Source organism: Dactylosporangium darangshiense, assembly GCF_039537565.1.
GTDB classification, from domain to species: domain Bacteria; phylum Actinomycetota; class Actinomycetes; order Mycobacteriales; family Micromonosporaceae; genus Dactylosporangium; species Dactylosporangium darangshiense.
Genome location: NZ_BAABAT010000001.1, coordinates 338008 through 395557 on the forward strand (window position 1 = coordinate 338008; position 57550 = coordinate 395557).

At 71.4% G+C, this 57550-nt stretch carries 50 protein-coding genes and 1 pseudogene (2 of these 51 running past the window's edge); 24 read left to right on the forward strand and 27 right to left on the reverse strand.

From position 1 onward, the window contains the following. The 10 genes and pseudogenes from ABD901_RS01440 to mqnC form a co-directional block, all read right to left on the reverse strand. Positions 1-2148, reverse strand: the 5' portion of a protein-coding gene (locus tag ABD901_RS01440; protein ID WP_345120310.1) for an NADH-quinone oxidoreductase subunit G. The gene continues 318 nt to the left of window position 1, outside the view; 2148 of the gene's 2466 nt are visible here — the first part of the coding sequence; it begins with the start codon at positions 2146-2148; its stop codon lies off the left edge, out of view. Continuing rightward, the gene (nuoF, locus tag ABD901_RS01445; protein WP_345120313.1) at positions 2148-3464 is read right to left on the reverse strand and encodes an NADH-quinone oxidoreductase subunit NuoF; all 1317 of its coding nucleotides are present in this window, start codon (positions 3462-3464) and stop codon (positions 2148-2150) included. Before nuoF ends, ABD901_RS01440 begins: the two co-directional genes overlap by 1 nt. Positions 3465-3469: 5 nt before the next feature. After that, a pseudogene (gene nuoE, locus ABD901_RS01450) lies at positions 3470-4159 on the reverse strand (NADH-quinone oxidoreductase subunit NuoE); the annotation flags it as partial. Beyond that, positions 4159-5475: an NADH-quinone oxidoreductase subunit D gene (locus tag ABD901_RS01455; RefSeq protein ID WP_345120316.1), complete on the reverse strand. Its 1317-nt coding sequence runs from the start codon at positions 5473-5475 to the stop codon at positions 4159-4161. The gene ABD901_RS01455 and the pseudogene nuoE, both read right to left, overlap by 1 nt. Beyond that, positions 5472-6092, reverse strand: coding sequence for an NADH-quinone oxidoreductase subunit C (locus ABD901_RS01460; RefSeq protein WP_345121101.1), 621 nt, complete (start codon positions 6090-6092; stop codon positions 5472-5474). The genes ABD901_RS01455 and ABD901_RS01460 overlap by 4 nt, the downstream gene beginning before the upstream one ends. Before the next feature lie 56 nt (positions 6093-6148). Further along, the gene (locus ABD901_RS01465) at positions 6149-6835 is read right to left on the reverse strand and encodes a NuoB/complex I 20 kDa subunit family protein (protein ID WP_345120319.1); all 687 of its coding nucleotides are present in this window, start codon (positions 6833-6835) and stop codon (positions 6149-6151) included. A 4-nt stretch (positions 6836-6839) separates the two neighbouring features. Next, positions 6840-7205 carry an NADH-quinone oxidoreductase subunit A gene (locus tag ABD901_RS01470; RefSeq protein WP_345120321.1) on the reverse strand — a complete coding sequence of 122 codons (366 nt, stop codon included), beginning with the start codon at positions 7203-7205 and terminating at the stop codon, positions 6840-6842. Between the two features lie 134 nt (positions 7206-7339). Continuing rightward, a complete protein-coding gene (locus ABD901_RS01475) occupies positions 7340-8626 on the reverse strand; it encodes a geranylgeranyl reductase family protein (protein WP_345120323.1) in 1287 nt (428 codons plus the stop codon). A gap of 417 nt (positions 8627-9043) precedes the next feature. Then, the gene (locus ABD901_RS01480; RefSeq protein WP_345120325.1) at positions 9044-9736 is read right to left on the reverse strand and encodes a demethylmenaquinone methyltransferase; all 693 of its coding nucleotides are present in this window, start codon (positions 9734-9736) and stop codon (positions 9044-9046) included. Beyond that, positions 9733-10968: a cyclic dehypoxanthinyl futalosine synthase gene (mqnC, locus tag ABD901_RS01485; RefSeq protein ID WP_345120327.1), complete on the reverse strand. Its 1236-nt coding sequence runs from the start codon at positions 10966-10968 to the stop codon at positions 9733-9735. Before mqnC ends, ABD901_RS01480 begins: the two co-directional genes overlap by 4 nt. Before the next feature lie 67 nt (positions 10969-11035). Between mqnC and ABD901_RS01490 the strand changes: the two genes are divergently transcribed. Further along, positions 11036-11974 carry an aldo/keto reductase gene (locus tag ABD901_RS01490; RefSeq protein WP_345121103.1) on the forward strand — a complete coding sequence of 313 codons (939 nt, stop codon included), beginning with the start codon at positions 11036-11038 and terminating at the stop codon, positions 11972-11974. Here ABD901_RS01490 and ABD901_RS01495 read toward each other — a convergent pair. The 7 genes from ABD901_RS01495 to paaA all read right to left on the reverse strand — a co-directional run bounded on the left by ABD901_RS01495 (position 11960) and on the right by paaA (position 16996). Continuing rightward, positions 11960-12679, reverse strand: a complete 720-nt coding sequence (locus ABD901_RS01495) for an anti-sigma factor (protein WP_345120329.1) — start codon at positions 12677-12679, stop codon at positions 11960-11962. The genes ABD901_RS01490 and ABD901_RS01495 overlap by 15 nt on opposite strands. Beyond that, the gene (gene sigK, locus ABD901_RS01500; protein WP_345120331.1) at positions 12676-13287 is read right to left on the reverse strand and encodes an ECF RNA polymerase sigma factor SigK; all 612 of its coding nucleotides are present in this window, start codon (positions 13285-13287) and stop codon (positions 12676-12678) included. The genes ABD901_RS01495 and sigK overlap by 4 nt, the downstream gene beginning before the upstream one ends. A gap of 58 nt (positions 13288-13345) precedes the next feature. Then, positions 13346-14458, reverse strand: coding sequence for a 1,2-phenylacetyl-CoA epoxidase subunit PaaE (gene paaE, locus ABD901_RS01505; RefSeq protein ID WP_345120333.1), 1113 nt, complete (start codon positions 14456-14458; stop codon positions 13346-13348). A 61-nt stretch (positions 14459-14519) separates the two neighbouring features. Then, a complete protein-coding gene (gene paaD / locus ABD901_RS01510) occupies positions 14520-14987 on the reverse strand; it encodes a 1,2-phenylacetyl-CoA epoxidase subunit PaaD (protein WP_345121105.1) in 468 nt (155 codons plus the stop codon). Further along, positions 14981-15685: a 1,2-phenylacetyl-CoA epoxidase subunit PaaC gene (gene paaC, locus ABD901_RS01515; RefSeq protein WP_345120335.1), complete on the reverse strand. Its 705-nt coding sequence runs from the start codon at positions 15683-15685 to the stop codon at positions 14981-14983. The genes paaD and paaC overlap by 7 nt, the downstream gene beginning before the upstream one ends. Next, positions 15682-16008: a 1,2-phenylacetyl-CoA epoxidase subunit PaaB gene (gene paaB / locus ABD901_RS01520; RefSeq protein WP_380137361.1), complete on the reverse strand. Its 327-nt coding sequence runs from the start codon at positions 16006-16008 to the stop codon at positions 15682-15684. Before paaB ends, paaC begins: the two co-directional genes overlap by 4 nt. Next, complete coding sequence (gene paaA / locus ABD901_RS01525; RefSeq protein WP_345120339.1) at positions 15953-16996, reverse strand: 1,2-phenylacetyl-CoA epoxidase subunit PaaA; 1044 nt, start codon at positions 16994-16996, stop codon at positions 15953-15955. Before paaA ends, paaB begins: the two co-directional genes overlap by 56 nt. A 247-nt stretch (positions 16997-17243) precedes the next feature. On the opposite strand from paaA, the gene ABD901_RS01530 reads away from it, so the two are divergent. Further along, positions 17244-18122: a hypothetical protein gene (locus tag ABD901_RS01530; RefSeq protein WP_345120341.1), complete on the forward strand. Its 879-nt coding sequence runs from the start codon at positions 17244-17246 to the stop codon at positions 18120-18122. Between the two features lie 32 nt (positions 18123-18154). On the opposite strand, the gene ABD901_RS01535 is transcribed toward ABD901_RS01530, so the two are convergent. After that, positions 18155-19003, reverse strand: coding sequence for a menaquinone biosynthetic enzyme MqnA/MqnD family protein (locus ABD901_RS01535; protein ID WP_425556647.1), 849 nt, complete (start codon positions 19001-19003; stop codon positions 18155-18157). A 75-nt stretch (positions 19004-19078) separates the two neighbouring features. Here ABD901_RS01535 and ABD901_RS01540 point away from each other — a divergent pair, with 75 nt between their 5' ends. The 4 genes from ABD901_RS01540 (at position 19079) to ABD901_RS01555 (ending at position 21950) form a co-directional block, all read left to right on the forward strand. Continuing rightward, entirely contained in the window at positions 19079-19954 is an 876-nt protein-coding gene (locus ABD901_RS01540) for a serine hydrolase (RefSeq protein WP_345120345.1), read from the forward strand. Between the two features lie 52 nt (positions 19955-20006). Beyond that, a complete protein-coding gene (locus ABD901_RS01545) occupies positions 20007-20774 on the forward strand; it encodes a VOC family protein (RefSeq protein ID WP_345121107.1) in 768 nt (255 codons plus the stop codon). Positions 20775-20959: 185 nt separating this feature from the next. Beyond that, positions 20960-21757 (forward strand): hypothetical protein, encoded by a 798-nt coding sequence (locus ABD901_RS01550; protein ID WP_345120347.1) that lies wholly within the window; start codon positions 20960-20962, stop codon positions 21755-21757. Between the two features lie 52 nt (positions 21758-21809). After that, entirely contained in the window at positions 21810-21950 is a 141-nt protein-coding gene (locus ABD901_RS01555; protein ID WP_345120349.1) for a hypothetical protein, read from the forward strand. 26 nt (positions 21951-21976) lie between these two features. Here the strand turns inward: ABD901_RS01555 and ABD901_RS01560 are convergent, their stop codons facing one another. Beyond that, positions 21977-22603, reverse strand: coding sequence for a TetR family transcriptional regulator C-terminal domain-containing protein (locus ABD901_RS01560; RefSeq protein WP_345120351.1), 627 nt, complete (start codon positions 22601-22603; stop codon positions 21977-21979). 83 nt (positions 22604-22686) lie between these two features. Between ABD901_RS01560 and ABD901_RS01565 the strand changes: the two genes are divergently transcribed. The 4 genes from ABD901_RS01565 to ABD901_RS01580 all read left to right on the forward strand — a co-directional run bounded on the left by ABD901_RS01565 (position 22687) and on the right by ABD901_RS01580 (position 26032). Further along, the gene (locus ABD901_RS01565) at positions 22687-23385 is read left to right on the forward strand and encodes an SDR family NAD(P)-dependent oxidoreductase (RefSeq protein ID WP_345120353.1); all 699 of its coding nucleotides are present in this window, start codon (positions 22687-22689) and stop codon (positions 23383-23385) included. Positions 23386-23398: 13 nt separating this feature from the next. Then, entirely contained in the window at positions 23399-23638 is a 240-nt protein-coding gene (locus ABD901_RS01570; protein ID WP_345120355.1) for a tautomerase family protein, read from the forward strand. 110 nt (positions 23639-23748) lie between these two features. After that, positions 23749-24312: a Uma2 family endonuclease gene (locus tag ABD901_RS01575; protein ID WP_345120356.1), complete on the forward strand. Its 564-nt coding sequence runs from the start codon at positions 23749-23751 to the stop codon at positions 24310-24312. A gap of 241 nt (positions 24313-24553) precedes the next feature. After that, on the forward strand, positions 24554-26032 hold the full coding sequence (locus ABD901_RS01580) for a S8 family peptidase (RefSeq protein ID WP_345120357.1): 1479 nt from the start codon (positions 24554-24556) through the stop codon (positions 26030-26032). Between the two features lie 67 nt (positions 26033-26099). On the opposite strand, the gene ABD901_RS01585 is transcribed toward ABD901_RS01580, so the two are convergent. Both ABD901_RS01585 and ABD901_RS01590 read right to left on the reverse strand, forming a co-directional pair. Beyond that, on the reverse strand, positions 26100-27176 hold the full coding sequence (locus ABD901_RS01585) for a hypothetical protein (RefSeq protein ID WP_345120358.1): 1077 nt from the start codon (positions 27174-27176) through the stop codon (positions 26100-26102). A gap of 189 nt (positions 27177-27365) precedes the next feature. Beyond that, positions 27366-28928 carry a hypothetical protein gene (locus ABD901_RS01590; protein ID WP_345120359.1) on the reverse strand — a complete coding sequence of 521 codons (1563 nt, stop codon included), beginning with the start codon at positions 28926-28928 and terminating at the stop codon, positions 27366-27368. A gap of 656 nt (positions 28929-29584) precedes the next feature. Here ABD901_RS01590 and ABD901_RS01595 point away from each other — a divergent pair. Next, positions 29585-30097 (forward strand): LURP-one-related family protein, encoded by a 513-nt coding sequence (locus ABD901_RS01595; protein ID WP_345121109.1) that lies wholly within the window; start codon positions 29585-29587, stop codon positions 30095-30097. A gap of 217 nt (positions 30098-30314) precedes the next feature. Here the strand turns inward: ABD901_RS01595 and ABD901_RS01600 are convergent, their stop codons facing one another. Then, entirely contained in the window at positions 30315-30872 is a 558-nt protein-coding gene (locus ABD901_RS01600) for a Uma2 family endonuclease (RefSeq protein ID WP_345121111.1), read from the reverse strand. A 275-nt stretch (positions 30873-31147) separates the two neighbouring features. On the opposite strand from ABD901_RS01600, the gene ABD901_RS01605 reads away from it, so the two are divergent. Then, positions 31148-33163 (forward strand): HelD family protein, encoded by a 2016-nt coding sequence (locus ABD901_RS01605; protein ID WP_345121113.1) that lies wholly within the window; start codon positions 31148-31150, stop codon positions 33161-33163. Between the two features lie 43 nt (positions 33164-33206). Beyond that, on the forward strand, positions 33207-33959 hold the full coding sequence (locus ABD901_RS01610; RefSeq protein WP_345120360.1) for a VOC family protein: 753 nt from the start codon (positions 33207-33209) through the stop codon (positions 33957-33959). Positions 33960-33963: 4 nt separating this feature from the next. Here ABD901_RS01610 and ABD901_RS01615 read toward each other — a convergent pair whose 3' ends face one another. Next, positions 33964-34245: a DUF4229 domain-containing protein gene (locus ABD901_RS01615; protein ID WP_345120361.1), complete on the reverse strand. Its 282-nt coding sequence runs from the start codon at positions 34243-34245 to the stop codon at positions 33964-33966. 18 nt (positions 34246-34263) lie between these two features. Beyond that, entirely contained in the window at positions 34264-35433 is a 1170-nt protein-coding gene (mqnE, locus tag ABD901_RS01620) for an aminofutalosine synthase MqnE (protein ID WP_345120362.1), read from the reverse strand. A gap of 331 nt (positions 35434-35764) precedes the next feature. Between mqnE and ABD901_RS01625 the strand changes: the two genes are divergently transcribed. The 4 genes from ABD901_RS01625 (at position 35765) to ABD901_RS01640 (ending at position 44230) form a co-directional block, all read left to right on the forward strand. After that, positions 35765-37225: a C40 family peptidase gene (locus ABD901_RS01625; RefSeq protein ID WP_345120364.1), complete on the forward strand. Its 1461-nt coding sequence runs from the start codon at positions 35765-35767 to the stop codon at positions 37223-37225. Between the two features lie 157 nt (positions 37226-37382). Further along, positions 37383-42176 carry a hypothetical protein gene (locus ABD901_RS01630; RefSeq protein WP_345120365.1) on the forward strand — a complete coding sequence of 1598 codons (4794 nt, stop codon included), beginning with the start codon at positions 37383-37385 and terminating at the stop codon, positions 42174-42176. 135 nt (positions 42177-42311) lie between these two features. Further along, positions 42312-43580 (forward strand): DEAD/DEAH box helicase, encoded by a 1269-nt coding sequence (locus ABD901_RS01635; RefSeq protein ID WP_345121115.1) that lies wholly within the window; start codon positions 42312-42314, stop codon positions 43578-43580. Positions 43581-43624: 44 nt separating this feature from the next. Beyond that, positions 43625-44230 (forward strand): putative glycolipid-binding domain-containing protein, encoded by a 606-nt coding sequence (locus ABD901_RS01640; RefSeq protein WP_345120367.1) that lies wholly within the window; start codon positions 43625-43627, stop codon positions 44228-44230. Positions 44231-44235: 5 nt separating this feature from the next. On the opposite strand, the gene ABD901_RS01645 is transcribed toward ABD901_RS01640, so the two are convergent. Further along, positions 44236-44682, reverse strand: coding sequence for an Lrp/AsnC family transcriptional regulator (locus tag ABD901_RS01645; RefSeq protein ID WP_345120369.1), 447 nt, complete (start codon positions 44680-44682; stop codon positions 44236-44238). 185 nt (positions 44683-44867) lie between these two features. Between ABD901_RS01645 and ABD901_RS01650 the strand changes: the two genes are divergently transcribed. Then, positions 44868-45095: a BldC family transcriptional regulator gene (locus ABD901_RS01650; RefSeq protein ID WP_345120371.1), complete on the forward strand. Its 228-nt coding sequence runs from the start codon at positions 44868-44870 to the stop codon at positions 45093-45095. On the opposite strand, the gene ABD901_RS01655 is transcribed toward ABD901_RS01650, so the two are convergent. After that, on the reverse strand, positions 45058-45690 hold the full coding sequence (locus tag ABD901_RS01655) for a UbiX family flavin prenyltransferase (RefSeq protein ID WP_345120373.1): 633 nt from the start codon (positions 45688-45690) through the stop codon (positions 45058-45060). The two genes, ABD901_RS01650 and ABD901_RS01655, sit on opposite strands and share 38 nt — an antisense overlap. A gap of 329 nt (positions 45691-46019) precedes the next feature. Between ABD901_RS01655 and ABD901_RS01660 the strand changes: the two genes are divergently transcribed. From ABD901_RS01660 to ABD901_RS01680, 5 genes are all read left to right on the forward strand, one after another. Then, positions 46020-47480, forward strand: coding sequence for a menaquinone biosynthesis decarboxylase (locus ABD901_RS01660; RefSeq protein WP_345120375.1), 1461 nt, complete (start codon positions 46020-46022; stop codon positions 47478-47480). Further along, positions 47477-48397: a menaquinone biosynthesis prenyltransferase MqnP gene (mqnP, locus tag ABD901_RS01665; protein ID WP_345120377.1), complete on the forward strand. Its 921-nt coding sequence runs from the start codon at positions 47477-47479 to the stop codon at positions 48395-48397. The genes ABD901_RS01660 and mqnP overlap by 4 nt, the downstream gene beginning before the upstream one ends. Positions 48398-48702: 305 nt before the next feature. Continuing rightward, positions 48703-50187, forward strand: a complete 1485-nt coding sequence (locus ABD901_RS01670; protein ID WP_345120379.1) for a glycosyltransferase family 39 protein — start codon at positions 48703-48705, stop codon at positions 50185-50187. 16 nt (positions 50188-50203) lie between these two features. Next, the gene (locus tag ABD901_RS01675) at positions 50204-50665 is read left to right on the forward strand and encodes a PH domain-containing protein (RefSeq protein WP_345120381.1); all 462 of its coding nucleotides are present in this window, start codon (positions 50204-50206) and stop codon (positions 50663-50665) included. Next, on the forward strand, positions 50652-52547 hold the full coding sequence (locus tag ABD901_RS01680) for a mannosyltransferase family protein (protein ID WP_345120383.1): 1896 nt from the start codon (positions 50652-50654) through the stop codon (positions 52545-52547). Before ABD901_RS01675 ends, ABD901_RS01680 begins: the two co-directional genes overlap by 14 nt. Here the strand turns inward: ABD901_RS01680 and ABD901_RS01685 are convergent. After that, entirely contained in the window at positions 52544-54484 is a 1941-nt protein-coding gene (locus ABD901_RS01685; RefSeq protein ID WP_345120385.1) for a SpoIIE family protein phosphatase, read from the reverse strand. The two genes, ABD901_RS01680 and ABD901_RS01685, sit on opposite strands and share 4 nt — an antisense overlap. A gap of 92 nt (positions 54485-54576) precedes the next feature. On the opposite strand from ABD901_RS01685, the gene ABD901_RS01690 reads away from it, so the two are divergent. Then, on the forward strand, positions 54577-57550 hold the 5' portion of the coding sequence (locus ABD901_RS01690; RefSeq protein ID WP_345120388.1) for a HAMP domain-containing protein. The gene runs 1403 nt beyond the window's last position; only the first 2974 of its 4377 coding nucleotides appear in the window; it begins with the start codon at positions 54577-54579; the stop codon falls past the right edge of the window.

Here is a 57550-nt window from a genome sequence, read left to right on the forward strand (position 1 = left end):
GCCGCTGCCCGGCTTGGCGGGCGCGCCCGGCTCCACGTCCGGCGCGGTGCCGCGCACGATGCTCGGGTTGGCAGCGTCGGTGCCGGCCGGGACGGTGCCCGGCAGCTGCAGCTGGGCCAGCGCCGCCAGCTGGGCGCGGGCGCCGGCGACGTCACCGACGCCGAGCTGCACGCCGAGCTCGCGGGCCAGCGTGTCCAGCACGCGGCCGTCGCTCATCGCCTGCGTCTTCAGCACCGTGCCGAACGGGCGGACCCGGCCCTCCCAGTTGAGGTAGGAGCCGGACTTCTCCACCGCCGGTGCGATCGGGAAGACCACGTCAGCCCGCTTGGCCACCGCGGTCATCCGCAGCTCCAGGCTGACCAGGAAGCCGACCTTGTCCAGCGCCTCATCGGCGGCGATCGGGTCGGCCAGGTCGGACGGGTCGACGCCGCCGACGACCAGCGCGCCGAGCCGGCCCTCGCGGGCCGCGGCGACGATGCCGTCGGTGTCGCGGCCCGAGGCGCTGGGCAGCACGCCCGCGTCGAGGCCCCACGCGACCGCGACCTCGCTGCGCGCGGCCGGGTCGAAGACCTGGCGGCCGCCGGGCAGCAGGGTCGGCAGGACGCCGGCCTCGACCGCGCCGCGGTCGCCGGCCCGGCGCGGCACCCAGGCCAGCCGGGCGCCGGTGGCCTCGGCCAGGCGGGCCGCGGCGGACAGGCCGCCGGGCACGCTCGCCAGCCGCTCGCCGACGAACAGGATCGCGCCCTCGCCCGACAGGGCCTCGCGCAGCTGCTCGGACGAGCCGAGCACCTCAGCCTCGCCGCCGGGGGCGGTGAGCAGGACCGTCGTGCCGAGCTTCTCGAACGCGCGGCTCACGAACGGCGCCACCGCGAAGCTGGGCAGCGCCCGCTTCAGGTACGCCTTGCGGGCCCGCAGGAAGATGATCGGGCACTCCTCCTCGGGCTCCAGCCCGACGAAGACGACCGCGGGGGCGGTCTCGATGTCCGCGTAGGTGACCTCGGCCCGCCCGACGACGTGGGAGCCGAGGAACTCGGTCTCCTCCGCCGACAGCGGCCGGGCGCGGAAGTCGATGTCGTTGGTGCCGAGTGCGACGCGGGCGAACTTCGCGTAGGCGTAGGCGTCCTCGACGGTCAGCCGGCCGCCGGCCAGCACGCCGACGCCGCCGTTGTCCTTCGCCGCGGCGAGGCCCTCGGCCGCCACCGTCAGCGCCTCCGGCCAGCTGGCCGTGCGCAGCTCACCGGTCTTGCGGTCGCGCACCAGCGGGGTGGTGATGCGGTCGGTGGCGGTGACGTACTGGAAGGCGAAGCGGCCCTTGTCGCAGTTCCACTCCTCGTTGACCGCCGGGTCGTCGCCGGCGAGGCGGCGCGTGACCTTGCCCCGGCGGTGGTCGGCCCGCTGGTCGCAGCCCGCGGCGCAGTGCTCGCAGGTGTTCGGCGTGGAGACCAGGTCGAAGGGGCGGGCGCGGAAGCGGTACTGCGAGCTGGTCAGCGCGCCGACCGGGCAGATCTGGATCGTGTTGCCGGAGAAGTAGCTGTTGAACGGCGCGTCGTCCTCGGGCGAGTCGGGGTCACCGCGGAACACGCCGATCTGCTCGTTGGACGAGCGCTCCATCAGGTCGATGAACTTGTCGCCGGCGATCTCGTCGGAGAAGCGGGTGCAGCGCTGGCACAGCACGCACCGCTCGCGGTCGAGCAGCACCTGGGTGCTGATCGGCAGCGGCTTGGGGTACTCCCGCTTGTGCTCGACGAACCGGGACTCGGCCTGGCCGTTGCTCATCGCCTGGTTCTGCAGGGGGCACTCGCCGCCCTTGTCGCACACCGGGCAGTCGAGCGGGTGGTTGATCAGGAGGAACTCCATGATTCCCTCCTGGGCCTTCTTGGCCACTTCGGAGGTCACCTGGGTCCGCACGACCATGCCCTCGGCCACCGGCTGGGTGCACGAGGCGACCGGCTTGCGCTGGCCCTCGATGTCCACCAGGCACTGCCGGCAGGCGCCGGCCGGGGCCAGCAGCGGGTGGTCGCAGAAACGCGGGATCGAGGTGCCGATCTGCTCGGCGGCGCGGATGACGAGGGTGCCCTTGGGCACCTCCACCTCGACGCCGTCGATCGTGAGCTTCACCAGATCGGTCTTCTGCACGACATCGGTCATCAGTGCGCTCCTACCAGCTCACCGTGGAACATCGGCGCCTTGCGACCCTCGATGTAGTCCAGGTAGTCCTGCTTGAAGTACTTGATCGAGGACGTCACCGGGCTGGTCGCGCCGTCGCCGAGCGCGCAGAACGAGCGGCCCAGCAGGTTCTCGCAGGCGTCCAGCAGGGTGTCGAGGTCCTGGTGGGTGCCCTGGCCGGCCAGGATGCGGTGCAGGATGCGGACCATCCAGTAGTTGCCCTCGCGGCACGGGGTGCACTTGCCGCAGGACTCGTGGTGGTAGAACGCGATCCAGCGGTACGTCGCGTAGACGATGTCGTCCTGGTCGGAGAAGACCTGCACGGCCGTGGTGCCCAGCATCGTGCCGACGCCGGCCATGCCCTCGAAGTCCATCGGCGTGTCGAGGTGCTCGTCGGTGAGCATCGGCGTCGAGGAGCCGCCCGGCGTCCAGAACTTCAGCTTGTGGCCGGGCTTCATGCCGCCGGCCAGGTCGATGAGCTGCCGCAGCGTGACGCCGAGGCCGCACTCGAACTGCCCGGGCTGGTTCACCCGGCCGGAGATCGAGTAGATCTTCGGGCCCGGCGACTTCTCGGTGCCCATGCTGCGGAACCAGGCGGAGCCGCCGAGCACGATGTACGGGACGCTGGCGATCGTCTCGACGTTGTTGACGACCGTCGGCGAGGCGTAGAGGCCGTGGGTCGCCGGGAACGGCGGGCGCAGCCGGGGCTGGCCGCGGTAGCCCTCCAGCGAGTCCAGCAGCGCGGTCTCCTCGCCACAGATGTAGGCGCCGGCGCCGCTGTGCACGACCAGGTCCAGGTCGAAGCCGCTGCCGAGGATGTTCTTGCCGAGGTAGCCCTTGGCGTAGGCCTGCTCGACCGCCGCGCGCAGCCGCCGGGCCGCGTGCACCGCCTCGCCGCGGATGTAGATCGCGGCGAAGTTGGCGCGGATGGCGTACGACGCGATGATGACGCCCTCGACCAGCGCGTGCGGGTCGGCCATCATCAGCGGCAGGTCCTTGCAGGTGCCCGGCTCGCCCTCGTCGGCGTTGACCACCAGGTAGTGGGGCTTGCCGTCGTTCTGCGGGATGAAGCCCCACTTCATGCCGGTGGGGAAGCCGGCGCCGCCGCGGCCGCGCAGGCCCGAGTCCTTGACCAGCTGGATCAGGTCGTCCGGGTGGGCCTTGAACGCCTTGCGCAGGGCCGTGTAGCCGTCGAGCCGCTCGTACACGTCGATCTTCCACGCGTCCGGCGACAGCCAGCGCTTGGTGAGCACCGGCGTGAGCTTCGACAGCGACTCCTGCGAGGGCTGGTACGTCATGACTTCGCCTCGTCCTTCTTGGCGATGGGCGTCTGCGGGTCGAAGCCCGGCACCGCGATCCCGAAGCGCTCCGCGAGCCGGTTGCCGGCGAGCGTGGGTTCGCCGGCCGGGCCGTCGGCCATGACCTCGTCGCCCCGGTCGTCGGCGAAGCCCGCGAGCTGCACCGCCATCTCCTTGAGCGTGCACAGGCGGGTGCCGCGGCTGGGCTGCGGGCGCTCGCCGTTCTGCAGCTGCTTGACCAGCGTCAGCGCGGTGTCGTCGGTCACCTGGTCGAAGAACTCGTAGTTGACCGTCATGACCGGCGCGTAGTCGCAGGCCGCGAGGCACTCGGCGTGCTCGAGGGTGATCTTGCCGTCGGTCGTCGTCTCGTCGTGCCCGACACCGAGGTATTCGCTCAGGGCCTCGTAGGCCTTGTCGCCACCGAGCACGCCGCACATCGTGTTGGTGCAGACGCTCACCAGCCAGTCGCCGGTCGGCTTGCGCTTGTACATGGTGTAGAACGTCGCGACCGCGCCCACCTGGGCCTTGGTGATCCCCAGGATCTCGGCGCAGAAGGCGATGCCGTCCGGGGAGACGTAGCCCTCCTCCGACTGCACCAGGTGCAGCAGCGGCAGCAGCGCGGAACGCGAGCGGCCCTCGGGGTAGCGCGCGATGATCTGACGCGCGCGCTCGCGCGTGACCTCACTGAACACCATTAACGATCACACCCACCCATGACGGGGTCGAGCGAGGCGCCGCCGACGATGACGTCGGCGAGCAGGCCGCCCTCCGCCATCGCCGGGATCGCCTGCAGGTTGACGAAGCTGGGCTCCCGGTAGTGCACCCGGAAGGGGCGCGTGCCGCCGTCGGAGATCGCGTGCACGCCGAGCTCGCCGCGGGGCGCCTCGATCGGCACGTACACCTGGCCGGGCGGCACCCGGAAGCCCTCGGTCACCAGCTTGAAGTGGTGGATCAGGGCCTCCATCGACTGGCCCATGATTTTCGCGACGTACTCCAGCGAGTTGCCGAGGCCGTCGCCGCCCACGGCGAGCTGCGCGGGCCACGCGATCTTCTTGTCCGCGATCATGATCGGGCCGGGCTCCAGGCGGTCCATCGCCTGCTGGACGATCCGCAGCGATTGGCGCATCTCGTTGAGCCGGACCTGGTAGCGGCCCCACGCGTCGGCGGTCGACTCGGTCGGGACCTCGAAGTCGTAGGTCTCGTAGCCGCCGTACGGCTGCTGCTTGCGGATGTCCCAGCCGAGGCCCGCCGAGCGCAGCACCGGGCCGGTGATGCCCAGCGCCAGGCAGCCGGTCACGTCGAGCACCGCGACACCCTGGGTGCGCTCGCGCCAGATCGTGTTGCCGGAGAGCAGGTCCTCGTACATGTCGATGCGGTCCGGCATCCAGCCGAGCAGCTCGCGGATCTTGACCAGCGCCTCCTCGGTCACGTCCTGCGAGACGCCGCCCGGGCGCACGTAGGCCATGTTCATCCGCAGGCCGGTGATCATCTCGAAGATGTCGAGGATGTACTCGCGCTCGCGGAACCCGTAGATCATCATCGACAGGGCGCCGAGCTCCATGCCGGTCGTGGCGAGCCAGACCAGGTGGGAGGCGATCCGGTTGAGCTCCATCATGAGGATACGGATCGTCCTGGCGCGGTCGGTGATCTGGTCTTCGATGCCGAGGAGCTTCTCCACCGCCATGCAGTAGCCGGTCTCGTTGAAGATCGGCGCCAGGTAGTCCATGCGGGTCACGAAGGTGGTGCCCTGGGTCCAGTTGCGGAACTCCAGGTTCTTTTCGATGCCCGTGTGGAGGTACCCGATGACGGTCCTCGCCTCGGTGACCGTCTCGCCCTCGAGCTCGAGGACCAGGCGGAGCACGCCGTGCGTGGACGGGTGCTGCGGGCCCATGTTGACGACGATGCGCTCTTCGGAACCGGCCTCGTTGACGACCGTGTCCCAGTCCCCGCCGGTGACGGTGAAGACCTTGCCCTCGGTCGTCTCGCGTGCGGCGGCGTAGTCGGTGGTCACTGGTAACTCCTCCGCTGGTCCGGCGGCGGGATCTCCGCACCCTTGTACTCGACCGGCACGCCGCCGAGCGGGTAGTCCTTCCGCTGCGGGAAGCCCTCCCAGTCGTCCGGCATGAGGATCCGGGTCAGGTTCGGGTGGCCGTCGAAGACGATGCCGAACATGTCGTACGTCTCCCGCTCCTGCCAGTCCGCGGTCGGGTAGATCTGCGTGACGCTCGGCAGGTGCGGGTCCTCGGCGGTGACCGCGGACTCGAGGCGGACCCGGCGGCGGTACGTCAGGGACGTCAGGTGGTACACCGCGTGCAGCCGGCGGCCGTCGGAGCCGAGGTAGTCCACGCCCGACACCGAGGAGCACAGCTCGAAGCGCAGCGCCGGGTCGTCCCGCATCGCCTGGCAGACCTCGGCGATGCGCTCCGGCACGATGTGCAGCGTGAGCTCGCCCCGGTCGACCACGATGCGCTCGATGGCGTCGTTGAAGCCCGGGTAGGCCTCCTCGAGGGCGTCGACGACCTCGTCGAAGTCGCCGCCGAAGGGCCGCGGCGAGTCGAGCTCGACCGCGCGCCGGCGGCGCAGGCCGCCGAAGCCCGAGGTGTCGCCGGTGCCATGCACGCCGAACATGCCGCGCCCGGCCTCACCAGACGGCTGGGTCTGAGCGCCTACCGGCTCTAGTTCAGTCACTTGTTACCCCCCTTGGTTGCGGGGTTCGACAGGTTCGCCCGCTCTTCCATCCACTTCTGGATGCGCAGCTGCTCCTCGCGGCCCGCGGCGACGGCCTTGGTCCACTCGGCCCGCTTGGCCTTGTCGAAGCGGTAGCTCGACGGCATCGCGCCGGGCGCCACCACCGGCGCGCCTTCGCGCTCGACCCGCGCCTCGATCGCGCGGCGGCGCCGGTCACCGAGGGGCTCGGCCATGACCTTGTCGTGCAGGCGCAGGATCGCGTCGATGAGCATCTCCGGGCGCGGCGGGCAGCCCGGCAGGTACATGTCCACGGGGACGATGTGGTCCACGCCCTGGACGATCGCGTAGTTGTTGAACATGCCGCCGCTGGAGGCGCAGACGCCCATCGAGAGCACCCACTTGGGCTCCGGCATCTGGTCGTAGATCTGGCGGAGGACCGGGGCCATCTTCTGGCTCACCCGGCCGGCGACGATCATCAGGTCGGCCTGGCGGGGGCTCGCCCGGAAGACCTCCATGCCGAAGCGCGCCAGGTCGTAGCGGGCGGCGCCGGTGGCCATCATCTCGATGGCGCAGCAGGCCAGGCCGAAGGTCGCCGGCCAGAAACTCGCCTTGCGTGACCAGTTGACCAGCTTCTCGACGGTCGTCAGCAGGACGCCGCTCGGTACCTTTTCCTCGATGCCCATGGCTTCAGTCCCAATCCAGCCCGCCGCGGCGCCACACGTAGGCGAACGCGACGAACACGGTGACGATGAACAGCACCATCTCCACGAACCCGAAGAGGCCGAGCGCGTCGAAGTTCACGGCCCACGGGTACAGGAAGATGATCTCGATGTCGAAGACGATGAACAGCATCGCGGTCAGGTAGAACTTGACCGGGAAGCGACCGCCGCCGACGGGCTGCGGTGTGGGCTCGATGCCGCACTCGTAGGCGTCCAGCTTCGCCTTGTTGAACCGCCGCGGCCCGACGAACGGGGCGACCGCGACCGAGAACAGTGCGAATGCGGCGGCTAGGGCGAAGAGCCCGAGAATCGGTACATACGGCGCCAGCGACATCGTGCTGCTCCGTCCTTTCGGCGGCCCCGGGGCCGCTCAAGTGCGTAAGCGGTGCGGTTAAACACTATTCGGTGATACCTGGACGGCTTCGTCCGGGGCACCCCAAATGCGGCTTTGGCCAGCGCCTTTGGGGGCTAGGCGGCCGGTGCCAGCCGAGTCATGGCGTTGATCACGCGATCCATCGCGTCGCCCCCGCGCGGGTCCGTGAGGTTGGCGAGGAGCTTCAGCACGAACCGCATGAGGGTCGGGTGTGGCATGCCGTGCTTGGTGGCGATCCGCATGACCTGCGGATTGCCGATGAGCTTCACGAAGACGTTGCCGAGCCGGTAGTACCCGCCGTAGCGGGCCTTGAGCTCGGACGGGTAGTTGGCGAGCACGCGCTCGCGCGCGGTGCCCTGCGGGCGGGCCAGCGCCTGGATGGCGATCTCCGCCGCCAGCTCGCCGGACTCCATGGCGTAGGCGATCCCCTCGCCGTTGAAGGGGTTGACCATGCCACCGGTGTCACCGACGAGGAGCACGCCCCGCGAGTAGTGCGGCACGCGGTTGAACCCCATCGGCAGCGCCGCGCCCTGTGCCTTGCCGTCGGCGTTGGCCGGGTCGGACAGGCCCCAGTCGGCCGGGGTGTTGTCCAGCCAGTCGGCCAGCAGCGTCTTGTAGTTGGTCTTGCCGTAGGCGACGCTGCTGTTCAGCACGCCCAGGCCCACGTTGACCCGGCCGTCGCCGAGCCCGAAGATCCAGCCATATCCCGGCAGGAGCTTGTCGCCGGACTCCCGGCTGCGCAGCTCCAGCCACGACTCGAGGTAGTCGTCGTCGTGGCGCGTCTCGCTGCGGTAGTACTGCCGGACGGCGACGCCCATGGGCCGGTCGTCGCGCTTGGCGATGCCCAGCGCGAGCGCAAACCGCCCGGAGACCCCGTCGGCGGCGATGACCAGCGGCGCGCGGAACTCCAGCGGCTCCTGTTCAGCCGTCCTGCCCGGCCCGGTGGCGGTGACGCCCACGACGCGGCCGGTGCGGTCGAGGATCGGCCCGGTGACGTTCGTCCCGCTCCGCAGCACCGCACCCGCGTCGGTCGCGGCGGTGGCGAGCATGTGGTCGAAGTCCATCCGGGTGCGGGTCAGCCCGTAGTCCGGGAAGCTCGCGAGGTCGGGCCAGTCAAGCTCGAGGCGCACCCCGCCGCCGATGACGCGCAGACCGCGATTGCGCAGCCAGCCCTTCTCCTCGGTGGTGTCGATGCCCATCTTGATGAGCTGCTTCACCGCGCGGGGCGTGAGCCCGTCGCCGCAGACCTTCTCGCGCGGGAACTCGGTCTTCTCGAGCACCAGGACCCGCAGCCCGTGCCGGGCAAGGTGGAACGCCGCCGCTGACCCGCCCGGCCCGGCGCCGACCACGATGACGTCCGCATCTTTCCCGGTGTCGGTCACGGCCGTCACACCCCCTTGCCCGTTCAACTGCCACTCGTTTCGCGTTCGTGAAAGTCTTCACAAAGTCATCCGTGGAGCAGTCTAGAACCGTGAACAGCCCCGCTGCCGGTAAGGCGACCCTAATTTTTCACCCGTGCCGTCACCACCCGAACCGCCTCACCCGACGCGGCCGGCGTTGTCCACAGCCATAGCCTGCACGTCGACAGGCCGTCACCAGGCGGCAATCCTGGGTAACCGTGGACGTGGCCCTGCTCCGCCTGGCGGCGCCCAGGGGCCCCGTGATGACCGCGGACGTGTCCTTCCCCACTGGGCGCCTCGCGGTCGACCTATGAGCCGCGGCGCCCGTTCGACAGGGCATAAGTCCGATTCACGTGAAACAACGCCCGACTTCTCACAAAAACCGGGGCAAACCCGGCGCTAGACGCGGAAGCCGCGGTGCATGGCGACCACGCCGCCGGTCAGGTTGCGCCAGGCGACCTTGCGCCAGCCGTTCGCGCCGATCCGAGCGGCCAGACCCTCCTGGTCGGGCCAGGCGCGGATCGACTCGGCCAGGTACTCGTAGGCGGACGGGTTGCTCGACACCCGCTTCGCGACCTGGGGCAGCGCGCCGACGAGGTAGCCCTGGTAGACCGCGCGGAACGGGCGCCAGGTCGGGGTCGAGAACTCGCAGACCACGAGGCGGCCGCCGGGCTTGGTCACGCGGGCCATCTCGGCCAGCGCGGCGTCCGTGTCGGCGATGTTGCGCAGGGCGAAGGAGATGGTGACGGCGTCGAAGGTCTCGTCGTCGAACGGCAGGTGCAGGGCGTCGGCGGCCAGGAGCGGGACCTCGGGGCGCTTCTCGCGGCCGGCCTGCAGCATGCCGACGGAGATGTCGGCGCCGACCGCGTAGGCGCCGGAGCGGCCCAGCTCGAGGGTCGACACGCCGGTGCCGGCGCCCAGGTCGAGGACCTTCTCGCCGGGCTTGAGGCCCAGGGCGAGGCGCGTCTCGCGGCGCCACATGCGGTCGCGGCCGCCGGAGAGAACGGTGTTGGTCAGGTCGTAGCGGCGGGCCACGCCGTCGAACATGGCCGCGACCTCGTGCGGCTCCTTGGCCAGCGATGCGCGTGTCATGAGTTCACCGGTGTCAGCGGGAGCGAGCGGCCGGTGCCGCCGCCGGGGATGGCGATCGACGAGAAGTGCGACTGCACGCGCTCGTCGGTCGGGTCGTCGGCCTCGGTCCAGTGGACCTTGATGTGACGGTACTGCGTGTCGCGCTGCGCCGGGATGCGATCCGCGCCGCGGATGATCTCGACGAGCTCGGTCAGCCGGGAGCGGTGCTTGGCGCCGGCGGAGGAGATCACGTTCTCCTCGAGCATGATCGAGCCGAGGTCGTCGACGCCGAGGTGCAGCGAGACCTGGCCGACGTCCTTGCCGGTGGTCAGCCAGGACGACTGCAGGTGCGCGATGTTGTCGAAGAAGAGGCGTGCCACGGCGACCAGGCGCAGGTACTCCAGGCTCGTCGCCTGCGTGCGCCCCTTGAGGTGGTTGTTCTCCGGCTGGTAGGTCCACGGGATGAAGGAGCGGAACCCGCCGACGGTCCCGGCCAGGTCCGCGTCGGCGGAGTAGCCGTTGGCGACCGCGAGGTCCTGCACGTCCCGGATGAGCCGCAGGTGCTCGATGCGCTCGGCGTTGGTCTCGCCGGTGCCCATCATCATCGTCGCGGTCGACGACACGCCCTGGCGGTGCGCGGCCGCCATGACCTCCAGCCAGCGGGCGCCGGACTCCTTGAGCGGCGCGATCGCCGTGCGGGGGCGGTCCGGCAGCATCTCCGCGCCGGCGCCGGCGATGGAGGCGAGGCCGGCGGCCTTGATCCGGGTGATCGCCTCGTCGATCGAGACGCCGGAGACCTTGGCCATGTGCAGGACCTCGGACGGGCCGATCGAGTGGATGACCAGGTCGGGGAACTCGGTGTGCACCGCGGAGAACAGCGACTCGTAGTACTCCACGCCGTACTCCGGGTGGTGCCCGCCCTGCAGCATCACCTGCGTGGCGCCGAGGTCGACCGCCTCCGCGCAGCGGCGCAGGATCTCCTCGGTGCCGTGCGTCCAGCCCTCGGCGTGCTTCGGCGCCCGGTAGAACGCGCAGAACTTGCACGCCGTCACGCAGACGTTCGTGTAGTTGATGTTGCGGTCGATGATGTAGGTGACGATGTTGTCCGGGTAGCGGCGGCGCCGCACGGCGTCGGCGGCCTCGCCGAGCTCGTGGAACGGCGCGTCCGTGTACAGCAGCAGCGCCTCCTCCGCAGAGATGCGCCCGCCGTCGGCGCCACGCTGCAGGACTTCGCTGATCACCGGATTCGTCACACCCAGAGCGTACCCAGAGGCGGGTTGCCGTCGAGCGGGCGTGCCTAGGATCACGAGAGTGACTGACATGCGCTATCGGCGCCTCGGGCGCTCGGGCCTGACCGTCTCGGTGGTCGGCGTCGGCTGCAACAACTTCGGCGGGCGGATCGACGCGACCCGCGCCGCGGAGGTCGTCGGCGCCGCTCTCGACCACGGGATCACGCTGTTCGACACCGCGGACGTGTACGGCGCCACGGCCGGCGCGTCGGAGGAGGCGCTCGGCGCCGCCCTGGGCAAGCGGCGCGACGAGGTGATCATCGCGACCAAGTTCGGCATGGACACCCGCGGCGCCTACGGGCCGGACTGGGGCGCCCGCGGCGGGCGGCGCTACATCGTCCGGGCCGCCGAGGCCTCGCTGAGCCGGCTCGGCACCGACTACATCGACCTCTACCAGCTGCACCGGCCCGACCCGCAGACCCCGATCGAGGAGACTCTGGCCGCGCTGGACGACCTGGTGCGCTCGGGCAAGGTGCGCTACCTCGGCCACTCGAACTTCTCCGGCTGGCAGACCGCCGACGCGGCCTGGACGGCCGAGACCCGGCACCTGACCCCGTTCGTCAGCGCGCAGAACCGCTACTCGCTGCTGGAGCGGGGCGTGGAGACGGATCTGGTGCCAGCACTCGAGCGCTTCGGCCTCGGCATGCTGCCCTTCTTCCCGCTGGAGCTGGGCCTGCTGACCGGCAAGTACCGCCGCGGCGACGCACCGCCGGCGGGCTCCCGGCTGGCCCGCGAGGGCTTCGAGCGGGTGCTGGCCGACGCGCCCTGGGACCGCATCGAGCGCCTCGCCGCCTTCGCCGAGGAGCGCGACGTGGACCTGCTGACCGTGGCCATCGGCGGCCTCGCGGCGAAGCCGACCGTGGCCAGCGTCATCGCGGGCGCCACCTCGGCCGAGCAGGTCGCGGCCAACGTCGCGGCGGCGGGCTGGCAGCCCACCGCCGACGACATGGCAGCCCTAGCGGATATCTAGCCGGCCCACGACCTGGTTCGGGGTCTTCGGCTTGGAGCCGGCCTTCTCAACGCTGACCCCGAAGACGGGCGCCAGGCCCTGGATGTAGAAGCGCCCCGACCCCTTGGCGGTCTGGCCGACGTTGCGGTAGCTGGTGGTGTCGGGATCGATCATCCACACCTGGTAGTCCTTGTCGGCGCCCGGCGCCGTGAGGCCGTCGAGCACGGCCACCGCGGCGTTGCGCGCCGGCGAGACGACCATGTTGACGTGGCCGCCCTGCACCTCCTGCTTGACCAGGCGGGCGTCGGCCGCCGCCAGGACGGCGTCGATGTTCGCCTGTGCCGCGCGCTCGGCCGCGATCTGCTGCTCCGCGACGACCCAGGTCCCGACGCCCGCGCCGGCCGCGAGGACCGCCGCGGCGACGCCGGAGACGGCCCAGCGCAGCAGCCGCCCGCGGTTCGCGCGCCCGGCCGCGGCCGTGGTGCGTCGCTCTCGTTCCTGAGGTGTACCGCGAATCTGGGTCAGCACCGCCTCCCGCATGCGCGGCGGGGGCGCCTCGGCGACGGGCTGGGCCAGCCAGGCCGTCGTCTCGCGCATCTCGGCGACCTCGACGACGCACGACGGGCAGTCGCGCAGGTGCCGGTCGAAGGCGGCGCGCTCGATGTCGTCGACCGCGTCGAGCGCATAGGCGCCGGCCAGCGCGTGAATGTCCACGGTCCCGGTCATGACAACGTCACCCCCAGGCAGTCCCGCATGCGGATGAGGCCGTCGCGCATTCGCGTCTTGATCGTCGGCAGCGCCGTACCGAGGAGATCCGCGACCTCCCGATAACTGTTGCCACCGTAGTAGGCGAGCGTGATCGCCTCCCGCTGCAGCTCGGTGAGCCCGTCGAGACACCGGCGCACCTGCTGCTGCTCGATGCGCGCGGTCGCGGTCTCCACGACGTCGTCGTAGGGCGTCTCGGCGCTGACCGCGGCGACCCGGCGGACCCGCTCGACCCCGGCCTGCTCGGCGCGGACCCGGTCGACGGCCCGGCGGTGCGCGATCGTGAAGACCCAGGCGGTGGCGGAGCCGCGGGTGGCGTCGAAGCGCCCGGCGTTGCGCCAGACCTCGACCATCACCTCCTGCGCGACCTCCTCGGACTGGGCCGGGTCGCGCAGCACGCGGCGGATGAGCCCGTACACGCGCGCCGACACCAGGTCGTAGAGCTCGGCGAAGGCCCGCTCGTCGCCGCGGGCCACCCGGGTCAGCAGCTCGTTGGCGTCGGGCGGGCGCTGCTGCGGCGGCGGTACCGCAACGAGCCGCTGCGTCGGCAGCTCCTGTTCGGGTCTCATGTCGCTCATTCGGAGCCGCCCGGGCGCCGGATGGGTGCGTTGCTGGGACTACCCCAAGTCATGCGTCGAAGTCGACCACGACCCGATCCGTGATCGGCATCGACTGACAGGTCAGGACATATCCGGCTTCGAGCTCATCGGGCTCGAGTGCGAAGTTGCGCGCCATCTCGACCCGCCCGTCGACGACCTTGGCCCGGCAGGTCGAGCAGACGCCGCCCTTGCACGCGTACGGCAGCTCGGGGCGGGCCCGCAGCGCCGCGTCGAGGATCCGCTCGTCGTGGGCCATCGTGAAGGAGGACTCCCGCCCGTCGAGCACGATGCTCACCTCGGCGCCCGCCTCCGCGACCTCCGGCGCCGCCGACCGGGCCACCGGGGGTGTGTCATCGACGTGGAAGAGCTCCGTGTGTACCGCGGAGTCCTCGACGTCTCGCACGCTGAGCGCCACCTTCGCGTCCAGCACCATGCCGTGCGGCCCGCACAGGAACCACTCGTCGACCGTGCCGGCCGGCAGCAGCGCGTCGAGGACCGCGCCGATGCGCGCCTCGTCCAGCCGGCCGGACAGCAGCGGCGACTCCTGCGCCTCGCGGGACAACACGTGCATCACGTGCAGCCGCTGCGGGTAGCGGTCCTTGAGGTCGGCCAGCTCCTCGGCGAACATCACGGTGCCGGCGGCGCGGTTGCCGTACACCAGCGTCACCCGGCTCCCGGGCTCCGTCTGCAGCGCGGTGGCGGCCAGCGACAGCACGGGCGTGATGCCCGACCCGGCCACGATCGCCGCGTAGTGCCGCGCCCGGCCCGGCTCGAACGCGGTGGTGAAGTGCCCGAGCGGCGGCAGCACGTCGATCTCGTCGCCGGGCGCGAGCTCGGCCAGCGCATAGGTGGAGAACGCACCGCCGGCGACCCGCTTGATGCCGACCCGCAGCACCCCTTCGTCGCGCAGCAGCGCGGGCGTCGAGCAGATGGAGTACGACCGCCGGATCTCCTCGGAGCCCGTATGCCGCCGCACGGTCAGGTGCTGCCCCGCCCGGAAGGCGAAGAGCTCGCGCAGGTCGGAGGGCACGTCGAACGTGACGGCGACGGCGTCGTCGGTCAGCCGCTCGACGTCCAGCACCGCGAGGCGGTGAAACATCGGCCGGCGCTTCACGGGTCGGCGGATCTCGGAGACGGTCATATCCACCTCACCCGCTCAGCAGGCTGCGGGCATTCCCGCCAGCGCCACAGGGCCCTGCAGGTCATATCGCCTTCACCCGCTCGAACGGTTCCCGGCAGGCCCGGCAGCGCCACAGTGCTTTACAGGCGGTGGCGCCGAACCGGGACAGCTCCTCGGTCTCGAGCGACCCGCAGCGCGGGCAGCGCACCGACAGGGTCAGGCGCACCGACGTGCCGGCGGCCGGCTCGGGCGGTGCGACGCCGGCCGCGGCCAGCTTGGCCCGGCCGGACTCGGTGATCCAGTCGGTCGTCCAGGCCTCGGCCAGGTCGGTGCCGACCTCCACGTCGTCGTACCCGCCGGCGGCCAGCGCCGCGGCGATGTCGGCGCGGATGGCGTCCATGGCCGGGCAGCCGGAGTACGTCGGGGTGATCGTGACCGAGACGTGCCCGTCGTGCTCGGCGACGCCGCGCAGGATGCCCAGCTCCTCGATGGTGACCAGCGGCAGCTCCGGGTCACGCACCGCGGCCACCAGCTCGCGCGCGCTCACCAGGTCGCCCCGGGGTGTGCGCGGTGCAGGACCTGCATCTCGGCGAGCAGCTTGGACAGAGCCTCCGTGTGTACCCCCTGCCGCCCGCCGGAGGGCGCCCAGCCGTCGGCCGGCCTGGTCAGCGTCGCCTCGGACAGCACCTCGTCGACCTCGGCCAGCCAGGCCTCGCGCAGCCCGGCGGCGTCGCCCTCGAACAGTTCGTGCGTGTAGGGCCACAGGGCGTCGACGGCCGCCTGCATGCGGCGGTGGGACTCCTCGGTGCCGTCGCCGAGGCGCACGGCCCACAGCGCGGCGTGCTCGGCGTGGTAGGCCGACTCCTTGCGCGCCTTCGCGGCGATGCCGGCCAGGCGCGGGTCGTCGCCGGCGCGCAGCTGGTCGTACAACATCCGCTGGAAGATCGCGAGGAACAGCAGCTTGCCGATCGTCACCGCGAAGTCGCCGTTGTCGAGCTCGACCAGCAGGACGTTGCGGAACTCGCGGTCCTCGCGCAGGAAGGCCAGGTCGTCCTCGTCGCGCCCGCGCCCCTCCAGCTCCCCGGCGTAGGTCAGCAGCAGCCGCGCGGCGCCGAGCTGGTCCAGCGCGATGTTGGCCAGCGCGATGTCCTCCTCCATCTCGGGCGCACTGGAGCACCACTCGCCGAGGCGCTGCGCCGCGACGAGCGCATCGTCACCCAGCTCCAGGACCCGCTCCACGCTGCTCATATGTGCTCCGCACCTTCCGGGACGTCGTAGAACGTCGGGTGGCGGTACACCTTGTCGGCCGCCGGCGCGAAGAACGCGTCCTTCTCGTCGGGGCTGCTCGCGGTGATGGCGGCGGCCGGCACGACCCAGATCGACACGCCCTCCTGGCGGCGGGTGTACACGTCGCGGGCGTTGCGCAGCGCCATCTCGGCGTCGGGTGCGTGCAGGGAGCCGACGTGCGCGTGCGACAGCCCCCGGCGGGGGCGCACGAACACCTCCCAGAGCGGCTCAGACACGGGCGGCCTTCTTCTCGGCGTGCTTGCGGGCGGCCTTCTTCTCGGCATGTTTTTGGGCGGCTTCTCGCACCCAGGCGCCGTCCTCGTAGGCGCGGCGGCGGTGCGCCATGCGCTGGCGGTTGCAGGGGCCCTCGCCCTTGATCACGCGCATGAGCTCGTCGTAGTCCGGCTGGGTGTAGTCGTGCGCGCCGCGCTCGTCGTTCCAGCGCAGGCCGGGGTCGGGCAGCTCCAGGCCGAGCACGCCGGCCTGCTGCACGCACATGTCGACGAAGCGCTGGCGCAGCTCGTCGTTGGTGAACCGCTTGATCTTCCAGGCCATCGAGCGCTCGGAGTGCGTGGAGTCGCCGTCGGGCGGGCCGAACATCGCCAGCGACGGATACCACCAGCGGTTCACCGCATCCTGCGCCATCTCCCGCTGCGCCGGGGTGCCGTGCGACAGGGTGTGGAGGATCTCGTACCCCTGCCGCTGGTGGAACGACTCCTCCTTGCAGATGCGGATCATGGCGCGCGCATACGGCCCGTAGGAGCAGCGGCACAGCGGCACCTGGTTGACGATCGCCGCGCCGTCGACGAGCCAGCCGATGGCGCCGATGTCCGCCCAGGTCAGGGTCGGGTAGTTGAAGATCGAGCTGTACTTCTGGCGGCCCTCGATCAGCATCTCGACCAGCTCTTCGCGGGAGATGCCGAGCGTCTCGGCCGCGGCGTAGAGATACAGCCCGTGCCCGGCCTCGTCCTGCACCTTCGCCAGCAGGATCGCCTTGCGCTTGAGCGTGGGCGCGCGCGAGATCCAGTTGCCCTCGGGCTGCATCCCGATGATCTCCGAGTGCGCGTGCTGCGCGATCTGCCGGATCAGGGTCTTGCGATAGGCCTCGGGCATCCAGTCTCGCGGCTCGATCTTCTGATCGGCCGCCACGATCGCGTCGAAGTATTCCTGCAGCTCACCGCCCGGCTCCACGGTCCTTTCAGAGGCCGCGTGGAGGTCCCGCTCGGCGCTGTCGACCTGCTCGAGGAGCGGGGCGAAGTCGTTGCCGTACACGTCCCAAGTGTTACAGCCACCGGCACTTCGTGCAACAAGGTGTCATACGGCATCGAGCGATTTACCAGGGACTTTTGAGCACGTCCGGGCTGCGGCTCAGACGGTTGGACGAGAGACTGATCGGGCAAACGTCACTCGCGTCGGGTGAGGCAGGGATCGCTTACGACGTGTTAACGCCGGCAACACCTGCTCATGACCGGCGGCCGGTGGGATGGAGGCCGACCGCCAGGGAGGGATCACCGACCCAATGCGTAAGCGCGTCGGATTCACCGTCTTCATACTGCTCGTCGCCACCCTGCTGGTCGGCGTGTCGTTCGTGTGGGGCGGCGACCTGCTGGACAGCTACTCCGGCGCCGCCGCACCGGCGCCGTCGATCGCCGAAAGCCCCGCCGCGAGCGAGCTTCCGACCCGCAAGGCCGCGCCGGCCGCGCCGACGGCACCGACCCTCCCGCCCGCGCTGCTGCACCCGGCCCCCGTGACGGTCAACGCGACCGGCTTCTGGTCCTGGACGGTGCTCGACCGCCGCACCGGCACGATGGCCGGCTCGGCCAACGCGAGCACCACGCAGCGCACCGCCTCGATGATCAAGGCCTGGCTGGCGTCGGACTACCTGCGCCGCAACCCCAACCCGAGCAAGTCGAACCTCTCGCAGCTCACCACGATGATCCGCAACAGCGACAACGCCGCCGCCTCGTACTTCTGGGGCCTCGACGGCAAGTCGGCGAGCATCTCCCGCCTGGTCCAGCTCTGCGGGTTGACCGACTCGAAGGCGTACATCGACTGGGCCAGCACCCTGGTCTCCGCCCGCGACGCCGCGCGCATGGGCGCCTGCATCGCCGACGGCCGGGCGGCCGGATCGAAGTGGACCGACTGGGTCCTGAACGAGATGCGCAACGTCGAGAAGGACCAGAAGTTCGGCATCACCCCGGCCCTGCCCGCCGCGGAGCAGGCCGGCACGGCGGTGAAGAACGGCTGGATCGCCCGCAGCGACGGCAAGTGGCACGTGAACTGCCTGGCGATCGGCACGGACTGGGTCCTGAGCGTCCTGACCGTCTATCCCACGTCGAAGGGCGAGGAATACGGCCACGACATCTGCTCGAGCGTCACGAAGCAGCTCCAGGCTTGACGGCCCGACCGCGCGGCGGCCGCGGCAGCGCGTCAGCCCTCGAAGAAGGCCGGGCCACCCGGCGGCAGCGGGGGCACGGCGCCGCGCTCGGCCGCGCGCCGCGCGAACTCCCGCACGCCCGCGACCTGGCGCTCGCCGAGCGAGAAGTCGAGCACGCGGAAGTACGTGGCGAGGGTCTCGGCCGAGAGCGTCTCCCAGCGGGCGGCCGCCGCGGCGACCTCGTCGAGCTCGGTCAGGCACAGCTCGCGCGAGCGAAGGAAGGCTTCATGCACGTCCTTGACCAGGCCGGGGTGGGCCTCGGCGAAGTCCCGGCGCACCGCCCAGGCGGCGAAGACCATCGGCAGGCCGGTCCACTCCCGCCAGGCCAGGCCCAGGTCGGTGACCTGCCAGCCGTGCTGCGGCGCGTCGTGCATCGCGCGCAGGGCCACGTCGCCGATGATCACGGCGGCGTCGGCCTCGTCGAGCATGCGGGCCAGGTCGGGCGGGCTGTTGAAGTACTCGGGGTGCACGCCGATGCGGGACTCCAGGTACATCTGCGCGAGGAGGACGCCGGTGCGCGAGGTGGCGCCGAGCGCGACGCGACGGCCGTCGAGCGACTCCAGCGGTACCGTCGAAACGGCATTCACGGACAGCACCGGACCGTCGCTGCCGACCGCGAGGTCCGGCAGGAGCAGCAGGTCCTCGGCGTTGCGCAGGTATTCGACCAGCGAGATCGGGCCGATGTCGAGGTCGCCGGCGACCAGGGCCGCGTTCAGCCGCTCCGGGGAGTCCTTGTGCAGGTCCACGTCGATCAGCGCGCCCGAACGCATCAGGCCCCAGTAGATGGGCAGGCAGTTCAGGAACTGGATGTGGCCGACGCGGGGCCGCTGCAGTGCAGGCACAACGCCCATGGTGCCCCAATCACGGCCGTCCACGCGGGGCAGGGCGGCCATTGTCACAGCCGCTACCCTCGTGGGATGCGACGCCCCCTCGCTGTGATCGGCCCTGCTCTGGCGGCGGCGGTCCTGCTGCTCGTGTCCGGGTGCACGAAGCCGGCGCCGGACGGCCACGTGACAGCCGCCGACGCCTCCGATGCCGCCGACGCGACCCCGAGCGACGCGGCGAGCACGAGCGCGGCGCCGTCGCCCTCGTTCACCGGGCCGCTGTTCACGCCGACGCAGCCGGTGACGATGAACGTCAAGGGCTTCTGGTCGTGGGCGTACTACGACCACAAGACGGATCAGATGTACGGCTCGACGCCGTACACGACGAGCGACACCGCCTCGATGGCGAAGGCCTGGGTGGCCGCGGACTGGCTGCGCCGCCAGGGCGAGCAGAACAAGCAGCCCAGCAGCACGGCGCTGGCCGAGCTGAGCCGGATGATCCGCGACTCGGAGACCGAGAACACGTTCAAGTACCACGTGCAGAACGGCAATCTCACGTCCATCAGGCGCATGATCACGCTCTGTGGGCTCACCGAGACCAAGGGCACCCAGAACTCCTGGAGCCTGACGCAGATGTCGGCGCGGGACGTGGCCCGGCTGGCCAAGTGCATCGGCGACGGGCGGGCGGCGGGCCCGAAGTGGACCGGCTGGCTGCTGAACGAGATGCGCAACGTGCGCGGTCCGGGGCGGTTCGGGCCGATCGAGGTGCTACCGGCCGACGTGCAGAAGACCACCGCGATCAAGAACGGCTGGCTCGCCCGCGACGACGGGCAGTGGCACATCGCGTGCATGGCGGTCGGCGACGGCTGGAGCCTCGGGATCATGGCGCACTACCCCAGCTCGTTGGGCAAGGATTACGGGGTCAAAACGTGCCGCGAGGTGACCAAACAGCTGCTGACCAAGCACTGAGATCGGGATGTACCCTGTCCTCCCTGCCGCAGAGAGGACAGCCAGGTTGCGAGTGCGAGGGTATGCCCCGGCGACGCCGTGCTGGTCGGTGCTGAGCAGCGGCGACGCGGCCGCGGCGACGCGGTTCTACTGCGAGCTCTTCGGCTGGACGGCCGAGCCCGCGGAGGACGGCACCACCACGTTCCTGCTGCACGGCCTCGCGGTCGCGGGCCTCGCACCGGCGCCGGGCGGTCGGGCGGCGTGGCTGACGTACGTCTCGACCGAGGACGTCGAGGCCACCGCGGCCCTGGTCACCGCCGCCGGCGGCACGGTACTGCAGCCGCCCGCGGATCTCGCCGGGCGCGGCCGGGCCGCCCTCTTCGTCGACCCGGCGAGCGCGGTCTTCGGCGCCTGGCAGCGCGGCCGCTTCGCCGGCGCCCAGGTCGCCAACGAGTCCTTCGCGATCTGCTGGAGCGAGACCGTGACCCGCGACATCGCCGGCGCGGCCGAGTTCTACGGCAAGGTGTTCGGCTGGACCGAGCAGCAGGGCACGGCGGTCGAGGAGCACGAGTACCACGAGTGGATCTCTACCAACCGCGTCGTCGGCGGCATGAGCCCGATGGGCGAGCAGTACCCGCCCGAGACCCCGCAGCACTGGCGCACGATCTTCGCCATCGACGACTGCGCCGGCTTCGTGGCCCGCGCGCAGGAGCTCGGCGGCCGGGTCCTCGCCGGCCCGATCGACGCCGGCATCGGCTTCGCCGCGCAGGTCATGGACCCGACCGGCGGCATGTTCCTGGCCATCGACATGCTCCCCGAGCTGCGCGACCTCCTGGGCTGACCCCCTGGCGTAAATGGACGCCGATCATTGCGGCGCTGCGCTACTGTCCGGCGCAGCGGGCATCGGCCCGCGATCGGCTGCACCTCACGGGGAGGACACGTGCGGCGATTCGGCATGGCCCTGGCCATCGCCGCATCTGGGTCACGGCCGACCGGTTCCAGATCCCGCAGCTCGGCGGCTATCGGGTGGACGTCGAGGTCACCGACCGCGACGGCCAGCACGTCCTGCAGCAGTACGCGGGCGACCTCGCCTACATGGTGGCCACGTACTTCGAGGACGCGAAGGTCCGCCCGGCGACGGTGACCTACTACAAGCGCGAGGTCACGCTGTCCGGCCGCCTGCTCGGCCGCTGGCCCGGCGACGCCCACGTGGAGGCGCTCGCCGGCTTCCCGGTGCAGCTTTCCGCGTACCCCGGCGACTTCACCGAGGTCACGACGGGCGCGAACGGCCGCTTCTCCGGCCCGCTGCACCTCGACGACGCCGGCTGGGTCTACGCCTACTTCTCCTACGACCCCAACCACCTCGGCTACATCGGCAGCAACACGCCGGACCTGCCGATCGGCCTCACCCCGGCCGCGTCGCGCGCGACCGCCAAGGTCAGCAAGACCCGCGTGAACGCCGGCGACACCATCACGCTGAGCGGCCAGTTCACCTGGCGCTCGAAGGACGGCTGGGTCCCGCTGGCCAACAAGCAGTTCGGCATCCTCTTCTGCGCCGACGCGTATCCGTCCTGCAACTCGGTCGACTACCCGATGACCGATGCCGAGGGCCGCTACTCACTGCAGGTCACGCCCTACGCTTCGGGTCACTACCAGGTCGGCCTGAACCCGAACGACCCGTTCATCGCCACGGTGATCCAGAAGTCGGCCGGCATCGTGGTACTGCAGGCAGTCTCGTTCAACGAGTTCAGCGCCTACCGCAACGACGACGGCACCGTCACGGTGAGCGGCCTACCTGCAGTTCGACCGCTTCTCCCCCGGTAACGCGCCGGTCCAGCTCCAGTACTCGCCGACCGGCAAGGCCCCGTGGACCACGGTGACCACGATCCAGACCGACAGCAGCTACTACTTCAACACCACCCTGGACCACCCGGCGCCCGGCTACTGGCGCGCGTACTACCCCGGCCAGCAGGACATGTTCCAGTCGGCCACCAGCACCAAGATCCAAGTCGCCTGACCCAGCAGTTGGGACCCCGGTCGCCCTCACGGACGGCCGGGGTCCAGTGCGGCAGGGCGGGGCGCCTGGAGCAGGTCGAGGCAGTTGCGCCACAAAGACTCGAGCTGGGCCGGGTCGTTCAGGAGCTTCGCGAGCAGTACCAGGCCCTCGATCTGGGCGACGATCGAGCGCGCCGCCTCGCGGGTGTCGATCGACGCGGCGGCCAGGCCCTGCGCCTGCGCCTCGGCGACGACCCGCTCGATGAGGTCGATCTGGGCCTCGAAGATCTCCTGCAGGCGCAGGCGGACCTCTTCCACCTGGTTGCTGAGCTCCAGCGCGAGGTTGCCGAAGAGGCAGCCGGCGACCAGGCCGGCCTTGCGCCGGCTCGCGCGCTGCACCTCCTCGGTGGCCTCGAACAGGTCGCGCAGGCGCTGCAGTGGGTCGCGGTCGCTGCCGAGCAGGGCCTCCCACTGGCGGCGCTGGGTCTCCCAGTGCTCGTCGATCACGGCCAGCGCGAGCGCCTGCTTGGACTCGAAGAAGTAGTAGAAGCTGCCCTTCGGCACGCCCGCGGCGGCGCAGATCTCCGCAACGCCCAAGGCCCAGTAGCCGCGCTGCTCGATCAGGGCCGCGGCGGCCGCCAGGATCTTGTTCCGCGCGTCACTCGTTCTTCCCACACCTTGGAGAATACTCGACCGGTCGTCTAGCTTCCGTAGTAGACCGGTCGTCTACTATCTCACTAGACAAGGGAAGAACCACGATGAAGGTTGCAGTCATCACCGGGGCGTCGCAGGGCATCGGGGCGGGGCTCGTGGACGCGTACCGCAAGCTCGGCTACGGCGTCGTGGCCACCTCGCGCACGATCGACGAGGCCACCGACCCGGAAATCGTGACCGTCCGCGGCGACATCGCCGACGCCGGCACGGCCGAGCGGGTGGTCGGGGCGGCCATCGAGCGCTTCGGGCGCATCGACACGCTGATCAACAACGCGGGCGTGTTCGTCGCCAAGCCGTTCACCGAGTACACCGACGAGGAGTACGACCTGATCACCGGGGTCAACCTGGCCGGGTTCTTCCAGCTCACGCGGCGCGTGCTGCCGCACCTGCTGGCCACCGGCGCCGGGCACATCGTGAGCATCACGACCAGCTTCGTCGACCAGCCCAACTCCAACGTGCCCTCGGTGCTCGCCTCGCTGACCAAGGGCGGCCTCACCTCGGCCACGAAGTCGCTCGCGATCGAGTACGCGAGCCGCGGAGTGCGGGTCAACGCCGTCGCGCCGGGCATCATCAAGACCCCGATGCACCCGGTTGAGACGCACGCGACCCTCGCCGGCCTGCACCCGGTCGGGCGGATGGGCGAGACGAGCGACGTGGTCGACGCGGTCGTCTACCTCGAGTCCGCCGGTTTCGTCACCGGCGAGATCCTGCACGTCGACGGCGGCCAGAACGCCGGTCACTGAGAGGAGCGCAGCAATGCCGATCGTCACCATCCAGATCACCAAAGAGGGCACCACGCCGGGCGCGGACGCGGCGACCGCCGAGGAGAAGGCGGAGCTCATCAAGGGCGTGAGCCAGGTGCTGCTCGACGTGCTGAAGAAGCCCCTGAGCGCGACCTTCGTCGTGATCGAGGAGGTCGAGACCCAGAACTGGGGCTGGGGCGGCCTCCCGGTCCAGGAGTACCGCAAGCAACGGGCCGCTGAACAGGCGAAATAACCCGGTGGAGCGACGGACACACCAGGGCGTCACGGTGTGTCCGTCGCCGGTCCGTCCGTCGCGATCCACATGGCAGACTTGTGTTGGCACCAGCCAGGGAGGTGAGTCGCATGAGCGTGGCCGTGCTTGATCATTTCGGACCTTGGAGCGAGGACGAATACTTCGCGCTCGGTGAGACGCCTAATCGGGTCGAGCTGATCGACGGAGGTCTGTGGGTGAGCCCGGCGCCGAGCCTTCCTCATCAGGACATCTCCTACCTCCTGATGGCCGTGGTCCGTCCGGCGGCCCGGGCGGCAGGACTCAGGGCATACGAAGCGGCCAACGTGCGCCTGGGTAGCAGCCGGATCGTCATACCGGACCTGGTGGTGGCCAGCCCCGACCCGAAGAGCGGGATTGTCGATGCCTCAGAGGTCGTTCTGATCTGCGAGATCGTCTCGCCCAGCAATGCGTCGACCGACCGGGTGCAGAAGATGCACTTCTACGCCGTGGCAAGAATCGGCTGGTATCTGCTTGTGGAGCCGGACCTGGCCGACTTCGAATCGGTGACGTTGCGGCTGTTCCGCCTCGAGGGTGATCACTACGTGCCCCATGCGGTCGCTGCCGGAGGCGAGACGCTGACGTTCGACGGGCCCTTCGCCTTCCAGATCGATCCCAACACGTTGCTGGACTGGTAGCCGACGATCATCGTGGCGCGGCCGGGGCCTGACAGCACCGGAGATGAGGCCGGCGACGAGCCTCGCTTGCGGAAATTGGCCAGGTAGGCGGCGAACGGATCGCCCTGTCCGGCCGCCCGGCACCCCCGATCACCGTCCAGCGTCACGTGCTGGTGTAACGCCAGGCTGCCCGACGCCGCTGGTTCGCGGACGTGGCGTTACAGCGCGACGTCGATCGGACAGTGCGACGGAAAGGTGCACCGTGAGACTCTCTCGTCGCAAGGCACTGGCAGCGGCGTCCGCCGCCGCGGTCGGTGCCGGCGTCCTGACCGCCGCAGCGTTACCAACGCAGGCGTTGGCGGCAGGACCGGAAAACTCCTACATCGTGCTTGCTCCAAAGGGTCACTCGACAGCTCGAGCCGCCGACCGGGTCGTCGCCGCCGGTGGCACGGTCGTCGCGAACTACAACCAGATCGGCGTGCTCGTGGCCCGCTCGACCAACCCGTCGTTCGCGACCGCGGTGTCGGGTGCGGGCGTGGACGCCGTCGCGTCCACCGCGGGCCTGGGCACCGCGCTCGAGGACAGCGCCACCGTGGAGGTCGCCGACCCCGCCGCGCAGCAGACCACCGGCGACCCGACCGGCGAGCCGCTGTTCGGCCAGCAGTGGGACATGACCCAGATCAACGTTCCGCAGGCGCACAAGGTCACCACCGGCAGCCCGAACGTGGTCGTCGGCGTCCTCGACAGCGGTATCTCCAGCACCCACCCTGACCTCGCCACGCAGATCGCGAAGGACAAGAGCGCGTCCTGCATCGGCGGCGCGGTGGACACGGCCGAGGCCGCCTGGAACCCGACCACCTCCGACCACGGCACGCACGTCGCCGGCACGATCGCCGCGGCGATCAACGGTATCGGCGTCGCCGGCGTGGCCCCCGGGGTGAAGGTCGCCTCCGTGAAGGTCGTGAACGACGACGGCTTCATCTACCCGGAGGCCGCGGTGTGCGGCTTCCTCTGGGCCGCCGACCACGGCATGCAGATCACCAACAACAGCTACTTCATCGACCCGTGGGAGTGCAACTGCCGTAACGACGTGCGGCAGCGCCCGGTCTGGACGGCCGTCCAGCGCGCGATCCGGTACTCGCAGAACAAGGGCGTGCTCAACATCGCCTCGGCGGGCAACTCCAACGTCGACCTGCAGCACAAGTTCGTCGACGCCGGCAGCCCGAACGACGGCAGCTTCCCGGTCGAGGACCGCACGATCACGGGCGCCTGCCTCGACCTGCCGGCCGAGGCGCCCGGCGTGGTGACCGTGTCGGCGGTCGGTCCGACCCGGTTGAAGAGCTACTACTCGTCGTACGGCCAAGGGGTCGTGGACGTCGCGGCGCCCGGTGGCGACACCCGGTTCCGCAACCTCGGCTCCCCGTCGACGCTGACCGACGCGGTCCTGTCGACCACCTTCAACACCGCGACGAAGACCAACGGTTGGGGCTACAAGCAGGGCACGTCGATGGCCGGGCCGCACGCGGTCGGTGTCGCAGCACTGGCGCTCTCCGCCCACCCGGGCATGCAGCCGGGGGCCCTGGCGTCCTGGCTGGAGCGCACCGCCGACGCGCTTGCCTGCCCCAGCGGCGTGTACAACCCGGTGCCTCTCCTGCAGGGCTTCGAGGCGACGTGCTCGGGCGGGAACCGCAACGGCTTCTACGGTGCCGGTGAGGTCAACGCGTACAACCCCGTGCGATAGCACCAGCAGTACCACGGTGGGGTCGCCGGCCCACGAGGCCGGCGACCCCAACCCCGGAGCACACTTCCTACGCGTGGAATCCGGCTCCGTCGAGTGTCTTGATCAGTGTCGGCCTGCGGCGGTGCCGGTCGCGGAAGTCGGCCAGGTAGGCGGCGAACCGATCGTCCTGTCCAGCCGCCCGGCAGGCCGCCCGTAAGGCCGAGAGCAGCGGCAGCGCCCGTCGGTACCGGTGCTTGTCTCCGCTGTCGCGGACCTGCTCCTCGATGAGGTCCTGGTACGGCTCGATCACGTCGGCCGGCTCGGCCGTGCGCCGCTGGTCGAGCAGGCCGGCCCAACGCTGCCGCCCGAGCCGCTCGATGTTGGCCCGGCCGACCGCCCAGGCCTCGCCGTGAGCGCCGACCGCAGTGAGCACGTCGACCAGTTCGGACACGTAGCTGGGCTGCTCCGCGACGCGCTGACGTAGCCCCTCGACCGCCGCCGATGTCGGGTCGGCGGCACCGGCCTGCACTGCGGTGCTCACCCATGCCCGGAAGGCATCGAACGTCGGGTGCCGCTCGAACTCCGCCTGCCGTACCGCCAATGCGGCTTCGCTGTCACCCTGTTCGAGCAGCAACGCCACCAGCGTGTCGCGGAGCTGGTCGGCGTGTGGCCAACCGGCTTTCTCCGAAAGCCCGCGCTGCGCCCAGACAATCGCCTGCACCGTCCTGCCGGCCGCACGCAGAGCGTCGACGATCCGCGCGTACTGCACGGCGCTGGTCAGATGCTCGGCCAGCACTTGGACGTGCCGGTCGATGTCACCGGACACCTCGGCCAACTGCTCGCGCAGATCCCGAACCGCGAACCGTGCCGTCCATGACTCGGCATCTGCCGTCTCGGCCCGATCGGCGACCAACCGCTCCACCTCCGCCAGCCCGGCGGCACCGAGCGCCGGGGCGAAGTCGCGCAGCACGATCCGCGGCCGGCCCGGGCCGTCGCACTCGAGCTTCACCAGCCATCCGGCCAGCCGCCTCGGGTTCTGGGGTACGGCGATGCAGGCCCGCGCGTACAGCTCCATGATCTGCTGCAGGTCGTCACCGACGACCCCGGACGAGTCGTCCATGTACGTCAACGCGGTCGTCATCCGGTCGACCGCCTTGCGCAGCACGGGAACCACCGTCGCCGCAGCGCCGGCGTCGATCAGCGCCGCACACCGGTCGGCCAGATCGCGGGCCGCCTGCGAATATTCGCGCCGGCCCCGGTACGGATCCGTGCGGCGATCGCGACGGAGCCGATCGACCAACCCAGCCAGATCATCGTGTATCTGCACTAGTTCAGACCAGCCACGGTCGTCGCATCAACGGGTCGTCATCCACGCGCGCAGATTGCCGACGAGGAGAACGCATGATGCGAGGATCAGCACCGCAGCCGCTCCGGCCCGCCAGTTACGGACGACCACCTCGACGGCGCCCAGGACGGCGAACACAACGGCGCCGGCCACGGCCATGGTTGCCGCGAACCGCACCAGCCGGCCGCGGGCGGCCGCCTCGATCGCGAGCATGAGAGCCATCAATCCGGCGAACGACCAGAGGACTCCGATGGGCGGGCTTATCACGACGAGCGCGACTCCGGCCAGCATGACCGACACCGATGCTGCCGACCATATCGCCAGGAACCGCCGGCGCGGGGCGTCGGCGGCCAGCGGAAGAGCACGGCGGCGCAGATGGGCATGTGGAGCCTCGATGGGCGGCTGGGTTCTCGCGCGGACGATCGCATCGAGTTCCTCGCGGAGCGCGGTCTGCTCGGTGTGCAGCCACGCGATGGTCTCCCTGCCGTCCCGGCCGTAGCCGGTCCTGTCACGGCGGCGCGTCTTGTCTGCACCGGCGTGGCTCGTGTAGGCCGCCCTGGCCCGGTCGCTGGCACGCAACTCCCGCGACGTCCGCCGGTGGACGTCGATCTCGACGGCGATCTCGGCAAGGCGTCGTTCCAGCCAGCTTGCACGGCTCTCCCGCAACACGGCACCGTGCTCGGCGGTCGGGTACTCCTCGTCGAGGCCTGCCCACGCCACTGGGTTCGCCCAGCCCGGCCGGACCGCCCCATCGCGCTCATACCGGGGCCCGGCCGGTGCCCGCTCGCCGCCGAAGTGGTCCCGTGTGTCCAGCCCCCACAACCCTCGGTAGGCGCGAATCCACGGAGTGTCGTCGTCGATCAACACCGGATGCCAGGCCCTGCGCTCGCCCGCCCCGATGCCCGGGCCATCGCCGCGGTGATAGTCGATAAAGGGGATGCCGGCGATCGTCTCCGGCATGTCCCTGGCCCAGGGCAGCACAGTCCGTGCCATCTGCCGCAACGCAGCCGCGAGGCGGTTCGGCCACGTCAGGGCGACGGTCGTCACGTATTCACCGGGCAGGTAGGCACCGGCGTGCGATCCGGCCCCCGCGTACACCACCGGATGCGTGCCGACGAACTCGATGTCCGGGTCGTCCCAGCGTCTGCGCAGATCGTCGCCGACCTCGTCGTGTGCCGAGAACGCCACCCAGGCCGGGCGCAAGGAGCCGGTGAGTGTCTCACCAAGAAAGATCGTCACCTGTTCCCAGTCGGCTTCGTGGTCGTTGATGCCGCTGAACGTCGAGCGCCAATCGTTCATCGGGTAGAAGTACCAGTACTGCAGGGCGACGTAGCCGCCGTCCCGGGACACTCTCGCGTAGTAGGGATGATCGTTCGGCTGCATGTGCGTGACGTACAGGCGGTGCGCCGCCGCCCGGGTGCCGCCGGGTAACGTCCCCCGCAGGAGAATGGACAGGCGGAGCCCGGCGTCGACGAGCCGCGCGAACAGCCCGACGGCGGCGAAGCGGCTACTCGGCCGGAACGACGGCTGCGCCCCCTCGCGGCGCCACCGCCGGTACTCGGCACCATCCATCGGGCGGTCGACGAGGCGCAGGTACAGGCCGTCCGCGGCGAACCGCTCCCCCTCCGCGGCCAGGCGCTCCAGCGTCAGCTCACCGCTCTGGGCCAGGCATTCGTCGCGTCGTTCACCCGGCCGCCGCCGCCACAGGCCGGCCCGGGCGACGTAGGCGTCGACGGCTGTCGGCAGGAACAGTTCTCCGGCTGTGTACCGGATCACCGGCTCATACGCCCGCAGCAGGGCGAGGTCACCCTCACGGGTATCAGGCCCTGCCCCCGGGCCACCACCGGCGGCAGGCACCGCATCATCCACGTCCATGACGCGACCGCTGACCGGACCGCGCCGATGCGGCCTCGCGGAGGACGCGCCCTGCGCCCGAGCTCAGCCTCGACCCGGCCTGCTGCCGCCCCACGACGCCGATCATGCCGATCCTCTCCTCACGGTGTCCCAGTTCGCCTCGCTACCCACGGCCAACAGGTTCATCCGTCCGGCGATCCACAGCACCGATCCTCCGGACTTGATCAACTGGGGACGTAGGTCCGGCGGAAACGCGCTACTGTGCAGGCCGCGCGCGCCGCGATAGGCGACTTGTTTCGACCGGAAAGGCAAACGTGGACACCCCCACCCTGCAGAAGCAACAGACGTTGCACCTCAAGCAGCGCATCACCCTCATGGTCAACCAGTACGAGGTCTTCGCATCGGATGGCAGCGGCACCCCCGGCGACCTCGTAGCCTTCGCCCAGCAGAAGCGGATGGCCCTCAAGGAGCAGGTCACCCTCTACACGGACAGCACGAAGTCGCAGGTCGTGGCCGGATTCAAGGCCCGCCAGGTGATCGATCTCGGCGCCACCTACGACGTCACCGACGCTTCAGGCTCGGCGATCGGCAACTTCCGCAAGGACTTCGCCAAGTCGCTGCTTCAGTCGACGTGGCACCTCGAGCAGCCGTCAGTCGGTGTCATCACCGGCACGGAGCGGAGCCTGCCCGTGGCGCTGCTGCGCCGCTTCGTGCTGAGCTTCCTGCCCTACCACTTCGACTTCGTCCGCAATGGTGCCGTGGCCTTCTCGGTGAACAAGAAGTTCTCCCTTCGCGACCGCTATGTGATCACCATCAACGACCCGGAGCTGGACCGTCGCCTCGTCATCGCGATGGCAGTCGCGTTGGACGCGCTGCAGGCTCGCTGACCCGACGCCTACCTGGGGACCCGATGCGGATCGCCGCCGGTCGGCGGCGATCCGCATCGTCGGCCGACCGGCCACCACGTCGTGGCATCCAGCGCTCGGCACGGCGATGATCGGCATAGCGGACTCTTGCGATGCTTCAAATCAGGTCGATCGGCCACCTGTCCCGCCGAGGTCTGGAGAGAGCTCGTCGGCAAGCTCGGGACCCCGGGCCGTCGCGCTATCGGCGACGCAGAAGGGCGCCGGTGTCGATCTCGATGGCGAACGGACCGTCTGCGGTGAGCATCTCGCCGTCCTTCGCGACCGCATGCTCGGTGTAATGCCCACCATCCAGGCGGAGCAGCCGCACCGTCACCGAAGCCGACCTCCCCGGCTCGACGAGCAGGTACCACCCGATCCGCGCGGCGGCGTAGAGCTGCATCTTCAACAGCCGGTCAGCACCCGCGTTGCCCGGCGAGACCACCTCGCCGACCAGCACCACATCCCGGGCGTCCACCGTCGTGCCGTCCTCGACCGGCGTGACCACGAGATCGGGGATAAAGATCCGGCCGCTCGCCAGGCGCACGTTGATCGCCTCGAACACCCAGAGGCCGGCCGCGTCGGCATTTGGGTCGAGCAGACTCGCCAGTCGGCGGGAGACGTGCTGATGGCGCATGGTCGGTGCTGGACTCACCAGCAGACTCCCGTCGAACAGCTCGATCCGGTTCGTGGTCTCGCCGAGTGCAAAGTACTCGTCCTCGCTCCACGGACCGACATGCTCGAGCACGGCCACGCTCATCGGCGACTCACCTCCCGACGGATCCTGCCACAAGGGTGCCACGCCGACCGCCCAGAAGGGAGCAGTACCGGCTTCGACCGCACGGGACACCAGCCCCTCTGCGCTTCCGCAACTCGGCCGGCCACCAACCCTCGAGCCTCGAAGCAACCTCAAATTCGGTGGAGCGGTCCAGCTATCGCGCGTAGTGTCGTTGTCCGCTTGACGGCCGCGGTGAGGTAGCCACCGCAGCGGACGTCCCACGCGCCGGGTCTGAGCCCGGATACGCGAGCGAGCGGATTCCCGCGAAGGAAATCACCGTGCTCTCACTCGAGACAGACCTGCAGACCGAACGTGACCACCTCGCCGCCTCACGGGCGGCGCTCAAGCGCATGCGCGAGCATGCCGAGGACCTCTACGCCACCGGAGACCAGGTCGCCGGCGACCCTTTCGCCGCCGAGACCCTCGGCCGACACCTGGCCCGGCGGATCGCCGACCTCGCCGACAATCCCGACACGCCGCTGTTCTTCGGGCGGCTCGACCTCGACGAGCACCGGTACCACGTCGGCCGGCGGCACGTCACCGACGCCGCCGGCGAGCCGATGGTGCTCGACTGGCGCGCGCCCTTGTCGCGCAAGTTCTACCAGGCCAGCGCCCGCGACCCGCAGGACGTCGACGTGCGACGGCGGTTCGGGTTCGTCAAGGGCGAGCTCACCAGCTTCGAGGACGAGCACCTCGGGCGCGGCGAGGAGCAGGGAACGAGCCAGATCCTGCTCGACGAGATCGAGCGGCCCCGCGTCGGGCCGATGCGCGACATCGTCGCCACGATCCAGCCCGAGCAGGACGAGCTCGTGCGCGCCGAGCTCGACGAGTCGATCTGCGTGCAAGGGGCGCCCGGGACGGGCAAGACGGCCGTGGGGCTGCACCGGGCCGCATACCTGCTGTATCTGCACCGCGAGCGGCTGCGCCGGGCCGGTGTGCTCATCGTCGGGCCCAATACCGCGTTCCTGCAGTACATCGCGAGCGTCCTGCCGACCCTCGGCGAGGTCGAGGTCCGGCAGTCCACGATCGACGGGCTCCTCGCCACGCCGGTCCGGGCGGTGGACGACGAGCGGGCCGCAGAGGTCAAGAACCAAGACAAGATGGCAGCGGTACTGCAAAAACGGCTCCTCGCCCGCATCCGACGCCCCGAAGAGGCGCTCACGGTCTCGGACGGGTCGTACCGCTGGCGGATCTCGGCCGAGGCGCTGCGGCGGATCGTCGATGACGTGCGGCGCGAGGCCCCGCCGTACGCGACCGGCCGCGAGCGGGTGCGCGCCCGGGTCGTGTCGCTGCTCATGCGCCAGTCGGAGGCGCGGCGGGGCGACTCGCCGGGCGAAGGCTGGCAGCGGCGGATGGGGAAGGTCGCGCCCGTCGCCGAGCTGCTCGACGCCGTCTGGCCGGCGGTCACGCCCGAGCAGCTGGTGTTCGAGGTGCTCAGCGACCCGATCGACGAGGACCTCGACGAGGCCGAGCGGGCGGCGCTGCGCTGGGCGAAGCCGCCGAAGTCGGCGAAGTCGGCCAAGTGGAGCGCGGCCGACGCGGTGCTCATCGACGAGGCGGCGGGGCTGATCGACCGGGTGCCGTCCTTCGGGCACGTCGTGGTCGACGAGGCGCAGGACCTCTCCCCCATGCAGGCGCGGGTGATCGCGCGGCGCAGCGAGCACGGCTCGATCACGCTGCTCGGGGACCTGGCGCAGGGCACGGCGCCGTGGGCCGCGCGCGACTGGGGCACGCTGCTGTCGCACCTGGGCAAGCCGGGCGCCCGGGTCGTGCCGTTGACCACGGGCTTCCGGGTGCCGGCCGCGGTGGTCGCGCTCGCGAACCGGCTGCTGCCGGCGCTCGGGGTTGACGTGCCTGCGGCGCGCTCGCTGCGCGCGGACGGCGCGCTGACCATCGGTACCGTCGGGGAAATCGACGGATCCGTCGTGAACGCGGTCCGCTCGGCGCTGGAGCAGCCGGGGTCGGTCGGCGTCATCGCGGCCGACGCCGCCGTGGGCGCGCTGGCCGAGGCGATCCGTGCGGCGGGCATCGCGATCGCCGCCGCGGAGGACACCGACAGTGATGCCCGGGTTACGGTACTCCCCGCCGGCCTGGCCAAGGGCCTGGAGTACGACCACGTGATCGTGGTCGAGCCCGCCGACATCGTGGCGGCCGAGCCGCGGGGGCTCAACCGGCTCTTCGTCGTGCTGACCCGGGCCGTCTCGCGCCTTGATGTGCTCCATGCGCGCCCACTGCCCGCTCCGCTGGACGGGCTGTCGTCCGCTCCGATGTGATGGCAGTATCTGCCTTCAGCGTGAAGATCCGGAGGAGCGCGCAATGCGAGTGCGGGGTTACGCACCAGGGACACCGTGCTGGGCGGAGCTGGTCAGCCCGGAGCCGGCGGTCTCCGCCGAGTTCTACGGCGGGCTCTTCGGCTGGGGCCGCAACGACGACGGGCACTTCACGCTCGGCGGGCGGGCCGCGGCCGGGCTGCGCCAGGGCCGGCCCGACGGGCGCGGCGGCTGGCTGATCTCGATCTCCACGGACGACCCGGCCGGCACCGCGTCCGAGGTCGAGCGGGCCGGCGGCGCCGTGCGCGTGCCGCCCGCGAGCGTGCGCGACCTCGGTACCGCCGCGACGTTCAGCGACCCCGGCGGCGCGCTGTTCGGCACGTGGCTGCGCAGCCGGTTCGTCGGCGCGCAGGTCTCCTTCGAGCCGGGCGCCATCTGCTGGTACGAGCTGGCGACGCACGACCTCGAGGCGACCGGCGCCTTCTACAAGGAGGTCTTCGGCTGGCACACGGTCGAGGCCGACAGCGAGGGCGAGTCCTACTTCGAGCTGCACCACCACAACGACACCGTCGGCGGCCTGGTCCCGATCGACCACCGCTTCCCCGCGGGCGTGCCCGACCACTGGACCGTGTGCTTCATGGTGGCCGACTGCGTCGCCGCGTGCGAGCGCGTCGTCGAGCTCGGCGGCACGGTGGCCCGCCGCCCGCAGCCGGCCTCGGCCGGCTACTACGCTCGGGCGGCGGACCCCACGGGCGCGCACTTCGCTGTGATCGAGTTCACCGAGGACTGGATGCTCTAGGGCTTTAGTCCGCTTTGGTGGCGTTTCCGCCACCATCGTCATCCCCGTTGAGCGCGGCGCGCAGCCGTTCGCGCTTTTCGGAGCGCCGCTCGGCCATGCCGACGGCTTGGACGGACGCCTCGTCGCGCAGGCCCTTGAGCAGGAAGAAGGCCAGCACGGCGGAGACCAGCACGGCGATCATCAGCTTGAGCAGGACGCTGACGTCGATCGGCAAGGCGAGAACGGCGAGCGCCACGAGCCCGAAGAGGCCGAGCCGGGCGAGCGTGTACTTCAGAAACGGAGACATGGTGCACCCAGCGTAACGTCAGGCCCAGACCTGCTGCGGCACGGCGCGGCGCTCGGCCAGGGGCGTCGGCTTGTCGTACTCCCGCACGACCTCGTACTTCGTGTTGCGCTCGACCGGCTGGAACCCGGCGTCCCAGATCAGGTTGAGCAGGTCCTCGCGGTGCATGGTGTTCGGCGTGCCGTAGCTGTCGGCGTCATGCGTGATCTTGTACTCCACGACCGAGCCGTCCAGGTCGTCCACGCCGAAGTTCAGTGAGAGCTGCGCCACCGACAGCCCGTGCATGACCCAGAAGCACTTGACGTGCGGCACGTTGTCGAACATCAGCCGCGAGACGGCGAACGTCTTGAGGCTCTCCGCCGGCGAGGCCATCTTGGTGCGGGCCTGCAGCCGGTTGCGGATCTTGCCGTCGGCCGAGTCGACGAAGTCGTGCTGGTAGCGCAGCGGGATGAAGACGGTGAAGCCGCCGGTCTCGTCCTGCAGCTCGCGCAGGCGCATCACGTGGTCGACGCGGTGGCGGGGCTCCTCGATGTGCCCGTAGAGCATGGTCGACGGCGTGCGCAGCCCCTTGCTGTGCGCGAGGCGGTGGATGCGCGACCAGTCCTCCCAGTGCGTGGCGTGGTCCACGATGTGCTGGCGGACCTCCCAGTCGAAGATCTCCGCGCCGCCGCCGGTCAGCGACTCCAGGCCGGCGTCGATCAGCTCGTCGAGGATCTCGTCGGCGGGCAGGCCGGAGATCTTCTCGAACCACTGGATCTCGGTCGCCGTGAACGCCTTGAGCTTGACCCCGGGCAGGGCGCCCTTCAGCTCGCGCAGGACCTTCGGGTAGTACTTCCACGGCAGCGTCGGGTGAAGTCCGTTGACGATATGCAACTCGGTGAGCTGCTCGTCCTCCATCTCCTTGGCCTTCTCGACGGCCTCGTGGATGCGCATCGTGTAGGCGTCCTTCTCGCCCGGCTTGCGCTGGAACGAGCAGTATGCGCAGCTGGCCGAACAGACGTTGGTCAGGTTCAGGTGCCGGTTGACGTTGAACATCACCCGGTCGCCGTTCTTCTCGGTCCGCACCTGGTGCGCGAGTTTGCCCAGCCAGACGAGGTCATCGCACTCATACAGAGCGATGCCGTCCTCCCGGCTCAGCCGCTCGCCGGCGTTGACCTTGGCTTCCAGTTCCCGCTTCAGACCCGCGTCCACGCCGTCAGCGTACGTCGGACCTGCCGTTCCTCTCACATTCACCTCCCTACGACGAACCTGACATTGATCACCACTCGACGCGTGTTGCCTTCGTACGGTAAGAAAAAGTGGGCAGGAACACGGTCGGGCGGCAGACCGACTGATCGATCGGCAACGATCGACCTTTTGGCATGGCTTACCGACTGGGACGGTGGCGATGAGCGGGCTTGTACTGAGGGCGGCTTTTCCGGACGACACACCGGAGCCACCAGCGGTATTCGGTGCTTCGACGGCTGCGTCCGGCACGTCTATCGTGCGGGCGGCGGCGGTCGAGCGGCGTCCACGCATCCGCATGCGTCGCAGCACCGTGGCGGCCGCCGCGCTGGTCTGCACCATGCTGTGCTCGCTGATCACGCGCCCCGCCTACGCCGACCCGAGCGGCGACGTCCCCGACACCGGCTCCCGGCCGATCGCCTCCGGCCAGCTGGTGCTGCCCGGCACCGACGCCACGACGGCCCCGCCGGCCGCGACCACCCAGGGCCCGAAGGCCGCCGAGCTGACGCAGCTGCAGATCACCGTCGCGCAGCTCGGCGAGAAACGGAACCGGGCCTCGCTCGACCTCGACACGGCGCAGAACACGCTGACCGACGCGCAGGCGAAGCTCGCCGCGGCCGGCGAGAAGGTCGCCGAGCTCAAGGAGAAGGCCGACGCGGCCGCCGCCGAGGCGTACAAGCACGCCACCGGCCTCGGCCCGCTCGACAGCTACGCCAACGACCTGCACCAGTTCGGCCTGCTCGCGCCCGGCCTCGGCGGCCAGCCCGGCGGCGAAGAGGCCGCCCGCGACCTGCTGCGCGCCCAGGAGGCCGAGTCGGCCGCCCGCCAGGAGGTCCAGGCGGCGCAGGACGCGGTCAAGGCGGCCCAGTCGGCGTACACGCCGATCGACACCGACTTCCAGGCGCAGAACGCCAAGTACGTGCAGATGCGCGCCGACAACGACGCCATGATCCAGCAGCTCGAGGCCCAGGAGGACGCTCACGAGCAGTCCCTGAGCCCCAACCTGGTCGACAACCCGGTCGTCGACGGCATGGTCGCCAACCCGAAGGCGATCCAGGCGCTCAACTTCGCGCTGAGCAAGGTCAACAAGGCCTGGTACGTCTGGGGCGACGAGGGCCCCGACACGTTCGACTGCTCCGGCCTGGCCTACTGGGCCTACGCCCAGGTCGGCGTGCACGTCCCGCGCGTGGCCGCCGACATGTACCACGGCACGCACGCGATCCGCGCGACCAAGACCAGGCCCGGCGACCAGCTGCTGCCCGGCGACCTCGTGTACTTCGCCACCGACATGTCGGACTGGCGCACGATCTACCACATGGGCATCTACATCGGCGGCGGCAAGATGGTCAACGCCCCGACCAGCGGCCAGAAGGTCAAGATCGCCGAGGTGCGCTGGTCGAAGCTGTTCGGTGCGACCCGCATCTTCGACGCGGTCCCGGCACCCGGCCAGCCCACGACCACGGCCCCTGGCGGCGGCACCACGACCTCCTCGTCGCCGAGCCCGACCCGCAACGCGTCGGCCTCGCCGATCCCGACCGAGACGGCCTCGCCGATCCCGACCAAGAGCACGTCGCCCAGCCCGACCGAGACGACCGCGTCTCCGTCGGTCCCGCCGACAACGCCCGCGTCCGAGCCTTCGGACCCGCCGGCCGACGACCACCCGAGCCCGGCGAGCTCGGCCCAGTCGTCACCCGCCACGGTCCGCTCCGCCACCCCGAGCACGACGCCGCGGGCATCGGTCAGCGCTTCGAGCAGCTGACACCAGGCGGACCGCCCGGGTAGATCCAAAACCCGACGCACGCCGACCCAGCAACGCGTGACTCGATGTGGCACCGTGGACCCGTTGACCGACGGAAGGGGGGCCCGTCGGGCACGCGATGATGCCCGAAAGGGCACCCTGTTCATGGAGGGCAGCGATGGACGAGCGGGAGACGCGAGACGGCGCACGCGGCGAGGCGGTGCAGAACGGCCCCTCGTTCGGCGGCTCGGCGCCGGCGGGCGGCATGCCGCCGGTCAGCGGGCCACCCCAGGAGGACAGCGGTGACCTGCCCCCGCTGCCCCCACCGCCCCCGGTCGGCGCGGAGCTGCCGCCGGAGCCCACGGACGAGGAGCTGCCCGACCAGGCGTACGAGCCCCCGCAGGCTCCGCTGGACGGCCTGTGGCCCGGTGGGGACCCCTTGTCGGCCGGCGCCGCGGACGAGGAGGAGGATCCGGAGGTAGCGGCCCTGATGGCCGCCTTCTCGGACACCTCCACCCCGGCTCCCTCGGCTCCCGAACCTCCCTCAGTTCCTGCAGCTCCTGAGGCTCCGGCCCCGGAGGCTCCGGTCTTCGGGCAGGCGGTTCCCGCGGCCGAGCCCGAGGCGGAGGTCATCGCCGCAGCGGTCGAGGAAGCACCCGCCTACCGGCTGCCGAGCCTGGAGCCGGCCGCCGGCGTATACGGCCCGCCGCCGACCGACCCGACCCCGCCCCCGCCGAGCTCGGCGCCGCCTTTCGAGGCACCGCGGGCCGAGGGTGAAGATTCGGGTGGCCTGGCCAACCCGTTCGGCCCCGCCCCGGTGTCCGGCTTTGCCCCCGCCGCGGATCTCTCCTCCCCCGACGTCCCTGCTTCGGATCTTGATTCGTCGGATGACGGCTCGGAGACCCCGATCGTGGGCCGCGCGACCGTTGCCGCCGTGAGCACTCCCGAGGGCGAAATCCCGGAGGTACGTCACGAGGCCGGCATTTACCGCGCCGGCGCGTTCTCCGTCCCCGACGCCGACCCGGACCCGTTGGGTCATGACGCCCCGGATGGTGGTTCGTCCGCGTTTGTCGCCCCGTCCGGCGACCCTCTCGACGCGCCTGCCCCGTACGAGCCGCCCGTCGCACCGTTCCAGCCGGTGACGCCGTTCCAGCCCGCCGCCGCGGACGTGCCCCCTTCGTACCCGCCGGCCGGTTCGGAGGCGTCGCCGTACGAGGCTGCCGCCGCTGAGGAGCCGGCGCCGTATCAGCCGGTCACCCCGTTCCAGGCGCCCGCCGGTCAGGAGCCACCGCCGCTGCCGAGCCGCCTGCGCGCCCCGCGGACGCAGGCCGAGTCGTCGTGGGACGCGTTCGCGCTGCCCTGGACGGCCCAGTCGGGCCCGGACTCCCCGGCCACGCCGGAGCCTCCGGCCGCAGCGGCCCCCGAGCCGCCCGCGCCGGTCGAGCCCCCGCCCGTGGTCCCAGCCCCCGCGGCCTACCCGCTGCCCACCAATGACCCGGTCGTCCCGGCCCCGGCGGCGTACCCGCTGCCCACCAACGACCCGGCGCCGTCGCCGTACCAGTTCCCGCAGAGCTCCCCGGCGTCCTCCTACGGACCGCAGGAGTCGGGCTCGGGGGCCGAGCCTCCCGCGTACGAGCCGCCGCCCATCCGGCACCCGTTCGCGGCACAGGCCCGCCCGGCCGCGGTGGAGCCTCCGGTCGCGCCGCCGCCCGCGGACCTCTTCTCCGCGGTACCGCAGGCGTCCGGCGCTCCGGCCTCGTACGCCCTTAACAACGAGCCCCCCGCCGACGAACTCGGCGCCGCGAGCATCGACAGCGCCGAGGTCAGCGCCCTGGACGGCGCCGACCTCGGCGGCCCGGGCATCGGCAGCGCGGGCGTCAGCGGACCCGGTGCCGGCGGCCCGGGCGGCGCCGACTTCGGCGGCCCGAGCGTTGGCAGCGCAGACGTGAGCGGCCCGGGTGGCGGCTCCGCCGGCGCTGGACCGGGCGCAGGCAGCGGTTCGGGCATCATGGCGGGCGCGGGAGCGGCCGCCGCCGTGGCCGCCGTCGCCGCGGCCCGGGCGAGCGCCTCGGTGCCGGGCCTGCACACGGTCAGCGCCGAGGAGGCCGCCCAGGCCGCCCGGGGCAGCACCGCGTCCCCGAGGGTGTACCGCGGCGGCTCCGCCAGCACCGAGCCCCCGTCCGCCGACCCGACCCCGGCCGACGACGAGCCGGCCGAGCCGATCCCCGGCCCGACCCCGTCGCCGTTCCCGAGCCCCGAGCCGGTACCACAGCCGGAGCCCACCCCGTTCCCACCGGCCCCGGCCCCCGAGCCGATCCCGACGCCGTACCCGCCGGCACCCGAGCCGGAGCCGATCCCGACGCCGGAGCCGACCCCGGAGCCGGGCCCGACGCCGGATCCGTTCCCGCGCCCACAGCCGCAGCCGCCGTTCCCGTTCCCGTCGCCGTCGCCGTTCCAGCCCAGCCCGTTCCAGGCCCCGGACGCCCCGCCGGCCCCGTCGTACGGCATCCCCGACGCCCAACCGGCCGCCCCGTTCGGCGCGGTCCAGCCGCCGCCGCTGCCGGGCATCCCGCCGTTCGCCGGCCCGCCGCCGATCCCCGGCGCCCCCGTTTCAGGCCCGCCCCCGATCCCCGGCGCGCCCGTCTCGGGCCCGCCCCCGATCCCCGGCGCACCTGTATCCAGCCCGCCGCCGCTCCCGGGGACCCCGCCGCCGATCCCCGGCGCACCCGTCTCCGGCCCACCACCGATCCCGGGAACGCCGCCCCCGATCCCCGGCGCACCCGTCTCCGGCCCGCCGCCGATCCCGGGAACGCCGCCCCCGATTCCGGGTGCGCCCATGTCCGGACCGCCGCCGATCCCGGGGACCCCGCCGCCGATCCCGGGTGCGCCCGTGTCCGGCCCACCGCCGCTCCAGGGCCCGCCGCCATTCGGTGGCGCCCGGTCCGCGCCCGACGCTCCGGCCGCGCCGTCCTACGGCGTCCCGGGCTCCCAGCCGGCGCCCTCGTTCGGCGGCAACGCCGCACCCTCATACGGCATCCCCGACGCGCAGCCCGGCCCCTCGTTCGGCGGCAGCTCCGCGCCGTCGTACGGCGTGCCGGACTCGCAACCGGCGTCCTCGTTCGGCGGCAGCTCCGCACCCTCGTACGGCGTGCCGGACTCCCAGCCCGCGGCCCCGTTCGGCGTCGGCTCGGCGCCGTCGTACGGGATCCCCGACTCGCAGCCCGCGCCGCCGTTCGGTGGTGCCGACCAGACGCCGCCGCCGGTCGAGAGCTCGCCGTTCCTCGTCGCGCAGGAGCCGCCGCCGCTGCCGACCGACGGCGACGACCCCGGTGACGCGGCAGCGCCCAAGGCTCCCGAGGCGCCCGCGCCGCCGGCGTACACGACGCCGTCCGCCGAGCATCCCTGGGGACACGACGACCCCTCGGCGCCCGTGCCGCAGGCCGGCGCGCCGTGGCAGCAGGCCGGGGCGCCGCCGGTGTGGAACCCGCCGCAAGGGGGCAACCGCCTCGGGTACGTCACGCCGCCGCCCGGGCAGCAGAGCTGGGCGCCCAACCCGGGACAACCCGGGCAGCCCGGCCAACCGGGGCATCCGGGACAGCCCGGTCAGCCTGGGCAGTACGCGCCGCAGCCGGGACAGCCGGGCTACCCCGTGCAGCCGGGACAACAGCCGGGACAGCAGCCTGGGCAGCCGGGGTGGGGCCAGCCGCCCGCCGCTCAGGGCTGGAACCCGCCGCCGCAGCCGCAGCAGCAAGGGTGGACGCCGCCGCCCGGCCAGCCCGCTGGCCAGCCGGGGTGGCAGCCAGGGCAGCCTGGGCAACCGGGGCAGCCGCCCGCCGGGCAGCAGCCGGGTCAGCCGGGGTGGAACCCGCCGCCGGCCCAGCCGGGGTGGCAGCAGCCGCCCCCGCAGGGGTGGCAGCCGGGCGGGAACCAGCCGCCGCAGCAGCAGGGATGGACGCCGCCGCCCGCCTCCGCGCCGCCCGCCCAGCAGGGATGGAACCCGCCGCAGCCGCCGCAGCCGCAGCCGCCGGGGCAGCAGCAGCCAGCCTGGGGGCAGCAGCCCGCCCAGGGGTGGACGCCGCCGCCTGGCCAGCCGCAGCAGGGCTGGGGCCAGCCACCAACGTCTACGCCGCCGGCCCAGCAGCCGAGTTGGGGTCAGCCGCCCGCGTCTGCGCCGCCCGCCCAACAGGGTTGGGGCCAGCCGCCGACGTCCACGCCGCCCGCCCAGCAGCCGAGCTGGGGGCAGCCGCCGACGTCCACGCCGCCTGCACAGCAAGGCTGGGGGCAGCCGCCCACGTCTACGCCGCCCGCCCAGCAGGGCTGGGGGCAGCCGCCCACGTCCACGCCGCCTGCGCAGCAGGGGTGGGGGCAGCCGCCGACCAGCGGGGGGCCCGCGTGGGCGCCGCCGCCGATGCCGGGTGGTGGCGCATCTGGAACGGAGAGCAGCGATCATGAGGTACCACCGCAGAACTGGCCTGGGCGCGGAGACTTCCCGCCGCCGGCCAATCGGGCGCCGGGGAGCGTCTACCCGTCTACCGGTGCGCCCGCTCAGCAGCCCCCGGAGCACCAGCAGCCCCCGGCCATCCCGCCGCCCGACGAGGAGCCTGCTTTAGAGGAGGCATCCGATCCGGCCCCTGCGGCCGAAAGCTATGGGAAGTGGGCTCGCGGCGAGCGGGCCTCCGCCGGCACCGTGTATGGCGGGAAGAGCGGCGCGTCGGCGTCGTCCCTCCCGGCCGACGGCGGGGGTAGTCCGCTCGAGAACTCCGGCTCGCTCACCGGGCACATCCTGAGTCAAGGGACCGCGGAGTCCGATGATGACGACGACGAGGCGCCGGCCAGGTCCGGCAATCGGCGGGTGATCATCATCATCGCGGTGATCGTGATCGTGTTGATCGTCGGCGGGTACCTCGCGGTCACGCTGGCGCAGAACTTCATCGACGGGATCTTCGGCGGAGTCTCTTCGCCAAAGAAGTGACCGTGCGCACGTCGGCTGGGGCCTTCGGTGCGAGATCGGATAGTCTTAACCGTTCTCCAATCGGAAGGTCCCAGCTCCTTGCTGCTCGCTGACCCCAGCTCGTATCCCTCAATTTTCGAACAACCCGATTCGCGCATCGAGCCGACCGAGGCTCGTGGGTTTGCGGATCTCGGCCTGCCGCACCGGCTGGTGCGCACGTTGGCCACCCAGGGCATCACCGAGCCGTTCCCGATCCAGGCGGCGACCGTCCCCGACGTGCTCGCCGGCCGCGACGTGCTCGGGCGCGGGCGCACCGGCTCGGGCAAGACGCTGGCGTTCGGCCTTCCGATGCTCGCCCGGCTCGCCGCCTCGGGCCGCTCCCGGCCGCACGCGCCCAAGGCGCTCGTGCTGGTGCCGACGCGCGAGCTCGCCATGCAGGTCAACGACGCGTTGACCCCGTTGGCCAAGGTGCTGGGCCTGTTCTGCAAGACGGCCGTCGGCGGCGTGCCGTACGACCGGCAGATCTGGTCGCTCGAGCGCGGCGTCGACGTGCTCGTGGCCACTCCGGGGCGACTCGGTGACCTGATCAAGCGCGGCGTCTGCCGGCTCGACGCGGTGGAGATCACCGTGCTCGACGAGGCCGACCAGATGGCCGACATGGGCTTCCTGCCCGAGGTCACCGAGATCATGTCGCAGACGCCGACGGCGGGGCAGCGGCTGCTGTTCTCCGCGACGCTGGACAAGGACGTCGACGCGCTGGTCGGGCGGTTCCTGGTCGACCCGGTGACGCACTCGATCGAACCGGCGGTCGCCTCGGTGGGCTCGATGGACCACCACGTCCTGCTGGTGCCGCCGCACGACAAGTTCGCGATCGCCGCCTCGATCGCGGCGCGCAAGGGCCGCACGATCCTGTTCGTGAAGACCCAGGCCGCCGTGGACGAGCTGGTGGAGCAGTTCGCGAAGGTCGGCGTGCGGGCCGGCGCGCTGCACGGCGGCAAGACGCAGCGGGTGCGCACGCGCACGCTGGCCGAGTTCCGCGAGGGCAGCGTGGACGTGCTCGTGGCCACCGACGTGGCCGCGCGCGGCATCCACATCGACGACGTGTCGCTGGTCGTGCACGTCGACCTGCCGCGCGACCAGAAGGACTACCTGCACCGGGCCGGGCGCACCGCTCGAGCCGGTGCGGCGGGCACCGTCGTCACGCTGGTGCTGCCCCGGCAGCGGCGGCAGGCCGCGGCGCTGCTGGCCAAGGCCGGAGTGACCCCGAACGAGCTGCGCGTCCGCGCTGGCGACCCGGCGCTGGCCGAGGTCACCGGCGCCCGCCAGCCCAGCGGGGTGCCGGTGCGGGCCAACCATCACCACAGCCCGGCCCCGACGCCGCGCGGGCGCCGCATGAACGACCGCCGCCCACCGCGCAACCGGTAGCGAGCTGGACAGCGCGAACGCGCCCGGTCTTGTACGGTCCGGAGATGACCGTGCTACCGCGCGCGTTCGCCTGGCAGCGGACCGACACCACCGGCGGCGAGTTCGTCACGCTCGACGACCGGCGCGGGCTACGCGCCAAGGGCGTGGCGTTCGCCGCCGACAACTCGCTGTATTCCTGCCGCTACGAGCTGCACACGGACGAGGCCTGGGCCAGCACCCGGTTCGAGGTCGCCGTCGAGGGCGCCGGCTGGCTGCGCACGCTGCGCATGGAGCGTGCGGCCGGCCGCTGGCGGGTCACCACCAGCGAGCAGGGCGACCTGGGCCGCGCGCTGCCCGCCGCACCGCTGTCCGGCATCGAGGACCCCGACCGGCTCCACGCCGTGCTCGACGTGGATCTCTACAACTCCCCGCTGACCAACACCCTGCCGGTGCGCCGCCTGGGCCTGCACCGGGCGGAGACTGGCACCACGGTCCAGATCGAGGCCGCGTGGGTACTCCTGCCAAGCCTCGCCGTGCTGCCCCTCCAGCAGAGCTATCAGGTGCTCGGCCCGAGGCGCGTGCGGTACCGCTCGGAGAACTTCACGGCCGACCTGGACCTCACCGACGACGGGTACGTGACCGTATATCCGGGCCTGGCCACCCTCGCGTGATGCGTTCAGCTCGCCGGCTGGGACCGGCCCTCCCATTTCGTGGAAAGCGCGATCGTCGTGCGAGTGCGGGCGACACCTTTGATGCGGTTCAGCTCGACGATGAGCCGTTCCAGATCGCCGATGGTTTTCACCCTCGCCTTGCACAGAAACGATTCCTCACCCGCCATGAAGTAACACGACTCGATCTCCTGGCGGGCGCGCAGGGCTTCGAGAACGGATTCGGCGTCGCCGCTGCTGTCCTGGACGATGCCGATCACCGCGGTGAGGGGAAAGCCCATGGTCTCGGGCTCCACCTCGGCACGGTAGCCCCTGATCACCCCCGACGATTCGAGCTTGCCGATGCGCTCGTGCACGGCTGGTGCGGACAGGCCGACCTGGCGGGCGAGCTCCGCAAACGGGAGCCGTGCGTTGTCGCGCAGGAGGTCGATGAGGTGACGATCGATCGCGTCCATCGCGACAAGCCTAACGGTCCGGCTTTTAACACAGCTAATTACCCAGAAGTGCGTTTTCCTCGTTTCCCGGACACGGCACGTGAGCGGTGCTGTAATGGGCGTACATCCCAGGATGACTCGCGCTTTCAGCTTCGCAGCATGGGGGTGCGCGGACCCGGCGAGCCACCCAGGGTAAAGGAGGGGCCGTGGAGACGGGAGATCGTCTGCTGACGCCCGGTGAGGTCGCTGCCTTGTTTCGCGTCGATCCGAAGACGGTGACGCGATGGGCCGCAGCCGGACGGATCAGTAGCATCCGAACCCCGGGTGGACACCGGCGGTTCCGAGAATCCGAGGTGAGGGCGTTGCTCGAAGGCGAGGGCGCCGTGGAGGACACCTCTAATGGGAATGGCCGAGCTCACCCGACCAACGAGTGAACAGGCTGTGCGACACACCGGCGGCGTCGAGAACCTTGCCGGCGACGAAGTCGACCAGCTGCGCGGCCGTGGCCGCGGCGCCGGCGGCATAGAAGCCGGGGCTCGCGGGCAGGATGACCGCACCCGCGTCGTGTAGTGCGATGAGGTGCTCCAGGTGGCTTCGCGTCACCGGGGTCTCGCGTGGCACGACCACGACCGGGCGGCGTTCCTTGAGGTTCACCTCGGCGGCGCGCTGCAGGAGGTCCTTGGACAGCCCGATGGCGATGCCGGCGCATGCGGCCGTGCTGGCCGGCACGATCAGCATGCCTTTGACCGGGTAGGAACCGCTGCTCGGGCCGGCGGCCAGGTCGCCGGCCGGCCAGTAGGCCGCATCGGCGCCGTCGAGCGGGCGCCCGAGCCACGCGGCGAGGTCGTCCTTCCAGTGCGCGTCGCGGAAGGACACGCCGGTCTCGTCGAGGATCGTGAGGCGGGCCGCGCGCGACACGACGAGGTCGACGGCCTCGCCAGCGTCGAACAGTGCGCGGATGACCGCCGCCGCGTAGGGCGTGCCCGAAGCGCCGGAGACCCCGACCACCCACGGCGTGCGCTGATCCACGCACCAACTCTGCCACGGCGGCCGCACGGCCTCCGCGGGGACGCGCCGCGTCGCGGCGCGCCGTGACGAGCGGCACGTGGGACGGCGCCGGTTCGTGGACCGCCCGGCAGGCGCCGCTTTGTGGGCGCCGACGGGCGCCGCTTTTGTGGGGTGCCGACGGGCGCCACTTTGTGGAGTGCCGACGGGCGCGCTTTTGGTGGAGCGCCGACGGGCGCAGGTGACGAGCGGCACGGGCGACGGCGCCGCTTCCGCCGCCGGCGGGCGCCGTGACGAGCGGCACTTGGGAGGGCGCCGCAAGAAATGTCGTACCCGATTGCGAGGATGACGGCATGGCTCGCGGATTTCCCTATGCAGACCTCAACGAGTTCCTCGCCGCCCTCGGCAGGGTGGGCGAGCTGCACCGGGTCAGCGCGCCCGTCGACCCGCACCTGGAGATCAGCGAGGTGGTCACCCGCACCGTGCGGGCCGGCGGCCCGGCGCTGATCTTCGACAAGCCGACCCGCGGCGACATGCCGGTGGCCATCAACCTGTTCGGCACCGAGCGGCGCACCGCGATGGCGCTGGGCGTCGAGTCGCTCGACGAGGTCGGCGCGCGCATCGGCGAGCTGGTCAAGCCCGAGCTGCCGGTCGGCTGGGCCGGCATTCGCGACGGCATCGGCAAGCTCCTGCAGCTCAAGGCGGTGCCGCCGAAGCACGTGAAGACCGCGCCATGCCAGGAGGTCGTGTACAAGGGCGACCAGGTCGACCTCAACCGGCTGCCGGGGCTGCAGGTGTGGCCCGACGACGGCGGCATCTACCACAACTTCGGCCTGACCCACACGAAGCACCCCGAGACGGGCAAGCGCAACCTGGGGTTGTATCGGCTGCAGCAGCACAGCCACAACACGCTGGGCATGCACTGGCAGATCCACAAGGACTCGACGGCGCACCACGCGGTCGCGGAGCGGCTCGGGCAGCGCCTGCCGGTGGCGATCGCGATAGGCGCCGACCCCGTGGTCAGCTACACGGCGAGCGCGCCGCTGCCGTCCGACATCGACGAGTACTTGTTCGCGGGCTTCCTGCGCGGCGAGCGGGTGGAGATGGTCGACTGCCTGACCGTGCCGCTGCAGGTGCCGGCCAGCGCGCAGATCGTGCTGGAGGGCTACCTGGAGCCCGGCGAGCGGCTGCCCGAGGGCCCGTTCGGCGATCACACCGGCTTCTACACACCGGTCGAGCCCTTCCCGGTGCTGCACGTCGAGTGCATGACGATGCGCAAGTCGCCGATCTACCACTCGATCATCACGTCGAAGCCGCCGCAGGAGGACCACGGCCTGGGCAAGGCGACCGAGCGCATCTTCCTGCCGCTGCTCAAGCTGCTCATCCCGGACATCGTGGACTACGACCTGCCAGCCGCCGGCGTGTTCCACAACTGCGTGATCGTCTCGATCCGCAAGCGCTACCCGAAGCACGCGCAGAAGGTGATGAGCGCCGTCTGGGGCGCGCACCTGCTGTCGCTGTCGAAGCTGATCGTCGTCGTGGACGAGGACTGCGACGTGCACGACTACGCCGAGGTGGCGTTCCGCGCCTTCGGCAACGTCGACTACTCGCACGACCTGCTGCTCACCCAGGGCCCGGTCGACCACCTGGACCACGCCTCCTACCAGCAGTTCTGGGGCGGCAAGGCGGGGCTGGACGCCACGCGGAAGACGCCGGCCGAGGGCTACCATCGCGGCTGGCCGGAAGAGATGGTCATGTCGCCCGAGATCGTGGAGCGGGTCGACAAGCGCTGGAGAGAGTATGGGTTCAAGTGACGCTCGCTGAGGCACCCCCGAGCCGGGTCAAGGCGTTCCTGCGGCTCGTCGCGATCGAGCACTCGGTGTTCGCGCTGCCGTTCGCCTACCTGGCGGCCCTGACAGTGATGACGACGACCGGCGCACCCACGGGCGGCCACCCGCACGTCGGCTGGCTGGACCTGCTGCTGGTGACGATCGCCATGGTCGGCGCGCGCACCTTCGCGATGGCCGCCAACCGGATCATCGACCGGCGCATCGACGCGCGCAACCCGCGCACGTCCCGCCGCGAGCTCGTCACCGGCGCGGTCAGCGTGCGCACCGCGTGGACCGGCGCGGCCGTCGCCCTGGTGGTGTTCCTCGGCGCCGCGGCCCTGCTCAACCCGCTGTGCCTGGCGCTGGCGCCGCTCGCGGTGGTCCCGCTGGTCATTTATCCCTACGGCAAACGCTTCACCAACTGGCCGCACGCGATCCTCGGCGTGGCACAGCTCGTCGGCCCGGTCGGCGCGTGGCTGGCGGTCACCGGCGACCTGCGCGGGTCCGGCCCGGCCTGGGTGCTCGGCGCCGCGGTCGGGCTGTGGATCGGCGGCTTCGACCTGATCTACGCCTGCCAGGACACCGAGATCGACCGGGAGATCGGCGTGCACTCGGTCCCGGCCCGCTTCGGCGTGCCGTTCGCGCTGCGCCTGTCCAGCGTCGCGCACGTCGTGACCTTCGGCCTGTTCGTCTGGTTCGGCCAGCTGGTCGGTTTGGGCTGGCTATGGTGGATCGGCCTGGCGGTGACCGCGGTCGCCTTCGTCTACGAGCACTCGATCGTCCGCCCCGGCGACCTGTCCCGGGTCAACCGCGCGTTCTTCACCGCCAACGGGTTCGTGGGCATCGCGCTGTTCGTGTTCGCGCTGCTCGACCTCGTCGTCCGCGGGGGGCTGCGGCCGTGACCAATTGCGCCGTCCGCGTTGGGTGCGGCCGTGACCAACTCCGCCGTCCCCGTTGGGTGCGGCCGTGAGCAACTCCGTCGTCCCCGTTGGGTGCGGCCGTGAATAACTCCGCCGTCCGTGGGAGGCCGCGACCATGACCCACCTCGTCGCCCCATGGAGGGCCGCGGCCTGAGCGACTTCGTCGCCCCACGGAGGGACGCGGCCCTGAGCGACCTCGTCGCCCCACGGGGCGGCGCGGCCCCGGGCGAGCTCGTTGGGCGTGGAGGGCCGCGGCCGTGAGCGCCAGCACACCTACGACGCCGCCCATGGATGCCGAACGGGACGGCGAGGGACCGCCGACCATGCCACAGCAGGTCGGCGAGCGAGCCGCGGCGACGAGCACGAGCCCACCTGCGACGCCGCCCGTGGGTGCCGAACGGGACGCCGAGGGAACCGCGACCATGCCACAGCAGGTCGGCGAGCGAGCCGCGGCGACGAGCACGAACGCACCTGCGACGCCGGCGACGGATGCCATGCAGCGCGGCACGGCGCAGCCTGAGCGGGCCGGCGCGGCGCAGCCTGAGCGGGCCGGCGCGGCGCAGCCTGAGCGGGCCGGCGTCAGCGAGCCGCAGCGAGCCGGCGCGACCGAGGCGCGACGGGCCGATCGGCCGTGGCGCCGGGCGGTGCTGTCCGGGCTCGGGATCTTCGCCGCGAACAAGGTCGGGCTGGCGCTCGTCTCGGCGTTCGCGTGGGTCGGGGAGAAGCGGCCCAACGTCACCGCGAGCTACATCGCGGCGCAGTGGGCGGCGCAGTGGGACTCGGTGTGGTTCCGCGACGTGGCCAAGCTCGGGTACTACGCCGATCCGTACAACGCGCCGGCGGCGTTCTTCCCGCTGTACCCGGCGCTGATCCGCCTCTTCACCCCGCTCTGCTTCGGCAAGGACTGGGCCGCGGCGCTGCTGGTGGGCAACCTGGCGACGCTCGGCGCGCTGATCGTGCTGTTCCGGCTCACCGAGCACGAGTTCGACAAGTCGACCGCCGGGCGGACGGTCTTCTACCTGGTGGCGTTCCCGACCGGGTTCTTCCTGACCGCCGCCTACAACGAGGGCCTGTTCATCGGGCTGATGATCGCCAGCGTGTACTGCCTGCGAAAACAGTACTGGTGGTGGGCGGGCGCGTTCGGCGGGCTGGCGGCGTTCACGCGCTCGGCCGGGATTCTGCTGGCCGGGGCGTTCGTGTACGAGTACGTGCGGGTGAACCGGCTCACCCTGCGGCGCAACGTCCTGGCGATCCTGCTTATCCCGCTCGGGGCGGCCGGGGTGTCCGCCGTGTCGCTGTACTACTACCACCAGCCGCTGGCGTTCCTGAAGGCCCAGCGGTACTGGGGGCGGCACCTGGACTGGCCGTGGGCGCCGGTGCTGCGCGGGTTCAAGTCGCTGGTCACCCGGCATGGCCTGCGCTTCGGCTTCGGCGACCTGTGGGTGCACAACCTGCTGGAGCTCGCGACGGTACTGCTGATCGTCACCACGCTCGTGCTGACGTTCGTCGGGCCGTGGAAGCTGCGGCGCGACCAGTGGATCCTGCCGATCATCGGGATCGTGCTGACGCTGCTGATGATCAGCTTCCCGTCGTCGCACCAGCCCTATCCGCTGTACTCCGCCTCGCGCCTCGGCCTCGAGGTGTTCCCGGCGTTCATGCTCCTCGGGCGGCTCGGCGCGCGGCCGGTGGTCGATCGCACGCTTCTCGCCCTGTTTCTCATGCAGCAGGGGATTCTTGTCGCTTACTTCGTGCGGGGCGGCTGGGTTGCGTAATCGTAGGAGTGTGCAAATGCGCAGCGGTGCCTTCTCCGAGCAGCCGGCGACGTCGCCGACCAGCCTGCGCTGGCGGGTGTCGCCCGGCTTCACGGCGCTCAAGTGCGCCGTCACCGTGGTGCTCGCGGTTGCCGCGTACTTCTTCGCCGGGGACCGCTCGGCGCTGACCGCCGCGCTGGTCGCGGTCGTCGTCGCCGGCGCCTACGCGCTGCGCGACCTGCTCGCCCCGGTCCGGCTCGCCGCGGACCCGCACGGCCTCACGGTCGTGTCCGGCTACGCGGGCCATCGGCGCCTGGAATGGTCGCAGGTCGAGCGGGTCCGCGTCGACGCGCGCACCCGCGCCGGCCTGCGCAGCGAGTTCCTGGAGATCGACGCGGGCGACACGCTGTACCTGCTGAGCACCTACGACCTCAACGCCCGCCCGGCCGACGTTGCCGAGGAGCTGGCCCGCCTGCGGACCGCCGGTGGGAGCGGCTGACGGCCTCTGGCGGCGGGCGCTGAGCGCTGCGCGCGGCATCCCCACCGCGAGCAACCCCAGCCCCACCGCGAGCAACGCCCACCCGGCGATCGGCAACTCCGGCCGCGCCGCGAACAACGGCCCCGCGTCGAGCAACAGCAGTCCCGCGCCGGGCAACGCCGGTCCCGCGACAACCCGCGCCCGCACCGACACCGCCGCGAGCGACGCAACCAGCGCCAGCCCCGCACCGGGCCACGTCGGCCCCGCCGCGACCAACACGGCCAGCGCCGACCCCGCGGCAACCCACGCCGGCACCGCCGCAAGCAACGCGACCAACGCCGGCTCCGCACCAGGTCAAGCCGGCCCCACGCCGGGCCAGGCGGGCGTCCTCGGCACCGCTGCGACCTCGGCGGACCTGCGGCCCGGGCGGCGAGGGCCCAGCGCGCGCGAGGTCCTCGCCATGATCGCGACGGGTGGCGGACCGTGGCGGCGGGCGGTCGGCGCGGGGCTCGGGGTCTTCGCCGCCAGCAAGGCCGGGCTCGCCGCGGTGTCGGCGCTCGCCTGGATCGGGGACCAGGACGCGGGGCGCTCCACCGGGCACATCGCCTGGCTGTGGGCCACGCGATACGACTCGCCCTGGTTCATCGCGATCTCCGAGCACGGCTACCAATACACCGAGGATGCTTCGCCGGCGGCGTTCTTCCCGCTGTACCCCTTGATGATCCGGCTCTTCACGCCCTTGTGCCTGGGGCGTTCGTGGGTCGCGGCGCTGCTGGTCGCCAACGTCGCCCTGCTCCTGGCGCTGGTCGTGCTCTTCCGGCTCGCCGAGCACGAGCTGGACCGGGCCGCGGCCGGGCGGACGATCTTCTACCTGGTGGCGTTCCCGACCGGGTTCTTCCTCAGCGCCGCGTACAACGAAGGGCTGTTCATCGCGCTGCTCGCCGCGACCGTGTACTGCCTGCGGCGCGAGCATTGGTGGCGGGCCGGGGTCCTGGGCGCGCTGGCCGCGGCGACCAGGTCGGCGGGCATCCTGCTGGTGGCCGCGTTCGCGTTCGAGTACGCGCGCAGGCACGGCTACCTGCGGCCGGGCACCTACTTCCGGTCGCAGAGCTACTTCAACACGCGGACGTACGTGCGGGCGCGGAGCCTGGTGCGCGGCGCCGTCCCCACCACGTATGTCGGCGCTCACAGCATCCGCAGGCAGAAAAACCACAATGTCCTAAAAAATGCGGATATATCAGCGTTGGCGCCCGTCAACGTCACCCAGCAACCCCGCCAACGCAGTGGCGAGCCGGACGCCGTCGGTGGGGATACGCCCGCCTTCCGGCTCGAGAACCCATCAGTCGGCGAAAAGCGCAGCCAGCGGCAACGGCTCGGGTTCCTGGCGGTGCTGCTCATGCCCCTCGGGCTGGTCGGGGTCATGATCACGGACCGGATCGCGTACGGGGATGCGCTCGCGTTCTCGCACACCCAGGCCGCCCACTGGGGGCGCAAGCCCGCCTGGCCCTGGCAGGCACCCCTGGCGGCCGCGCGCGCACCGGGGCCGCCGTTCACCGAGATCTGGGCGCACAACCTGCTGGAGCTCGCGACCGTGGCATTTCTGGCGGTACTGCTGGTGCTCTCCCTCGTCGGCCCCTGGCGCCTGCGCCGCGACCAACTGCTGTTCCCGCTGTTCGGCGCCGCACTGCTGATCTTCATGATCAGCTTTCCGAGCCGGTTCACGAACGACATCCCGTACCCGTTGTATTCGGCCTCGCGGATCGGGCTCGAGGTGTTCCCCGCGTTCATGGTGCTCGGGCGCATCGGCGGGCGGCCCTGGCTGGACCGGGTCCTGCTGATGGTGTTCGTGCTGACCCAGGGCCTGCTGGCCGCGCACTTCCTGCACTCGGGCTGGGTCGCCTAGGACACGGCGTCGTTGCGGACGGCGAAGATCGCGATGTCGTCGCGCGGGGGCTCGGGCGAGAAGCTGAGCGTGCGGGCCCGCAGCCGGGCCACGACCACGTCGGCGGGAAACCCGGCCAGGTTGGCGGCCTCCTCGCGCAGCCGGTCGACGCCGAAGAGGTCGATGCCCCGGCGCCGCTCGGTGACCCCGTCGGTGAAGAACAGCAGCGTGTCGCCGGGGTCGAGCGAGACCTGCGTGCGCGGGGTGTTGATGGTGTCGAGCAGGCCCAGTGCAGTACCACATGCGCCGACCAGTTCCGTGCGACCGTCTGCGCGCAGCAGCACCGGCTGGTCGTGCCCGGCCAGGTACAGCGTGACGTCGAGGCGGCCGTCCTGGCGGCGCAGCACCTGGGCGAGGCACAGGGTGCAGAAGCGGCCGCCGCCGCGCTCGAGCAGGGTCTCGTTGAGCCGCAGCAGCACCTCCGGCAACGGCCGGCCGTCGCGGACCAGCACCCGGGTCACGTCGCGGACCAGGCCGGTGACGGTGGCGGCCTGCACGCCCTTGCCGGAGACGTCGCCGACCACGACGAGCCAGCGCCGGCCGGACAGCGGTACCACGTCGTAGAAGTCGCCGCCGACGTCGACGCCCTCGCCGGTGGGCACGTACTCGGCGCCGAACTCGACGCCCTCCGCCTTCGGCAGCTGCGGCGGCAGCAGCGAGCGCTGCAGGGTCTGCGCGACGCTGCGCCGCTCCGCGTGGATGTTGGCGTTGTCGATGGCGAGCGCGGCGCGGCGGGCCACGTCCTCGACGACCGCCACCTCTTCGGCGCGCTGCCAGGTGTCGCGGTTGCCGCCGACGGTCAGCGTGCCGAGGTGCTGGTTGCGGGCGATGAGCGCGACGACGTAGCCCTCCAGGGGAGGCCCCAGCGGTACCACGGCGTCGGTTCCCATCGCCTCCTTCAGCTGCGGCGTCGCCTGCGCGAGCGCGTCGAGGAGGTCGCCGACCTGGGACTCGTCGGCGTGGGCGGCGGCGGCCAGGCGCAGCTCACCGCCCGCGTCCGCGGCGTGGATGGCGCACCACCGCCCGAGGCGGGGCACGACGAGCCGCGGGATCAGGGCCAGCGTGAGCTCGACGTCGAGGGACTGCGCGAGCAGCTCGCTCGCCTCGGCGAGGAACGTGAGCCAGGTGCGCCGCTCGGCGTCGGCGCGGCGCAGCCGGTGGTTCTCGACCAGCAGCGCGAGGCGGTCGGCGGCCAGCGCGGTGAGCGGGCGCGTGTAGGGGCTGCCGGCGTCGCCGGTGACGAGCAGTTCGGCGCGCCACGGGCGGGCCACGCGCAGCGGCACCCGGCGGCCGTTGTCCGCGGAGCCGCCGACGCGGCCGTACGCGGCGGCGATGCGCGGCCCCTCGCCCTCGTCGACGGTGAGCGCCGCGCCGGACGCGCCGATCGCCCGGCACAGCCGCTGCAGGAGCTCCTCGGAGATCTCTTCCAGGGAGGTACCGCGGCCGGACCACGTCAATGCGTCGACCGCCGAGGGCAGGTCGAACGCGGGCAGGTCGGGCCGGTCGTCGGGCGCGACGTCGAGGCGGAACCACACGCCCTTGCCGCCGGCGAAGTGTGTCGTGCCCCACGCGGTGGCGAGCTGCTCGACAAGCAGCAGTCCACGGCCGCGTTCGGGCAGCTCGGCCCCGGCGTCGTGGATGGTGGGCGAGATCATGCCGGGGCGGAAGTCGAGCACCGCGACGGTGATGCCGGCGTCACTCGCGGTGATCTCCAGGTCGACCTCGGTGCCGGCGTGCACGACGCTGTTCGTGGTGAGCTCGGTGACCAACAGCAGGGCCTCGTCCAGAATCGGGCCCAGGTCCCGTTCGTGCGCGATCGTCCGGATCGCCTCGCGGGCCAGACCGGGAGAGCTATGGTCGGCCGGGAGCCTGATCCTCCGGACGGTCTGGGTTGTCACATATCGCAGTCTCCACTGATCGGTGGTAACAATCCAACCTGAAGGACGACGATGGGTGGACGCCGCCTGCCCCCGAGACCGGTGGAGACGCCATGACCACAGTCGAAGAAGCCACCCAGAAGAGTCCGGAAACACTACTGCTGGAGGAGCTGTCTTCGGCTCTGGACCGGCTCGCGGCCGGCGATCTCAAGATCCGGCTCAGCCGCCGTGACGGGCTGCCCGGCGAGGTGGTCGAGCGTTTCAACCGGCTGGCCGAGATGAAGCAGCGCCATACCCGGGAGCTGCTGCGCATCAGCCGGGTCGTCGGCCGCGAGGGCCGCATGACCGAGCGCATGGACGAGGAGGGCTTCGAGGGCGCCTGGCTGGACCGCATCCACGCGGTCAACTCGCTCATCGACGACCTGGGCCGCCCGACCACGGAGATCGCTCGCGTGATCGTGGCGGTGGCCGAGGGCGACCTGTCGCAGCAGTTGGCGCTGGAGATCGACGGGCGGCCGCTGCGCGGCGAGTTCCTCACGATCGGCCGCACGGTCAACACGATGGTCGACCAGCTCTCGTCGTTCGCCGACGAGGTGACCCGCGTGGCCCGCGAAGTGGGCACGGAGGGCAAGCTCGGCGGACAGGCCCAGGTCACCGGCGTCGCCGGCACCTGGCGCGACCTCACCGACTCGGTGAACTCGATGGCCGCCAACCTGACCGGCCAGGTGCGCTCGATCTCGACGGCGGCAACGGCCGTGGCCCGCGGCGACCTGTCGCAGAAGATCACGGTGAGCGCGAAGGGCGAGATCGCCGAGCTGTCGGAGACGATCAACTCGCTGGTCGACACGCTGCGGGTCTTCGCCGAGCAGGTGACGCGCGTGGCCCGCGAGGTCGGCACCGAGGGCAAGCTCGGCGGCCAGGCCGACGTGCCGGGCGTGGCCGGCACCTGGAAGGACCTGACCGACAACGTCAACTCGATGGCGTCCAACCTGACCAGCCAGGTCCGCAACATCGCCCAGGTCGCCACCGCCGTGGCCCGCGGCGACCTGTCGCAGAAGATCACGGTGGCCGCGCAGGGCGAGATCCTCGAGCTCAAGGACACGGTCAACACGATGGTCGACCAGCTGTCCTCGTTCGCCGACGAGGTCACGCGCGTGGCCCGCGAGGTCGGCACCGAGGGCAAGCTCGGCGGGCAGGCCCAGGTCACCGGCGTCGCCGGCACCTGGCGCGACCTCACCGACAACGTGAACTTCATGGCGTCCAACCTGACCAGCCAGGTCCGCAACATCGCCCAGGTCTCGACGGCGGTGGCGCGGGGCGACCTGTCGCAGAAGATCACGGTCGACGCCCGCGGCGAGATCCTCGAGCTCAAGAGCACCGTGAACACGATGGTCGACCAGCTCTCCTCGTTCGCCGACGAGGTGACCCGCGTGGCCCGCGAGGTCGGCACCGAGGGCAAGCTCGGCGGGCAGGCCCAGGTCACCGGCGTCGCCGGCACCTGGCGCGACCTCACCGACAACGTGAACTTCATGGCGTCCAACCTGACCAGCCAGGTCCGCAACATCGCTCAGGTGGCCACCGCCGTGGCCCGCGGCGACCTGTCGCAGAAGATCACCGTCGACGCCCGCGGCGAGATCCTCGAGCTCAAGAGCACCGTCAACACCATGGTCGACCAGCTCTCCTCGTTCGCCGACGAGGTCACGCGCGTGGCCCGCGAGGTCGGCACCGAAGGCAAGCTCGGCGGCCAGGCGCAGGTGCGCGGGGTGGCCGGCACGTGGCGCGACCTGACGGACAACGTGAACTTCATGGCGTCCAACCTGACCGCCCAGGTCCGCAACATCTCGCAGGTCGCGACCGCCGTGGCCCGCGGCGACCTGTCGCAGAAGATCACGGTCGACGCGCAGGGCGAGATCCTGGCCCTGAAGTCGACGGTGAACACGATGGTGGACCAGCTCTCGTCCTTCGCCGACGAGGTGACCCGCGTGGCCCGCGAGGTCGGCACCGAGGGCAAGCTCGGCGGCCAGGCCCAGGTGAAGGGCGTGTCCGGCACCTGGCGCGACCTCACCGACAACGTCAACTCGATGGCGTCCAACCTGACCAGCCAGGTCCGCAACATCGCCCAGGTCACCACGGCCGTGGCGCGGGGCGACCTGTCCCAGAAGATCACCGTCGACGCGCACGGCGAGATCCTCGAGCTCAAGAGCACCGTCAACACCATGGTCGACCAGCTCTCCTCGTTCGCCGACGAGGTGACCCGCGTGGCCCGCGAGGTCGGCTCGGAGGGCAAGCTCGGCGGCCAGGCGCAGGTGCGCGGCGTCTCCGGCACCTGGCGCGACCTCACCGAGAACGTGAACCAGCTCGCCTCGACGCTGACCACGCAGCTGCGGGCCATCTCGCAGGTGTCCACGGCGGTGACCCGCGGCGACCTGACCCAGCGGATCGCGGTCGAGGCGCTCGGCGAGGTGGCCGAGCTCAAGGACAACATCAACCAGATGATCGTGACTCTGCGCGAGACCACGAAGAAGAACGCCGAGCAGGGCTGGCTCGACTCCAACCTGGCCCGCGTCGGCGGCCTGCTGCAGGGCCAGCGCGACCTCGGCGAGGTCTGCCGGATGATCATGGCCGAGGTCACGCCGCTGGTCGACGCACAGATCGGCGCGTTCTTCCTGTCGGGAACGGACGCCGACAACGGGCTGCGGCTGCGGCTGGAGGCGTCCTACGGCTTTGTCGCGCCCGGCACCGACATCAGCTTCGCGCCGGGCGAGGGGCTGATCGGCCAGGCGTCGCTGTCTCGCCGGGCGATCCGCGTGCAGGCCGCGCCGGGCAGCCGGCTGCAGGTGCGCTCCGGCGTTGCCGAGACCCCGCCCGCCGACCTGGTCGTGCTGCCGGTGCTCTTCGAGGGCGAGCCACTCGGCGTGATCGAGTTCGGCAGCGTGTCGCCGTTCAGCGAGCTGCACCTGGCCTTCCTCGACCGGCTCGTGGTGACCATCGGCGTCGCGCTCAGGACGATCCTGGCCAACCGGCGCACCGAGGAGCTGCTGTCGCAGTCCCAGCGCCTGGCGCTCGAACTGCAGGACCAGTCGGCCG

Excerpts from the sequence above, each read along its gene's own strand:
- ABD901_RS01575 (WP_345120356.1), top strand. The coding sequence starts at position 23,749 with ATGAGCGTGGCCGTGCTTGATCATTTCGGACCTTGGAGCGAGGACGAA.
- ABD901_RS01465 (WP_345120319.1), bottom strand. The coding sequence starts at position 6,835 with ATGGGCATCGAGGAAAAGGTACCGAGCGGCGTCCTGCTGACGACCGTC.
- ABD901_RS01645 (WP_345120369.1), bottom strand. The coding sequence starts at position 44,682 with ATGGACGCGATCGATCGTCACCTCATCGACCTCCTGCGCGACAACGCA.
- ABD901_RS01490 (WP_345121103.1), top strand. The coding sequence starts at position 11,036 with ATGCGCTATCGGCGCCTCGGGCGCTCGGGCCTGACCGTCTCGGTGGTC.
- ABD901_RS01570 (WP_345120355.1), top strand. The coding sequence starts at position 23,399 with ATGCCGATCGTCACCATCCAGATCACCAAAGAGGGCACCACGCCGGGC.
- ABD901_RS01590 (WP_345120359.1), bottom strand. The coding sequence starts at position 28,928 with ATGGATGGTGCCGAGTACCGGCGGTGGCGCCGCGAGGGGGCGCAGCCG.
- ABD901_RS01670 (WP_345120379.1), top strand. The coding sequence starts at position 48,703 with ATGGATGCCGAACGGGACGGCGAGGGACCGCCGACCATGCCACAGCAG.
- ABD901_RS01595 (WP_345121109.1), top strand. The coding sequence starts at position 29,585 with ATGGTCAACCAGTACGAGGTCTTCGCATCGGATGGCAGCGGCACCCCC.
- nuoF (WP_345120313.1), bottom strand. The coding sequence starts at position 3,464 with ATGACGTACCAGCCCTCGCAGGAGTCGCTGTCGAAGCTCACGCCGGTG.
- ABD901_RS01530 (WP_345120341.1), top strand. The coding sequence starts at position 17,244 with ATGCGTAAGCGCGTCGGATTCACCGTCTTCATACTGCTCGTCGCCACC.
- ABD901_RS01640 (WP_345120367.1), top strand. The coding sequence starts at position 43,625 with ATGACCGTGCTACCGCGCGCGTTCGCCTGGCAGCGGACCGACACCACC.
- sigK (WP_345120331.1), bottom strand. The coding sequence starts at position 13,287 with ATGAGACCCGAACAGGAGCTGCCGACGCAGCGGCTCGTTGCGGTACCG.
- ABD901_RS01460 (WP_345121101.1), bottom strand. The coding sequence starts at position 6,092 with ATGTTCGGCGTGCATGGCACCGGCGACACCTCGGGCTTCGGCGGCCTG.
- ABD901_RS01540 (WP_345120345.1), top strand. The coding sequence starts at position 19,079 with ATGCGACGCCCCCTCGCTGTGATCGGCCCTGCTCTGGCGGCGGCGGTC.
- ABD901_RS01630 (WP_345120365.1), top strand. The coding sequence starts at position 37,383 with ATGGACGAGCGGGAGACGCGAGACGGCGCACGCGGCGAGGCGGTGCAG.
- ABD901_RS01600 (WP_345121111.1), bottom strand. The coding sequence starts at position 30,872 with ATGAGCGTGGCCGTGCTCGAGCATGTCGGTCCGTGGAGCGAGGACGAG.
- ABD901_RS01660 (WP_345120375.1), top strand. The coding sequence starts at position 46,020 with ATGGCTCGCGGATTTCCCTATGCAGACCTCAACGAGTTCCTCGCCGCC.
- ABD901_RS01615 (WP_345120361.1), bottom strand. The coding sequence starts at position 34,245 with ATGTCTCCGTTTCTGAAGTACACGCTCGCCCGGCTCGGCCTCTTCGGG.
- ABD901_RS01470 (WP_345120321.1), bottom strand. The coding sequence starts at position 7,205 with ATGTCGCTGGCGCCGTATGTACCGATTCTCGGGCTCTTCGCCCTAGCC.
- ABD901_RS01565 (WP_345120353.1), top strand. The coding sequence starts at position 22,687 with ATGAAGGTTGCAGTCATCACCGGGGCGTCGCAGGGCATCGGGGCGGGG.
- ABD901_RS01610 (WP_345120360.1), top strand. The coding sequence starts at position 33,207 with ATGCGAGTGCGGGGTTACGCACCAGGGACACCGTGCTGGGCGGAGCTG.
- paaE (WP_345120333.1), bottom strand. The coding sequence starts at position 14,458 with ATGACCGTCTCCGAGATCCGCCGACCCGTGAAGCGCCGGCCGATGTTT.
- ABD901_RS01625 (WP_345120364.1), top strand. The coding sequence starts at position 35,765 with ATGCGTCGCAGCACCGTGGCGGCCGCCGCGCTGGTCTGCACCATGCTG.
- ABD901_RS01480 (WP_345120325.1), bottom strand. The coding sequence starts at position 9,736 with ATGACACGCGCATCGCTGGCCAAGGAGCCGCACGAGGTCGCGGCCATG.
- paaB (WP_380137361.1), bottom strand. The coding sequence starts at position 16,008 with ATGCCGAGAAGAAGGCCGCCCGCAAGCACGCCGAGAAGAAGGCCGCCC.
- paaC (WP_345120335.1), bottom strand. The coding sequence starts at position 15,685 with ATGAGCAGCGTGGAGCGGGTCCTGGAGCTGGGTGACGATGCGCTCGTC.
- ABD901_RS01495 (WP_345120329.1), bottom strand. The coding sequence starts at position 12,679 with ATGACCGGGACCGTGGACATTCACGCGCTGGCCGGCGCCTATGCGCTC.
- ABD901_RS01675 (WP_345120381.1), top strand. The coding sequence starts at position 50,204 with ATGCGCAGCGGTGCCTTCTCCGAGCAGCCGGCGACGTCGCCGACCAGC.